The following is a 54,454-nucleotide window of genomic DNA, read 5'->3' as shown; positions in this document are numbered from 1 at the left end:
CGGTGACGGGGTCGGCCCAGGTCGTCTCCGGAGTGTCGTCCGTTGTGGCTTCCCGGATCGCGATGTGTTCCATGACGCGGTCGCGGGCCGCGCCGTGCCAGTGCTCCTCTCCGGGTGGGCAGCTGACGGTCTCGCCGGGGTGGGCTTCGAGGACGGTGCCGTCGCGGGTGCCGATGGAGGCGACGCCGGAGACGACGTGCAGGGTCTGTCCGACGGTGTGGGTGTGCCAGTGGATACGGGCGCCCGGGGCGAAGCGGACCAGGTTGGCACGCAGGCGGGAGGGCGCCTGTCCGGAGGCGATCAGGACCAGGGGGACGGCTCCGGCCGGGACGCCGGCGCGGTCGGTGAGGAGCGGGGTGAGGTAGGTGTACGTGGCCAGGACACCGCCCATGACCAGTACGGCGGCGGCCAGGACGAGCCACAGCCGGCCCTGCCGCAGGGCGCGGACCTCGGCCCGTACCGAGATCCCGGCCCGCCGTTCCGTACGGGGGATGAAGCGGCGGACGAACACCGCCGCGAGACCCGCGAGGGCAGCCAAGGCCCAGAAGGGGCCGCGCCAGCCGGTGTACCGGCCGACGAAGGAGCCGATCGGTACACCGACGACATTGGCCAGGGTCAGGCCGCCCATCATGACGCCGACGGCCCGGGTGGAGCGGGCCGGTCCCGCGGCGGCGGTGACGATGGCGAAGCCGACGGCCCAGAACGCACCGGTGGCCGGCGCGGTGGCCATCCGGGCTCTGTCGCACTTTCGGTGGTCAGAGAGGGACACAGCGGAACACGCCTGGTGGATCTGACCCCCGCGCCCACCCAGAACGTCGCTCCGTCTCCGCCGCCTTTCTGAGAACAGACCACTGACCTCGCCGCGAACTGGACGGATCACCGTCAGCAGCGGTGCTCACCCAACGGCACCAGCAAAGTGCGACAGAGCCCAGAAGTTGTACCGGAGCCCGGACTCCTGCGGCTGGAAGAGGGGCCCCTCCCGACACTTCGGGTGCCGACAGGGGCCCTTTCGCGAACCGCCCGGGGGTCAGCGGTCCGGGTTGATGCCGTTCGAGACGGACTTCACGCGAGCGATCTGGACCTTCGCCGCATACTCCACGTTGCCGAGCTCGGTGTCGCTCGCGTGGAGGTGCGCCACGACGGCGCCGATGCGCATGACGACATCGAACCTGTCGCCGTCCTGCATCGCCTCGGTCTCGTCTGCGCCGGCGTCCACTGTCACCGGCTTCGCCGGCTCGCCGTACTCTGCGCTCTCCTTGCGTTCGTGCTCCGCCAGGTCCTTCATCGTCGTGGACGCGTCCTTCGCCGTGGCGAAGGTGAAGAGGGTGAACTCCACTCGCGCCTCGTCCGCGGAGCCCCGGGCCTCCATGTCCCTGTTCCCGATCGCCTGAATCCCGGCACACGGCGACTGCGTCAGCTTGGAGCAGCCCTTGACCACATCGTCGCCCTGGACCACGACGGGATCACCCCCGACCATGACGTCGCCGACGCTGCCGTCGGACGGTAGCGCGTAGTACAGGCCCGTCGCGTCCACCCAGACCGGCGGGAAGTTCGGCGTCACGCCCTTGCTGTCGGCGGGTGCCGACGACTCTCCGCCTCCCTTGGCGTCAGCGGGTGCCGACGGCTCTCCGCTTCCCTTGGCGGGCGGCTTCGCCGTCGCCTCTCCCGTGTTCGGGCTGCCCTTCGCCGCGCCTTCCGCCGGGGCGCTCCCGTCTTTGCACCCGGTCAGGGCAAGCGCCATTACCGCCGCGACGGCGGCCCCCCGTATTACAGCCTTCACCGGACTCCTCCGATACCTTGACCATGCCCGGAGACGACCGGACCATGATCGAACTCATTGACATGCGTACCCAACCCCATCGACCGTCGACCGGCCAAATTCGGCGGCGGCTTCACGCTGTCGCGGAACCGCGCAGCAGTGACCTCGTCCAGCCCCCCGCTCTCGGTGCCCGGGACCTGCACCGCGATCACGGCCTCCACGCCGAACGTGTTCCTGACCGGGACGACCCAAAGACGGAAGCGACTTGGAGGGCATCGACTGGGCGTCCTTGGAGCACGCCTACGGGCCGGCCGACGACGTGCCGGGATGGCTGCGCGACATGGTCTCGCCCGATCCCGACGTACGGGAGGAGGCGTTCGGCAACTTCTACGGCGCGGTGCTCCATCAAGGGAGCGTGCATTCGAGCACGGTGGCCAGTCTGCCGTTCCTGTTCGCAACGGCGGACGATCCGGCGACGCCTGACCGTGGGGAGGTCGTCGCGCTGGTGCTCAGCATCGGGCGGGAAGTGATCGGCGCTGAAGAGGTACATGCCGTCATCTGCGGCCCGGACGGGGAGGATTCCACGATCTGCCCGGACACGGCGAACCTGACGCGTGAGCATGCCGACACCTTCGTCGCCTACGCAGGCGACCCCGATCCGGAGGTACGCAGGGGGCGATCGAGGGCCTGGGGCTCTTCCTGGACGATGCCGAGCGGGCAGTGGCGCTTCTGCGGGACCGTCTCGTGGAGGAGAGCAGGGTCGCCTAGCGTCCGCTGGTGGTGCGGACGACGGCGGATCTGGCACTTCGGCTGCCGACGGCCGCCGCGCCGGCGAGGAGGTGGCCGTGTGCTTTTCGGCCCGCGTGCAAACGGGTTCAGGTGAAGGCGTCTTCGATGGCGAGGCGCCGTACCGTGCGCAGCGTCGTTCGGAGGCTGTGGAGGTCGGTCGAGCCCAGGGCGAGGCGGATCGCCTGCGGCGTGTGGGCCGAGGTGGTGAACGGCTCCGCCGTGGTGACCGAGATGCGGTGGCGCGCGAGGGTGGCGGTCAGGCGGTCGGCGCGTGCGTCGTCGGGCAGCGGCACCCAGGTGAAGTAGGACGAGGGATGGCCGACGAGCGGTAGCCCTGCCAGTTCTTGCGCGGCGAGGGCCTGGCGGGCCTTGGCGTCGTCTCGCTTCCGCGCCTCCAACTGGTCCACCGTGCCGTCGTCGAGCCAGCGGCAGGCGATCGCCGTGGTCAGGGCCGGGGTGTTCCAGGTGGTCGTTCGGATCGCGCGTTCGAGTGGCGGCACCGTGGTCGGCGGGGCGAGGACGAAACCCACCCGCAGGCCCGTGGCGACGCTCTTGGACAGCCCCGAGACGTAGACGGTGATGTCCGGCGCGGTCGCCACCAGCGGCGGCGGGGGGTTCTCGACCAGATAGGCGTACGAGGCGTCTTCGATGACGAGTACGCCGTGCCGCCGGGCGATCCCGATCAGGCGGGCGCGGTCGGCTTCCGTCATGACCCAGCCCAGGGGGTTGTGCAGGGTCGGCATGGTGTAGACCGCACGCACCGGTCGGGTGGCGCACAGCTTCTCCAGGGCGTCGAGGTCCGGCCCGTCGGCGGTGGTGGGGATGGGCTCCAGGTCGAGGTGGAAGGCGTGCGCGAGCACCTTGAAGCCGGAATAGGTGAGTGCGTCGACCGCGATGACGTCGCCGGCGTTGAGCGTGGCCATGACCGTGACGGCCAGTCCGTGCTGCGCGCCGTTGACGATGAGGATGCGGTCCGCGTCGGCGGTGATCCCCCGGCGCCGCAGGTACCGTCCGATCGAGGCCCTGTCCTGGGGTCGGCCCGAGTGCGGCTGATAGCGCAGCAACGAGTCGAGATCGCCGGAGACGGCCACTTCTCGCAGGGCCTGGCGCAGGAGGTCGGCCTGGCCGGGCAGCGACGGATAGTTGAAGCTGAGGTCGACCGCGTCCGTGGCGACGAGCTGCTGGTCGATGCCCTGGCCGGGTGGAACCGCGAGGTCGCGTACGAACGTGCCGCGGCCCTGCTCCCGGCTGACCAGGCCCATGGCCTCCAGTTCGGCGTACACCCGCGTCGCGGTCACCACCGCGATGCCCTCGCGGGCGGCCAGCGCGCGGTGGGTCGGCAACCTCGCACCCGCCGCGAGCCGCCCCGTCCGGATGTCGGAGGCGAGTGCGTCGACCAGGGCTTTGTAGCGCGGGGCTGCCATGGACCGAATTGTATTCATGACAATTCTTTGGCTGTCCTGCTCGCGGTTCCCTACCGTCACAGTCGATCCGCGCTCACCGGAAGGACAGCCTCCATGCACATCGCCATTCTCACCTTCGAGGGCTACAACGAGCTCGACTCCCTGATCGCGCTCGGCGTGCTCAACCGCATCAAGACGGACGACTGGCGCGTCACCATCTCCACCCCCACCCCCAAGGTGACGTCCATGAACGGGGTGGTCATCGAGCAGATGTCCACGCTGGAGGAGGCGTGCGCCGCTGACGCCGTCATCGTCGGCAGCGGCATCGCCACCCGTGAGGTCGTCGAAGACCCTGCGATCATGAGCGTCCTGCGGGGCCTGGACCCCTCGCGCCAACTCATCGCGGCACAGTGCTCCGGCGCGCTCGTCCTGGCCAAGCTCGGGCTGCTCAACGACGTCCCCGCCTGCACCGACCTGATCACCAAGCCCTGGGTCGTCGCGGCCGGCGTCGAGGTGCTCAACCAGCCCTTCTACGCCAAGGACAACATCGCCACCGCCGGCGGCTGCCTGGCTTCCCCCTACCTCGCCGCCTGGATCATCACCCGACTGGAAGGCAAGGACGCCGCCGAGAGCGCCCTGCACTACGTCGCCCCGGTCGGCGAGAAGGACGAGTACATCGAGCGCGCCTGGCGCAACATCACCCCCTACCTGCCCGCCCCCACGCCGACGCTCGCCTGACGCCGTACGCCGGACTCCAGCTCCTTCGGCCCTCCCCCGGGTCCCCGTAGCTCCCGGATCCCCCGGAGCCCTCCGGCAGCTCGACGACGCACCGAGCCCCGCACCTCGCGGCTCGCCTGGCCGCAAAGCGTGACGGGCCTCGCGATCCGTGTGGCGGGGCAGGCCTGCTCGCCGTCGTTGTTCTCGGCGAGCCTGGGCGGGCGGAGGCCGTTCCGCCTCAGGTGCAGCCCGTACCCACCTGCTCGATTGCGGGGGTGGTCCGGATGTCGGGCGTCACCGACCGGACACTGCGCCACTACGACGAGACCGGCTGCTGCCGCCGGCCAGGACCGGCGCCGGCGGGCGCCGCTCCTACGAAGCCACCATCAGCGCCTCCTCGCGGAACGGGACCGGCTCGACGCACCGGCCGGCACCGTTTCCCGCACGACCGCCGAACTCGAGCGGTCCAGGAGGGACGGCACCCCCATGACCATCAACCGACCGGAGAACCTCTTCGGGGGCGTGACGCCCTCCCCGTACAAGCAGAACATCCGCGACTTCCCCGAACTCGCCGAAGAGGTCGGCCGCCGCGCCGCCACCATGAGCCGGGCCGGCGCCGACACCGCGCACCGTGAGCGCACCGCGTACGAAGCCATCGTTCCCGGCCTGGCCGCGTACCAACGCGACTCCTGTGTCTACAGGTCCGCCGGTTCATCTGCGGTAACACCTCGCGCGAACGACGGACCTTCGTCGAACAGGTAGCCGGGCTGACGCAGCGGTACGGCCGGTGGATCTCCTGCCTGATCGCGAGACGGGCACACTCGCAGCCTGACGGACGGCGCCCGGGCATCGGTTCACCGACCGCACCCGCACCAAGCACACCGCCGTCCACGCGTTGTCGGCAGCCGGTCACGGCCGACGTCCGATCCAGCGTCAGCTCGGCATGGCCTACCGGCCCGTACAACGGCTGCCGACCGCCACGACTCCGGAAGACCTGACCTGTTCCGGGGATAGCGGCAGGGCCGCAGGACCAGCTCGACGACTTCATGCCGTACCTGCAAGAGCGAGGGGCCGAGGGCTGCACGAACGCAGGGGCCCTCTCAGGGGAGATCAAGACGCACGGCTACACCTGCGGCTACGGAACCACCCGCGCCTACCTCCAGCCGTTCCGCACAGCCCCGACCGCACCTGCGGCCCGTCCGCCGTTCCCACACACGGTCATCGGCCGGATCCTGTCCCACCCCGACGCCCTGCCGGAGAGCGGGCGCCTGAAGCTCAAATCCGGCCTCTTACGGGAACGAGCACTGCTGGCTCCTGACCGGCCCGTCACAAGCTCTGCTGGAGCCGCTCCGCAGCCTGAGCAGGGGTGTCGTAGTAGCCAGGCCGTGCCAGCAGGACCGAGCTGAAGTAGTGGCCCTGCTCTTCCTCCGGCTCATCGTCGGCTGCGAACGGACGCCAGAAACCCAACAGCGAGTCCGGGGCGATGAACGAAGCGTCGTCGTCAGGATCTTCCTCGATCGAGGTGAACTCACCGACGCGCCGGACAACCTCGCGGGCCGGAAGCGCGAACACGTCCACGCCCTGGAACAACACTCGGTCCGTCCGAGAGGACGGCCTCCACAGTTCGACGGCTTCGAGCATGTCGCGCATGCAGTGGATGCTGATCATCAGCCCGCTGGGACGGAGGACGTGCTGCCCCGGCCGATCGGACTCCGAGACCACAGAGAGATCGCGGAGCGAGTCCAGCGCCGTGTCGGCCTCATGCCGGGTCATACCGATCCGCAACGGGCCGACGCCGGTCGGTGGGGCGAGGTCGAAGTCCATGCGGGCATGATCCCAAGCAGATCTGTCAGCGAGTCACGCGGGGCCGTCGAGCCCCGACGGGTTACGGGCACGGGGAGTCGAGCAATCGTCAAGATCTGTGGATCGATCATGAGCAGGCCGCGGTCTCGACGGGCGGTGTGACCGATCGTTGGAGTCCGGCGAGCTCGCGCCGGGGAGGGCCGCCATCAGTCGGCACCACGCCGGAAGGTCGCGCGGTAGTCCCTTGGGCGTCGTCCGGTGTGCTTGGCGAAGAGAGCGGCGAAGGTTCCGGAGTCCTTGTACCCGACCGCGGTGGAGATGCTGGCGACGGTTCGGTCCGTGGTCTCAAGGAGGTGGCGGGCGCGACGGACGCGCGACGACTGCAGGTACTCGAGAGGAGTCTGGCCGGTCGCGTCCGCGAAGCGCCGCAGCAGAGTCCGAGTGCTGACCCTGAGTGTGTCCGCCAACGCGGCGAGGTCGTATCGGGCGGCGAGGTTCTGGTCGAGGTGCCGCATGACCTTGCGGGAGAACTCGTTTCCGGGCTGCGGAAGAAGCCGCGCGTCGACGTATGGGGTCTGGGACGACCGCGCATGGTCGACGAGCGCCACCCGCGCGGTTGTCCGTGCCACGTCGGCACCGCTGTGTCGGCGGATGAGTTCCAGCGCGAAGTCGTACATGGCGCTGAAGGCCGCCGTCGTCGTCACCCCCTTGTCGGTGACGACCAGACGTTCCGGTCGGACATCAGCCCCCGGACAGCGTCGAGCCAATTCGTCGGCGAGGAACCATGCCGTCGTAGCCCTGCGTCGGTCGAGAAGCCCCGCCTCGGCGAGCAGGAACGCACCGACGCAGATCGAGACGACGGCATCACCCGCAGCGGCGTGTGAGCGGATCGCCGCAATCTCAGGGGCGAGGGCTACGAGCTTCGCGTCCACGTCGAGGCCCGGCACGAGCTCGAACCCCGGCACGACGAGAACGTCGACCTCGCGCAGCGGAGAGACGGCCAACGCCGCACCACCTGATGCGGCGACGCGACGACGAGGCGAAACGATCGACACCTCGTAGCCGGCGTGGTCCGGACCGGCGACGTGCGTGGCCATCGTCAACAGATCGGGTACGCCGAACACCTCGGACGCGAAGCAGCCCGGATAGGCCAGGACACCAACCCGCAGCGCGCTCACGCTCGCCTCCCGAGCATCATGCCTATGGCGAGATCGCCCTTTCACATGGCGATCCAGCCTATCGCCTGGTGCGGGTACGTCAGGCCACGCTGTCGCCATGAGCGCTCCCAACGAACGTCTTGACGACGCGATCACGGACTTCTCCCACCAACTGGTGGACGTGGACGGGGTGGTGAAGACGGTGCATGTCGCGGGTTCCGGGCCGGCCGTCGTGCTGATGCCGGAGATGCCCGGCATCAGTCCTGACGTCCTTCGGCTGGCACGGTGGGTGCGGGACGCGGGCTTCACCGTCTACGTCCCCTCACTCTTCGGGGTCGACGGCGCCTGTCCCACGGTCGAGGGCGGTGAGGAGGTGATCCGTCGCGCGTGTGTCAGTGCCGAGTTCCGCGCGTTCGCGGGAGGCGGCACCAGCCCCGTCACGGCATGGCTGCGCGGGCTGGCACGCCAAGCCCACGCCGAGTGCGGCGGTCCGGGAGTCGGTGCGATCGGACTGTGCTTCACCGGCAACTTCGCACTCACCATGGCGATCGAGCCGGCTGTCATCGCGCCAGTGGTCAACCACCCGTCACTGCCGCTGGACGATCCCGCCGGACTCGAGATGAGCGAAGAGGACGCGCGCGCGGTCCAAGACCGCATCGCGCGCGACGGGCTGAAGGTCCTCGCCTACCGCTTCGACAACGACCGCTGGTGCACCGGGCAGCGCTTCGCCGCGTACCGAGCACTCCTCGGCGACGCCTTCGACGGCCGCGTCCTTCCGGGCAGTTCCGCGAACACGAACCCGCCCCCGTTCTTCCGCAACGTGGTCGGGTCCCCCCACAGCGTCGTCACCGCCCACCTCGTCGACGAGGACGGACATCCCACGCTGAAGGCCAGGGACGAGATCCTCGCCTTCCTGACCGAACGTTTGAGCCGGTCCGGACACTCAGAGGGCAATTGCCAAGACCTGTAGATCGCTTGAGGTCATTCATGCCGCGACGGACTCGACCGGCTCGAAGACCCTGGCGAGTCCGGCCGCCCGGGAGCCGACGCCCCGGGTGGCCTCGGTCCGAAGACGGACGGCGGCGAAGGTCGACTCGATCGGGTTGGTCGTCCGCAGGTGGATCCAGCGCTCGGCCGGGTAGTCGCAGAAGGCCGGCAGCACGTCCTGGTCGTCAGTGACCTTCGCGACGGCCTTGGGGAATCGCGCGCCGTAGAGCTTCGCGAACGTCTCGATGGCCCGCTCGGCGTGCTCGCGGTCCTCGGCGTCGCAGATGTCCTGCAGGGCCTTCCAGAATCCGAGCGCGGCGTCGCCGACCGTGGAAACTTGCGGCACCACGGCGGCAGGATCTCCGAGTCCAGAGGCCCGGGATGAACAGCCAAAGCAGGAAACCGCTGGTGGCCGCGTTGTTCACTCCCACGCCACAGGCGTTCCACGACCTGCCCAGAAGCGCGGCGGTGGACACCGCGAGGAGCAGCGTCACCGCCGCCCCGAGACATCCATGCAACCGTCGGCTTCCCTCAAGCCCCCGTTTGCCATCCGCCACGGCAAGCACCGGATCCGCACCGCTCATCGCTGCCGCGTTCCTCCGGTCCGCCGAGTCGGGATTGCTCGGACGATGCGGTGTCCGACGAAACGGCCCGTCCCCGCAGGCGCGAGGAGCAGCGTCAGAGCGGTGAAGCCGGCTCCCGGAACCTGGCCCACTCCCCCCGTCACCGACAGGGATCAGGTACCGGAGTCATCCCCGCACGAGTGGAGAGCGAACTGCGTCTCCCGCGCCGGGCGCGTGAAGGCGGGCGCGCCCAAGGTGACGGCTCCGGCCGCCCTGGCGTATCGACACGCCCGTCCGGCCGCCGCTTCCGAGAGTTCCCGGGCCGCTGTCGTCGGCTCACCGCCCTGCGAAGAGCCGGACTGGCCAAGGGAGCGTCTGTGCAGCGCATCGGCCTTTACTACCCCTACATTCGCTGCCGCGCCGAACGCCGGCTCAAGTTGACCGCGCTGTACTGGCCGAAGCTGGCCCGTGCCGTGCCGGAGGGATACCCGGTCGCGGACTCCGACGTCACCGACCAGGCCGACTCCCACGGCACGCACGGCTGGGACGCGCAGAGCCTCGCCCGCGCGCTGCTACGCGCCGACGGCACACGACCGGCTCCCGAGGAGAGCCTCGAACAGGCCATCGGCCTCCTGTCGCTCCGCCTCGTCGTGCCGCAGGATCTCGACGCCGTTCCCGTGGAGACGATCGTACGGATCCGCACACGCCGCCAAGCGGAACTCGACGCGTTCACGGACGCGGTGAACGCCGTCGCGACCGAGCTCCGTGGCTCCCTGGGGGGATCGCGGACCCCCGGGCGCTGCACCAGCACCTCGACCTCGCCGTCAGCCGGTCCTTCGAACGGCCGCTGGAGGAACTCCGGAAAGCCATGACCGGCCTCGGGGTCACCACCCCGTTCAGCGCCATGAACGCGAAATTCGAGCTCGGCACCGCAGGCGCGCTCGCCCTCGGCGGCCTCCCCGCCGGCCAACCGCTCGCCACAGCCGCCGGCGCGATCCTCGGCCTCGCCACGCTCCGCCACACCGCCGCACAAGCCCGCGACCCCCGGCTGCGCACCTCACCGGCCGCCTACCTGCTGAGAGTGGAACGCGACCTCTCACCCGAACGACTCCACGAACGTGTCCTCCGCGGCCTCGGCCGCCTCGTTGGAACCTCCGTCCGAGACCCTCGCCCGCCAGGGCCCCCGGGCCTTTCTCGTACGCGCTCGGAGCAGACGGTGACGGTCTTGTCGTAGCGAGTGGCCGGAGCGCTCCACTGCTTGATCTTGTTGATGCACCGCTCGACGGTGTTGTGCTGTTCGCAAGCGTCGCGGTCGAGGGCTGGTGGGCGGCCGCAGGCGGGCCATGACCTGGGAATACGGGTGTGTCACCGGCCTGGCTCGGCGCGAGTACGAAGGCGAGCGGACGGCACCGTCTGTCGGCGGCGAGGCGGAGCTTGGTGGCCAGTCTGCCGCGGGAGCGTCCCCGGGCATGGTCGTCCGGCTCGTCGGCCGGGGCCCCTTCTGACGGGCCCGGCGGCGTCCTGGCGGGCTCGGACGATGGTGGAGTCGACCGCGACGACCCGGTCGAGGTCGCCTTCGGTGTCGGCCTGGGCCGGCGGGGCGGTGAAGACCTTCTTCTCCCGGGGGCCGTCCGCCGCCCGCTTCCGCAGCCGATGATGGACGCCCTTCCATGAGCCGAAGCGCTCGGAGAGGCCCATCCACGGCGGCCCGGTGCGGTACTTGAAGGCGATCGCGTCGATCACCTGCCGGTGATCACGCTCACGCCACCGCCCACCCCGCTTCGGTGTCCGGTCCGGCAACAGCGGCTCGATCCTCGCCTGCCGGGCGTCAGTCGACGGCACGCATCGACCGACGATCGGATGGTCCGAGGAAATGGCCTAGCCGGGCTCGGGGTCGTCGTGGATGGTCAAGGCTCCGGCGAGGTCGAGGTCGGCGACTGTGCCGTGTGCTCCGGCGCGGACGAGGAGTACCGCGCCGAGTGCGGTGCTCCAGAACGTTCTGGCCTCCACGTCGAGCGGTCGGCTGGTTTTCCAGCCGCGGCTGTCGATGAGGTGGTTCACGAAGCGCTCGGATTGGCGGAACAGCAGCTGGAGGTGCCGGTCGACCACGGGGGCGAGTTCGGGTCTGGAGATCGCGGCGGCGAGGGCTCGTGCGACTGACGGGAGTGAGGGCATGGCCAGTACGGCGCGGGCGATGTTGCGTCGGAAGGTCGCCGCGTCGGGGGCTTGGCGGCCGATGCGCTCGATCCGTCGGGCGTCGTGCAGCAGGCCGAGGAAGGCGGCGTGCACGAGCAGCGAGTCCTTGGAGCCGAAGTAGTAGGTGACCTGGTTGGGGAAGGCGTCTGCCGCGTTCGCGATCTCCGCGACGCTCAGCTCGGCGCCGGGCCGCTCCTTGCAGAGCCGGGCAGTGGTCTCGATCAGCCGGCGCCTCGTCGCGCGACCGCGGTCACGTGACCGGGTCGACGTCGATCGGGCTTCGGTTCGCTTCTTCTCCACGCTCGAATTGTATGTGATACAACAAGGCCGTTCACTTGTATCGCATACAAGAAAGGTGGACGGGCATGCACCGGACTGAGGTCGTCGTGACCGGACTCGGCGCGATCACGCCACTCGGTGGAGACGTGGCGTCCATGTGGGAGGCCCTGCTCGCCGGCGAGTCGGGCATCCGCGGCGACGTCCTGCGCGGCCACGAGGGCGCCGGCCTTCCTGACACCGTCGCGGGGACGATGGCGGTCGACCCCGCCGAGCTGCTGACGCCGGTGCAGGCCAGGCGGCTCGACCGCTCGCAGCAGGCGGCCTTCGCCGCGGCGGCCGAGGCCTGGGCCGATGCAGGCGCCCCGGACGTGGACCCGGACCGGCTCGCATCAGCGATCGGCACGGGCATCGGGGGCGTACGGACACTGCTGAAAGAAGACGACGTACTGGAGACGTCCGGGACCCGGCGCGTCTCGCCCCGTACGGTCCCGATGCTCATGCCCAATGCGGCGGCGGCGCTGATCAGCATCGAATACGGTGCGCGGGCCGGGGTCTACACGCCCGTCTCGGCATGCTCTTCCGGTGCCGAGGCGATCGCCCTGGGGGCCCGGCTCATCCGCGCCGGCGAGGCGGACGTGGTCATCGCGGGCGGAACCGAGGCCGCGATCACCCCGATCACCGTCGCCGGCTTCGTCCAGGCACAAGCGCTGTCGCGGCATGCCGCCGAACCCGCCTCGGCGTCCCGGCCGTTCGCCGCCGACCGCAGCGGATTCGTCCTCAGCGAAGGCGCCGCCGTCGTGGTGCTCGAAAGCGCCGAGCACGCCGACGCCCGAGGCGCGCACGTCCACGCGGTGCTCACGGGCGCCGGCATCGCCGCCGACGCCCACCACATCACGGCACCCTCTCCCGACGGCTCAGGTCAGATCTCCGCCATGCGCAAGGCCCTCGCACAAGCCGGTCTGGCTCCCGAGCGGATCAGCCACATCAACGCCCACGCCACCGGCACTCCGGTCGGCGACGTCGCCGAGGCACACGCGATCCGGGAGGTGTTCGGCCGCGCCACCGTGACCGCCCCCAAGGCGGCACTCGGCCACCTCTTCGGCGCGGCCGGTGCGATCGAGGCGCTCATCGCCGTCCTCAGCGTGGAACACGGCGTCATCCCGCCGACCCGCAACCTCAGCACGGCCGGTGTCGGCCCCGACATCGATCTCGACGTCGTCGCAGAACGACGAGACGTCCCCCAGGAGGCCGTACTCAGCAACTCCTTCGGCTTCGGCGGACAGAACGTCTCACTCATCGTCACCCGCGCGCAGCACCACACGTCCACGTCCCGTACAGCCCCGATCGCCGCACCACGATCCGCATGAACACACATCATCGTCCGTACGTGGACGGCCGCCGCCGATCGACCGAACGCCGGGACCATCCGGGCTGGTGGACGGTCCAGCCCGCCGCACGCCAGGGTTCGGGGTCCAGGGTGGTACGGCGGTCGACCAGCAGGGCGGTGGCCGACAGGGCGAGCGGCAGGCTACGCGCTCTCCGGAGCCTTGAGCACGTGGTCCAGTTCCTCCGGCATGACCGCGATCAGAATCTCGCCGTCGGACGACTCGCGTTCAAGCAGGTGGAGGGCGCAGGTGGAGGACATCACCGCGCAGCAGGGCCTGGAGGGCGCTTGGGCGGGTGATCTGACCGTGAAGGCCGAGACTGCCGGTTGACCTCGTGGATCATGCGCCCGTGCGGGACGCTCCCGCCCCGGTCCGCTCGTGCGCCGGTTTCCTCCGCCGGGACCTCGATGCCGTGACCGTCGGCTCCACCCTGGCTCCTCCGAGCTCGCGTCCTCGCTCGGCAACGGCCGAAGCTCACCGAGCCCACGGTCCCCACCACTGGGGTGGCAGCGGGTCCGCAGGCGCCGAGGTCGGCTGGTCGGGATGCAGCCCGAGCCGCTGGAGAGCGTCGGCACGGAAGCGAACAGCGACCGTACCGTGCCAGCGACCGTCCGCGCGCACGCCGCACATCAAGTCGGTCCTGACCTCGTCCTCGGCGAACGGGTTCCAGTCGATACCTCGGTCCCGCAGTCAAACCGCCGTCAGCCGGCCCGGCCGCGGGCAGCCGGCGACGTTCTCGAAGCAGAAGAGAGTCACCCATTCGAAAGTCTGATCACCCATGCCGTCATCATGCCGCAGCGCGGGGAGCAGTTGCTCGGTCTTTTCCCGCATCACGCAGATCCGGTCAGGGCCGCTTTCCCGAAGAGCACCAGCATCCGATGAAGACCAGCCTTGTGCTTCGGCTTCGCCTCCGGAATCCATCGGCAGGACGGCCGCTTCAGCATGAGTTCGTGGGGGTCGCGGCGGAACGGCCCCGCGCTTGGTTGCCGGGGCGGGGCAGAGTGAGGAGGTAGCACTGGTCGGTCGTTCCCGTCGTATCGGCCAGGAGAGCGGAGACGGTGGTGGTGCGTTCGTCGTGTGTCACCTTTCTGACGGTCAGTCGGCCCGGGTACCTCGCCCGGTCGAGAACGCGCTGGGCCTCCGCGACGGTTGTCGGGTCGCCGTTCGGCTCGTCCAGGACTTCTGTCGCTCTGCGGGCCAGTTCGCCGATCTCCTTGCCGGGCCGGCAGGCGGTGGTTGCTCGCGTGGTGACGTCGACGCGCCAGGTGCGGCCGGTTCCGGGGGTGTAGGTGAAGACCTCGCAGGACACGATCTGCTCGACTCCGGCGCCCAGGAGACCGGCCGTGTCGTAGAAGGCCGACATCTCGACCTCGGCGGTGAACTTCTTGCGGGTCGCGTCGTAGGTGATGACGGGCGCCTCGGTGTGCTTCCCGATGAGGGCGGTGAGCACGGCGGGGTCGGTGGTGCCGCTCGCACGGAGTGCTCGTGTCGCATCGCGGGCCGCGCGGTCGATCTGGTCGCGGTGTTCGGTCTCTGCCGCCGTCCGGTTCCTGTCGGTGATGTTGTCGGTCTTCCACACCGTGTACCAGAAGACGGCCACGGCGCTTCCGCCGATGACGATCAGCAGGGCCAGGAGGAACAGGCAGCCACCGGTCATCCGGCGTTCGATCCGCCGCATGACCGTTGTACCGTCAGGGTGTTCGGCGGCCACTGCTAGCCGCCGGGGGTGTCGATGTCGCCCGAGGTCTGGTCCATGGTCTGAGCGTACGCGTGGGGGGCGTGGGTCTTCGCGGGAAGGCGCGTCAGGCTTCCTGCCGTCGCTACGTGCTGCTCACCGTGTGGTACGGCGCGGTGAGGGTCCATGCGAACAGGGTTCCCGAGCGCGCCCCAGGACAGTCGGTCCCCTCCGGTACGTGAGACGACCGACGGGTGGATCTCCCGATCTCGTCGGTTCGTGCCCGCAGTTCGCGCTCGGTCCACTGCCTCTCCACCGCTTCGCCGACAGGACGAGCCCTCTCCCCCGTCGGGGCTCAGGAGGCCGTGCGTGCGAGTTCGTCGAGGGTGGGATAGTCGGTGTAGCCCGTCGCCCCGCCCGTGTACATCAGGTACTGGTCCCGTACGGCGTTGAGCGGCGCGCCGGTTCGCAGGCGTTCGACGAGGTCGGGGTTGGCCAGGAAGCCGCGGCCCAGGGAGATCAGGTCGGCGCCGGCGGCGAGGAGTCGCTCGGCGGCCGCGCGGCCGCCGTCGGCGGGCAGCGGGCCTCCCCACCCGAGTACGGGGTTGGCGATCAGGGTGCCCGGCCAGGACTTCCGGATCTCCTGGAACAACGGCTGGTCGGGGTCGGCGAACACCACGTGCAGGTAGGCCGGCCCCAGGTCGGCCAGGGCGGAGACGAGGGCCGGGTAGATGCTGTCGGTGTCGCCCTCCTCGATGCCGTTGACGCCTACTCCGGGGGAGATGCGTACCCCGACCCGCTCGGGGCCGATCGCGTCCGCGACGGCCTGGACCACCTCGACCGCGAAGCGGATCCGGTGGGCGACCGGACCGCCGTACGCGTCGGTGCGCAGGTTGGTGTTCTTCGCGAGGAACTGGTGGATCAGGTAACCGTTGGCGGCGTGCACCTCGACCCCCTCGAAGCCCGCGTCCACGGCCCGCCTGGCAGCGGCGGCGAAGTCGGCCACGGTCGAGCGGATCTCCTCCACGGTCAGTTCACGGGGGACGACGGCGGGGCGGCGCCCGTCGGGGGTGTGGATCTCCTCGGGGAGCGCCACCGTCGAGGGCGCGACGGGGAAGTGACCGCTGGTGTCCGGGTGGCCGACCCGTCCGCCGTGCTGGAGCTGGACGAACATCCGTCCGCCGGCCTCCCGTACGGCGTCGGTGACCCGTCGCCATCCGGCCACGTGGGCGGAGGTGTGGAGCGCGGGGATGTTGGCGTAGGTCTGGCCGACGGTGCTCGGCATGGTGGCCTCGGCGATGATCAGGCCGGCGGTGGCGCGCTGCGCGTAGTACGTGGCCATGAGCGGTGTCGGCACCCCGTCGGCGGCGGCGCGGTTACGGGTCAGCGGGGCCATGACCAGCCGGTTGGGCAGGGAGAGGGGGCCGAGGGCGGTGGTTTCGAAGAGGCGGGATCCGCCTGCGTTGTTCGTCATGCCGGTACCGTAGAACTTGACACCAATGTCAGGTTCAAGAGCGACCGGTGGAAGCGGGAGCGGGGCGGATGATGCGGATCGGTGAGCTGGCACGACGCTCCGGGGTGAGCGAGCGTTCCCTGCGCTACTACGAGCAGCAGGGTCTGTTGCTCTCCGAGCGCACCCCCGGGGGCCATCGCGCCTATGGGGAGTGGGCCGTCGACCGGGTCATCCGCATCCAGGCCCTCTACGCGGCGGGCCTGAGCAGCAAGAAGATCGCCCTGCTCCTCCCGTGCATGCGGGACGCGGACGGCGGCCCGACCGAGCGCACCACCGGTGAGCTCGTCGAGGAGTTGACCGTCGAACGCGACCGCATCGACCGCATGATCCTCGACCTCGTCCGCTCCCGTGACGTTCTGGACGAGGTCATCGAGGCCGCGACCATCAGGGGCTGAGACCTGCCCGGACGCCTGGACGCCTGGCGTGTCGACGGTGTTTCGTTCATGCGAACTACGCGCGTTGACCAGCCCGTACGCCGTTGACGCCGTCCGTCCGTCTCGATGAGACTCTGGCCCATGCAGCCTCTGTGTGATCTCTCGGTCACCCTCGTCCGGCGCCGCCACGTGGATCTCGTCCGCGTCGCCGGCGCGGCCTGTCGCTGCGTCTGAACAGCCGGCTCCCGCTCACCCGGCCACCGCCACCTCGCTCCTCCGCCAGCCCCGCCCGCGGCGCCGTCCCCCGCCCGCCGGGCCCCGGAGGCATGCCCGCACGTCCGCACGCCCTTCTGGAGACCCGTATGTCCACGCCCTTGTCCCGCCGCGCCCTCGGCGGGGTCGCCGCCGGTGCCGCCGCCGCGGCAGCCCTCGGTGCCACCGCGCCCGCCGCGCAGGCCGCCGCGCACACGGCCCCCGAGGCAGGCCCGCAGGAGCGTCCCTTCCGCGCCGCGCACCCGCGCCGCCACTCCCCGCGGCCCAACATCCTCTTCGTCCTGGGCGACGACCTCGGCTGGGCCGACCTCTCCTCGTACGGCTCCCCGCACATCCGCACCCCCCACCTGGACCGCCTCGCCCGCCAGGGCGTCCGCTTCACCGACGCCTACTCCGGCTCCGCGACCTGCTCCCCCACCCGCTTCAGCCTCTACACCGGGCGCTACCCGGGCCGTACGAAGGGCGGACTCGCCGAGCCGATCGCCGACAAGTCCGCCGGTCTGGAGCCCACCCACCCCACGCTCGCCTCGCTGCTGCGGGACTCCGGCTACGCCACCGCCCTCATCGGCAAGTGGCACTGCGGCTACCTGCCCGACCACTCCCCCACCAAGTCCGGCTGGGACGAGTTCTTCGGCAACTTCGGCGGCGCCCTGGAGTACTACTCCAAGCTCGGCCTCGGCGGGGAGTACGACCTCTACGAGGGCGACGCCGAGTACAAGGACCTGCGCTACTACACCCGGATCCTCACCGAGCGGGCGAGCGAGTACGTCGGCCGCGAGCACGACAGGCCCTGGCTGCTCAACCTGAACTTCACCACCCCGCACTGGCCCTGGATCGCCGACGGCGACGAGGAGACCAGCGACGAGATCGTCCGCCGCATCAAGGCCGGCGACCGCTCCGCCCTCTGGCACCAGGACGGCGGCTCGGTCGAGAAGTACAAGCAGATGGTCGAGGACCTCGACCGCTCGATCGGGAAGGTCCTCGACGCGCTGAGGCGTTCCGGCCAGGAGCAGGACACCCTCGTCTTCTTCGGCAGCGACAACGGCGGCGAACGCTTCTCCTACAACTGGCCGCTCGCCGGCAACAAGGGCTCCCTCCAGGAGGGCGGCATCCGCGTCCCCTCGATCCTGCGCTGGCCCGCCCGGATCGACGGCGGCCAGGTCAGCGACCTGCCGGTGTTCACGCCCGACTGGACGGCGACCCTCCTCGACCTCGCCGGCGCCCGCCCCCACCCCGCGTACCCGCTCGACGGCACCAGCCTCGCCGGACACCTGCTGCGCGGCGCCGAGGTGCCCGAGCGGGACCTCTTCTGGCGGGTGCGGGGCGAGAGGGCGCTGCGCCGGGGCGACTGGAAGTACTACCGGGGCAAGTCCGGCCGCGACCAGCTCTTCCACCTGTCCGAGGACTCCCGCGAGCAGGCGGACCGGGCGCCGTTCGAGCAGGCCAGGCTCGCCGAACTGCGGGGCGCCTGGGAGCGGATCGACGCGGGGCTGCTCCGGTACTGAGCCCCGTCGTCCCACCCGGTGCGGCCGGACCCCGAGACGGGTGCGAAGGCCGCGTCGGTGGTCCGCGCGGCCCGTTGTCGGTGCCGTCGCATAGGTTCTTCCCGTCCGGCCCGAGCAGCGGGCCGCCGAAGCGGGGGAAGTCGTAGCGATGAGCATCTCCTTGCATCTCCGTGCCGTCGCGGAATCCGAGTTCCGGGACGACCACACCTGGCTCGCGGCGTTCATGGGCGCGGCCTGGGGCAACCACCCCGAGGAGTACGCGGCGGGCATCGCCGACTCGATCCCGAAGGTCTGGGGCGCCGTGAACGACCTCTACGCCTCCGCCGAGGTCCTCCCGGCGGACGCCGACAAGCCCTCGCTGCCGGTCTACGGCGGCCGGCCCGTGGCGCACAGCGAGGTTGCCGGCCCCCACGACCCGCCCATGATGGTCCTCGACCCGCCCGGGGTGTCCCAGGCGGCCGAGTTCCTCGCGGCGGTCTCCTTCGACGAGTTGTGGAGTCGGGCCGACGCCGGGCTCAAGGGGCACGGCCAGGACGAGGCTCTGTTCAGACAGGAGTACCTGGAGCATCACGAGTCGCTCCGAGGGTTCTACGGTCGCGCGGCTTCGGCAGGCCACGCCGTGGTCAAGGCGGTGTGGGCCTGAGCCTCGAAGAGGGCGGCTTCACCCGGTGGCGTCCGGGCCGCCGTCGCGGGGCGGTTCGTCGGAGTCGAGCAGGATCCCCTCGTGGGCGAGCCATTGGGCGAAGGCGTGCAGGCCGCGTGTGCGGCCGGTCGCGGGTGTCCAGCCCGGGGGGCGTGCGTGGTCGGGCGGGGTGTGCCAACGGGGGTCGGTCCGTGGTGACGGCCGGACGTGTACGGGCCGCACGGCGTCGTGCACGGATCGGGCCAGTTCTGCCGCCGTGCAGGGGGAGCCGTTCGCCCGCCCTGATGGCGCTCCAGGCCAGGTCGGTCATCGCGCGGACCTCGGCCGGGCCCGCCTCGGGGCGGCGCTCGGGCGGGAGTCCGGCGGGGTCCGCGGCGGTGACGGCGGAGTGCCGCATCCGGTCGAGGGCGCCGGAGGCATGGCGTCGGGGGGCGGACCGAGCAGGCGGGCCCCGTGGGCGGCCTGGCGGCCGAGGAGGAGGCAGTGGGTCCACGGCTCTTCGGCGAAGGGCTCGCCGAAGGTGCGGGCCACCTCCGCCGCGAGCCGCTCCGGCAGGTGCGTGTCCCTGGCGGCGCGGACCGCCTCCTCCGAGAGGCCCGTCGCGGGCAGTGCCTCGCGCCAGGGGTGGTGGCCTCGTCCGCCGTCGGGGCCGTGCTCCTGGCCGACGAGCCGGATGTAGCCCTCTCCGTACCGCATGTACGGGACCCAGCCCGGCTCCTCCAGGACGCGGCCCTTGGCGAGGAGGGGGCGGCGTCGGCGGCCGGGATGTGGCGGCGGGTGCTGCGGCTGGAGACGGCTTCCGGCATGGCGAGGTCAGGCCGTACTGCGCCACGCGGGGCCGGCCCGGCCCCGATCCGGGCCACGTGCGACAGTCCCGAGGGCATCAGCGGACAGGCGCACACCGTCCGGCGCGACGGCACCGGCCACGGAGTCGGGGGAGCACGAAGGCCCGCCGTCGGCCGGTGCGGGCACATCGGCCGCGCCACCGGGGAGGTGGATCGCAGGGGCCGAGGGCGGGCGGGAGGGTTCGGCCGCCCTCGGTCGTGTGTGCCCGCGGAAACGGGTGGGTCAGCGCTCTTCGCGCAGCCCCCACGGGGATCCGTACGTGCCGAGCAGGTCGAGGAAGGGGCGCGGCGGAAGTGCCTCGGGGCCGAGGACTCCGCTTGCCTTCCATGTGCCGGTGGCGATCAGTTCCAGGGCGATCACCGGGTTGAGGGCGGTCTGCCAGACCACGGCCTGGGAGCCGTACTCGCGCATCGTCCACTCGTTGTCGACGACGTGGTACAGGTACACCGCGCGCGCCGCGCCGTCCTTGGTTCCCTTGACCCACGTGCCCGCGCAGGTCTTGCCCTTCATGCGGTCGCCCAGTGCGGCGGGATCGGGCAGGCAGGCGGCCACGACATCGCGCGGGGAGACCTGGACCGGCCCGTCGGCGCCGGGGACGGTGACCTTCGCCGTGGAGTCGAGGCTCAGGTCGCGGAGGGTCTTCAGTTTGGCGATGAAGTCGTCGCCGAGGCCGTACTTGAAGGTCACGCGGCGCGCGTCCACCCAGCGGGGCATGAGGAGGACCTCCTCGTGCTCGACGTTCACGCACTCCACGGGGCCGATGCCCTCGGGGAAGTCGAAGACCTCCGGCTCGCTGAAGGGTGCCGTGGTGAACCAGCCGCGGTCCTTCTCGTAGACGACGGGCGGGTTGAGGCACTCCTCGATGGTGGTCCAGATGCTGAAGGAGGGGGCGAAGTCGTACCCCTCGACGGTGAGGTTCGCTCCGTCACGGACGCCGATCTCCTCGATCTCGTCGAAGAGTTCGTCGGCGGCGTACCGGGCGAACACGTCCGACAGGCCCGGCTCGACGCCCATGCCGACCAGGGCGAGGCGGTCGGCCTTCTCCCAGGCCTCGGCCAGGGCGAACTGCTCGTCGCCGAGCTTGACCCCGCACTGCTCGTAGGGGGCGGTGGGGTGGGGCACGGACAGCGACATCGCCATGTCGACGTAGTGAGCGCCCGCGGCCAGCGCCGCGTTGAACAGGGGCATCACGAACCTGGGGTCGGTCGCGTTCAGCAGCACGTCGCAGTTCTCCTCGACGAGGAGGTGGCGGACCGCGGCCTCGTCGGAGGCGTCGAGGCGGTGGGCGCTGAACCGGCCCGCCCGGTCGTCGAGCGCGGCGACGGCGGCCTCCGCGCGGGCCGGGTCGTAGTCGGCGACGACCATGTGGGCCAGGAAGTCACGGCGGGCCGCGATGCGGGTGACGGCGGTTCCGACGCCGCCCGCACCCACGAGAAGTACACGCATGTCACACACCATTTCGTCGAGTCGTTCCCGGGGAGTCCCGGGAACGCCCCGATGGAACACGAGCGGGGCAGTTAAGGTCTACGGCGTTGGCATAAGGAGCGGCGAGGGGGTGCGCGGTGCCGAAGAAGGTGGTTCCGGAGGCGGAACGGCGCAGGCGGCGGCCGACCCGGCAGGGCACCGTGCTGTCGGAGGAACTGATCGTGCGGACGGCGCTGCGGATGCTGCGCGAGCACGGGAGCGCCGGACTGACCGCACGCCGGCTCGGCGCCGCTCTCGGCGCCGACCCGAGCACCGTGTACCGGTACTTCGCCGGCATGGACGGCCTGACCCGGGCCATCGGCGAGGAACTGATGGGGCGGGCCCTGGACAGCTGGACGGCCACCGGGGAATGGCGTGCCGACCTGCGCGCCCTGGGCCTGGCCGTCCACGCCTCCTACCTCGCCCACCCCCAGGCCGCCCTGCTGACCGCCAGCCGCGTCACCGGCCGCCCCCGGGAGATCCAGGTCGACGAGACGATCCTCGGCATCCTGCGCGACGCGGGCTTCGGCGACGCGGCCGCCGTCGCCGTGTACCACGCCTTCATCGACCTGGCCCTGGCCTTCGCCGCCCTGGACGCGGGCGCGCTGGCCATCAAGGACGAGGTCAGGGAGGCGGACGAGGACATGTGGACCTCCACCTACGCCCGCCTGCCCGCCGAGACCCACCCCCACATCGCCGCGACCGCGCCCCTGCTGGCGGACCGCATGAACCACAGCGCGTATCCCGTGCTGCTGGACACGCTCCTGGGCCAGGCGGAGGACCGGCTGCTCGCCTCGCGCCCGCCGCGCGGTTCGGAGACCGAGTCGGGTGTGAAGCAGTGAGGCGTGGATGCGGGCGATGCCCCGCACCGCCTCGTCGCGGTTCTCGGCCTGCAGCCGGAGGCTGACAGCGATGTGCGGGGCTGTGGCCGGCGCGCGGCTCAGACCTCGGGAAGGGACGGGTCCGGGGTCCAGGGGGTCGGTGCGGTGATGGACCAGCGTTCGTGGTCGCGCCAGTCCCCGTCGATGTAGAGGTAGGCGGGCGAGACCCCTTCGTAGCGGAAGCCCAGTCGCTGGACCAGGGCGAGGGACGGCTTGTTCGCCGGCTGGATGCTGGCCTCCAGGCGGTGGAGCCGCAGGTCGGTGAAGGCGTACCGGAGGATGGCGGCGAGGCCCTCGGTCATGTAGCCGTGGCCCGCGGACGGGGCGAACGCCGCGTAGCCGAGGGAGGCGCCCTGGTAGCGGCCCCGGATGATCGAGTTGATGTTGACCGTTCCGGCGGCCTCGCCGGTCTCCCTGACACGGATCAGGAAGCCCAGGTTGGTGCCGTCGTCGAAGCGACGCATCCAGGCCCGGAAGTCCTCCGCGGTGGTGGGCAGTTGCATCCACGGCCCGTGCAGTGCGGCGCTGGCCCGGACGAGCCCGCAGAACTCGTCCTGGTCGGAGAGGGTGAGCGGGTGGAGTTCGACCCGCGACGGCGTCTTGAGCATGGGTCAACGTTAGGGCCTGTGGGCGGTTCGGAGGCGCGGGTGCGGCAACGGCGGAGGACGGGCGGCGGGCAGGTGGGCATGACGGCCCGGTCCTCGGGCTTCGGACGCCTCGCGCCCCCGGCGGCCGCCGTGGCCTAGAGTGCGGGTGTGCCGTCGTACAGCATTGGGCAGGCCGCGCAGCTGCTCGGAGTCAGTTCGGAGACCGTTCGCCGGTGGGCGGACGGCGGCAAGCTCGGCATGGAGCGTGACGGGGCCGGCAAGCGCGTCATCGACGGGGCGGCGCTGGCACGCTTCGCGGCGGAGCGCGGGGCGGGGCTGCACGCCGTGCCGGACGACGGCGTGCCGACGTCCGTGCGGAACTCGTTCGTCGGGATCGTGACCGCGGTACGGGTCGACGACGTGGCCGCGCAGGTCGAGGTCCAGTCCGGGCCGCACCGCCTGGTGTCGCTGGTGACGCGCGAGGCCGTCGAGGAGCTGGCCCTGGAGGTCGGCGTCACGGTCACCGCGCGGGTGAAGTCGACCAGCGTGCACATCGACCTCTCCTGAACCGGCGGCCCGCGCGGCGCTCAGCGGCAGAGCAGGGCCGCCCTCAGGTCGAGCTTGTGGTCGAGGCGGGACAGGTCCCGGCCGGTGAGGGCCTCGATGCGGTCGATGCGGTAGTGGACGGTGTTCACGTGGAGGTGCAGCGCCTCCGCGGTCCTGGCCCAGGAGCAGTTGTGCGCCAGGAAGACCTCCAGGGTGTCCAGGAGGGTCGTGTACGAGCCCTTCCCGGCGCGCAGCAGGGGGCCGAGGACGGTGTCCCGGTACACCGCCCGTACGTCGGCGGGGACGCCGGCGAGGAGCGTCCCGAGGTCGGCGAGATCCGCGAGCCGCGCCACGCTCGCCGCCGGTGCCGTCGCCCGGGCGCCCGCGAGGGCGTAGCGGGCCTGGGCGAGGGCGTCCCGGAGGTCGGCCGGCCTGTGCACGGGGTCGCTGACGCCGGCGTGCAGCGCGGCGCCGGGGCGGCAGGCGTGGAGCAGCGGCCACACCTCTCGGATCCGTACCGGCACCTCGCCGCCCGGGTCCGGTGCGTGGGCCAGCACGGCGACGGCCTCCCCCTCCGCGCGTCCGGCGGCGGCGAACGCGACCGACGGCTGGTGCCGGAGCGCCTCCGTGAGGGCCGCGACCGCGTCCCGCCGGCCCTCGGCGTGGCCCGAGGCGGCGACCACCACGGTGTACGCGGCGGCGTCGGCGAGCCCGCAGGCGCGAAGGGCCTCCTCCAGGCCGTTCGCCTCCCCGTACGCCGCGCCCACCCGGGTCACCAGCTCCTCGTGGACCTGTCGGCGGGGCTCCGTCCGCCGGTCCTGCCGTCGGCGGTGGCGGCCGATCAGTTCGCCGATCTCGTGGAGGATCCGGGGAGGGACGTGGCCGTCCTCCGGGAGGTGCAGGTACCAGGTGTCGAAGACGCTGTCGTCGGCCTCGATCCGTACGGTCGTGCCGTGCCGGCCGCGCACCGCCTCCACCGCGCGCCGCGCGGGGAGTTCCGGGGCCGTCGCGGTGCGGGCGACCGTACGGCCGCTGCCGGTGAGCAGGTGGCAGGCGGGCGTGCCGAGGTGCGCGAAGGAGAGGTCGAGCAGTTCGCCCGCCGACGCGCCCCGCTCCAGGGCCCGGTCGAGGTCGACGCGGACGTTCTCCGGCAGTGCGTAGTGGTCCGTCGGGCGGCGGCTCAGCTCGCCCCACTGCCGGAGGTAGACGGCCTCGGTGATCGCCCGGAAGCTGGTGTGGGCCGGCACGGCGAGCAGGGCGACGCGGTGGTCGCGGCAGGCGTCCACCAGCTCCGCCGGCACCTCGCCGTGCGTCTCCTCGCCGGCGAGGAGCGCCACCGCGCCCGCCTCTCGCAGGGCGGACACGAAGCGGTCGGTCTTGACGGGGTCGCCCTCGCGGTCGCACCACACGAGGCCGCTGAGCACGATCTCGCCCGGCTGCAGGAACCGGGCCGGGTCCTCCAGATCGGTCGCCGTCACGCCGCTGATCTCCTGGGCCAGCAGTGCCTCGTCTCCCCAGAGGAGCGAGAGGTCGAGACGGTCGAGGCGCAGTAGTTGGGCGACCTGCATGCGGAACTCCTTGTGTGCTCGCGAACGAAGTCCGCGCCTCACATTCACCAGGCGAGTGCGAGTCAGAACATCGTAGATGCGAAGTCATTACGGCGAAACGCCTCTCGGATGTTCCCCCAGGAGCGGGCTTCCCGGGATGGAGGTTCTCCGCAGACCGCGAGTGAGCGCCCCCGCTCTCCTCAGACCTTTCTCCAAGCCCGCTCTCATCCGCGATGGAGAGTCCTACGGGTTTGTTGCAGATGAGAGCCGGATCGCCCTACGGTGTCGCACATGCAGTCCTACACCCTCGGGCAGGCCTCGCGGTTGCCGGGCGTGAGCCCCGACACCGCGCGGCGCCGGGTCCCCGGCATCGTCACGGGGATCGAGCTCGGTGACGTCGCGGCCCGGGTCACCCTCCAGGCCGGACCACATCGCCCGGGGGCCCTCCTCACCCGTGGGGCCGTGGAGGAACCGGGACTGGAAGTCGGCATGCAGGCCACCGCCCGCGTGAAATCGACCAGCGTGCACATCGACCGCACCTGACCACCCCTCACGCAGTACCGCAGCACCATCGGCCGTCGGCGCGGCCGGCCTCCCACCGCACCTTCCGTTCGTCCCCAAGGAGTTCAGACCCCATGTCCCTCACCCTCACCAGACGCCGTACGGCCGCCGCCGTCCTCACCGCCGCCCTGCTCGTCCCGCTCGCCGCCTGCTCGAACGACGACGCCGAGAAGGACACCGCGGGCTCCACCGCCTCCGGTTCCGCAAGTGCCGCGCCCCGGGCGAACCTCACGGTGCTCGCCGCGGCCTCCCTCACCGACGTGTTCAAGACGGCCGGCGCCGCGTACGAGAAGTCCCACCCGGGCACGAAGCTCACCTTCTCCTTCGCCGGCTCGCAGGAGCTCGTCGCCCAGGTCTCGCAGGGTTCCCCCGCCGACGTCCTGGTCACCGCCGACACCAAGAGCATGGACAAGGTGAAGGCCGACACCGGCACCCCGACGGTCATCGCGAAGAACCGGCTCGTCATCGCCACCGGCAAGGGCAACCCCTTCAAGGTCGACGAGCTCAAGGACCTCGCGGACACCAAGCTCAAGGTCGTCCTCGCCGCGCCCGAGGTGCCGGCCGGCAAGTACAGCAAGAAGGTCCTCGACGCCCAGAAGATCACCGTGAAGCCGGTCTCCCAGGAGCCGAACGTCCGCGCGGTGCTCAGCAAGGTCGAGCTCGGCGAGGCCGACGCCGGACTCGTCTACAAGACCGACGCCGAGAGCGCCGAGGACAAGGTCGAAGCGGTCGAGATCCCCGACGCGCAGAACGCCATCGCCCAGTACCCGGCCGCCACGCTCAAGGACTCGAAGAACGCCGAGGCCGCCGCCGCGTTCGTCGCCTGGTTGTCCTCGCCCGAGGGCCAGAAGATCCTCCAGGACGCGGGCTTCCAGAAGCCGTAGCGGATCCGGGATCACCCGGAGCACGAGGGGCTGTCCGGTTCGGGGGAACGGACAGCCCCTCTTCGTCGTGTCCGCACGTCCGCATGCCCGCCACACCTCTGCCGGACGTCGGCGACGGCGATCCCCGCGACCCGTACCAGCGAGATCCACTCGCCGATACGGCCTGCAGATGCATCCTTTGAAGGGGCATCGGCCTCTTGGATGATCCACTGTCATCAGCCCGTCCAGCGGGATCGTTTTTCTGTGTCTACGTCCCATCGCCCCTGCGGGGCGCGCCTGCTTGACTGGCCGCACCGGCCCAGCGCGGAGGAGTGGCTCTCGCTGCGGTGGGACAGCCGGACGGGAGGGTCCCGCGCACCGATCGCGGTGTTCGGCGCGCGGGACCCTCACACCCGCCGCCCTCAGCGGCCGAAGGTGTCGATGCCCTCCACGAGCCAGCGGCCGTCGCGGTGCACGAGGTCCAGGGCGAACATGGCACCCGCGTAGACGCCCTGGTCCCGGCCCTTCGGCTGCTTCTTCCCTCCGCCGGCCTCACCGGTTCCCGCCGTGCTCACGCTGCTCTGGTCGGCGAAGACCAGGACCCGGGCGCGGTCGCCGTCGATCCGCTCCACCGCGCTGTCGGTGACCGTCGTGGTGATCACCGTCTTCTGCCGGGCGGCCTGGGCCAGCACCCCGGCGAACAGCGTCCGGTGCTGGGCGACGGCCTTGCCCGTGAGAAGGGTCTTCCCCGCCCGCTCGAAGGGACCCGTGTCGGCGTGGTCGTACGAGAAGAGCGCGGCGACGGCCGCGGCGGTCTGTCCCTTGATCTCACTGGTACGGGCGAGGTCGGTGAGGGCCGTGTTGGCGCGTGCGGGGTCGTCCCGCAGTTCCCCCGCCCTGCTGTGCGCCCATCCCGCGAAGCCGCCGAGAAGGAGGCTCAGGAGGCAGAGGGTCACCAGGGGGGCGAGGTGGCGCGGCCGTGTCCCGTCCTTCGCCGTCCGGGCGGGGGCCACCGCGTCCTGGGAGTCCGGGCCCTCGACGGCGGCTTCCCGCCCCGGTGCGTCCGCCGTTCCTCGTACGGACTTCACCGCGGTTCGCTGCCGGGGCCCCGAGTCCGGGGCGGAGTCGGAGTCGGAGTCGGGCCCGGGCAGGAGACCGACGGGTGTGGGGGACCTCGACGCGGAGGCCGGCTGGTCGGCGAGGGCCTGGCGGCGGCGCTGGCGGTTGAGGTGGTGACGGGGCGTCGGCATCGTGCGTGTCCTTTCGGGTGTTGGCGGCTCTCGCGTACGGGACGGTCCGGTCAGCCGGCCGCCGTGCCGCCCACGGGGGCCTGCCCCAGCCCGCTGAGCTTCCACTGGCCGTCGGTGCGGGTGAGTTCGCCCAGCATGCGGCTGTCCTTCTCCGTGCTCTTGCTGTCGGGCGTCGTGACGGTGATGCGCAGCGCGACGAGCAGCCGGGCCCGGCCCGCCCTGTCGTCGAGTTCGGTGACGGCGCCGGACAGCACCCGGGCCGTGGTCACCGTCTTCGCCGCCTTCACCTGACTGGTGAACTCCGTCCGTCCGTCGACCAGTTGCTTGTGCAGCTCGCCGGTCGTCGACGTCTCCCAGAGGTCCAGCCCCTGGTCGACGCGCCGGTGGTCGAGCGTGTTGAGGTTCTGCACGGCCTGCTCCCCCGCCGCGAGCGCCTCGTCGCGCTGCACCGCGTACGCCGCGGAGTCGTCGTGGGACGCGGCGTACCAGCTCCGCCCTTCCCAGGCCGCGAAGCCGCCCGCGACCAGGGTGAGCACGAGCGCCACGGCCAGGGCCGGCCGGTTGCCCGCCGAAGCGCGGACCTGGCGTGTCATGGGGTTCTCCCGTCTCCCGCTCATCGTCAGCGGGCCTTGATGTCGACGATCAGCCACCGGTCCGACTGGTACTTCGCGGTGACGGTGAGCTGGGCCGCGGCGGAGGTGGCGGCGCCCTCGTCCCGCCGCGAGGTCTGGTCGAGGAACACGAGGAGGCGCGCGCTGTCCCCGTCGAGTTCGATCACCCCGGTGCGGACGGCCTGGGTGGAGAGGGTGATGCGCTGCGCGGCCAGCTTCGCGCGGACCTGGGCGAGCAGGTCCGCGTACTGGCGGGCGGCGCGCCCCGCGAGGACGGTGCGGGCGGAGCGTTCGGCGGCGTCGGTGGTGGCGGGCGTGTAGGAGAACACCCGGGCGAGGCCTTCGGCCACGTCGCCGCCTACGCGGTCGGTCGTCGCGGTGTCGGTGAGCGCGTGGTTCCGCGCCGAGGGGGTCGTGCGGAGCTGGTGGGCCGCGTAGAAGAACCCGCTGCCGCCGAGGAGGAGGGCGGTGAGGGCGGCGGTGAGGGCGGCCTTGCGCCACACGGTGGAGGAAGGGCGGCCGGCGTGGTCCGTGGTTCCCGTCCCGTCCCCGCCGTCCGTGGACGGTGTCACGTCGACGGACGCGCTCTCCCCCGCCCCTCCGACCGTGGCCGGTGTCACCTCGACGGACGCGCTCTCCTCCGCTGCCGCCTCCGTGGCCTCCGTGGCCTCCAGTGCCTCTCCCCCGCCGGTCGTCGTGCGCAGCAGGCGCGTCACTCGTCCCCGCCCTTCTCGCTCTTCTCGTTCTTCTCGCCGTTGTCCGCTCCGGCGACAGGGACCGCGCTCAGTGCCGCGATCCGCCATGTGTGCTCGCCGGTGCGGGTCAGGACGGCCTCCAGGCGTTTGCGGTCGGTGGTCGCGGTGGTGGCTCCGCGCGGGGTGACGTCGACGCGTACGGTCGCGATGAGTTTCGCCGTACCGGCCCGCGCGTCCAGCGCCGTGAGCGCGGCCTCGGTGACGGTGGCGCGGGCCGAGGCGCCCACCGTGGGCGCGGTACGGCCGAGTTCGGTGCGCAGCGGTCCGGTGGAGGCGTCGCGCCAGGCCTGGATGCCGGCCGCGGCGCGTTCGGGGGTGGAGGCGTCGAGCGTGTTGAGGACGGTGAGGCGGTCGCGGCCCTCGGCGAGCGCGGTGTCGCGTTCCCGGCCGAAGGCGAGCTCCTCGTCGGTGCGGGCCTGGGCGTAGGTCCAGGCGCCGGTCCCGCAGAAGCCGAGGGCGACGACGAGGGCGGTGACGGCCAGGGTCTTCGCACGCTTCATCGGGTGCTCCCGGTGTTCAGGCCGAGGAGTCCGGCCAGGTCCGTCGCGCCGCCGGTCTGGCCGGGCAGGGCGAGTGCGCCGGGCAGGGGCGGTTGCGAGCCGGGCGTGGCGCGCGCGCTGCCGGAGGGCAGGGAGCCGGGCCGGGCAGGGGCGGGCACGCCGCCGCCCTTGGGGGCGTGGGCCGAGCCGCGTACGTCGACCCCGGTGGAGGCGGGGGACGTGCAGGAGGCGCCGGTGTTGAGGGCGGGCGCGGTCCCCAGGTCGAGTCCGTTGCGGTAGCGCGTGCCGCCGTATCCGGAGGTGCAGGGCAGGGGTTTGAAGAAGGTGACGGCCATGCCGATGTTCAGGTGTCCTCCGTCGACGGTGGTGGCTCCCGCCGAGACGGCCGCCGGGAACTTCACGAGGAGCTCCTCCGTGCCGCGCTGCCGGGTGACGGCGACCTCCGAGGTGGTGAGGAGGTTGGCGAGGACGACGCCGAGGCTCGGGTCGAGGTCGCGCAGGAGGCCGCTGACCTGGCCGGTCGCGTCGGGTGTGACGGCGAGGAGGCGGCGCAGGTCGGCGTCCGAGCCCTTGAGGGTGGCGGCGAGGTCGCGGGCGCCGGTGGCGAAGTCCCGGATGGCGCGGCTCTCGTCGGCCTGGGTGCGCAGGACGACCTCGCCGTCGTTGATGAGCCGGGTGGTGGCCGGCAGGGCCCGGTCGGCGGCCTGGACGAACCGGCTGCCGTTGTCGAGGAGGACCTGGAGGTCGTCGCCGTGTCCCTCGAAGGTCTTGCCGAGTTCGTCGACGACCGTGCGCAGGGATTCCAGGGGTACGGAGGTGGTGAGGTCGTTCATGCTCGCGAGCATGTCGGTGACGGGCGCCGGCACCTCGGTGTCGGTCTGTTCGATGCGGGCGCCGTCGGTGAGGAAGGGGCCGCCGTCGCTCTCGGGGCGGAGGTCGATGTACTGCTCGCCGACGGCGGAGAGTCCGGCGACCACGGCGCGCGCGTCGGCGGGGATCCGGGGCGCCGACTTCTTGATGCGCAGTTCGGCGACGACTCCGTCGGCGGTGAGGTCGATGGCGCCGACGCGTCCCACGGAGACACCCCGGTAGGTGACGTCGGAGTGGGTGAACAGGCCTCCGGTGCGGGCGAGGTGGACGCGGACGGTGTAGTCGTCGGCGATGCCGGCGTAGCGGCCGAGGTCGGCGTAGCGGACGCCGACGAAGCCGAGGACGAGTACGGCGATGACGAGGAACGCGAGGTTCTTCAGCCGTACGGTGCGGGTGATCACCGGTTCTCGCCTCCGTCCTTGGGTGTGGTGCCCGTCGTGACCGGGGGCAGGGGCAGCGGCGAGGAGGTGTTCCTTCCGGCCCGCTCGCCCGTGCCCGGGTCCGGGGTCGGCTCCGATGGGGCGGGAGCGGTCGGGCCGGGGTCGGGATCGGGGATCAGGGGCGGGATCACCTCGGTGCCGGGGGTGGCGGCGAGGTGCAGGTAGGTGTTGAGGTAGTCGCCCTTGATGCCGTTCATCACCTCGTCGGTGAAGGGGTACGTGAGGAGCACCTGCAGGGAGTCGGGCAGGTCGGCTCCGGCGTCCGCGAGTGCCGTGAGGGTCGGCGCGAGGGCCTTGAGGTCGGCGATCATGTCCTTCTTGCTCGCGTCGACGGTGGAGACGGCGACGCCGGAGAGGGTGTCGAGGGCGCGCAGCATGGTCAGCAGGGAGCCCCGCTGGTTCTCCAGTGTCTTCAGGCCGGGCGAGAGGCCGGTGAGGACGGTGTCGACGTCCTTCTTGCGGCCGGCGAGGGTGGCGGAGAGCCGGTTGACGCCGTCGAGGGCGCGGGTGATGTCGCCGCGGTGTGCGTCGAGGTTCGTCACCAGGGTGTTGACGCGGTTCAGCATCGAGCGGACCTCGGGTTCGCGTCCGCCGAGGGCGGCGTTGAGCTCCCGGGTGATGGTCTTGAGCTGGTTGACGCCGCCGCCGTTGAGGAGCAGGGACAGCGCGCCGAACACCTCCTCGACCTCCGTGTTGCGGTTGGTGCGGGCGATCGGGATGACGCTGCCGTCGGTGAGGCGGGTGCCGTCGTCCTTCTGCGGGGCGACGAGCTGGATGTACTTCTCGCCCAGGAGGCTGGACTGTTCCAGGCGGGCGCCCGCGCCGGCGGGGAGCCGGACGTCGCCGTTGATCTGCAGGGTGACGCGGGCGGACCAGTTGTCGGTGCCCAAATCGATGGCGGTGACGCGGCCGACGGCGACGTCGTTGACCTTGACCGCGGACTGCGGCACGAGGCTCAGGACGTCGTCGAGTTCGGCGGTGACCGTGTAGGGGTGGGAGCCGAGGTCGGCGCCGCCGGGCAGCGGGAGGTCCTCGATGCCGTCGAAGCGGACGGGGTTCGCGGGGATCGCGCCGAGGACGACGGCGAACCCGAGGCCGAGTGCGACCGCTCCGACGGCCGCGGCGCCGACGGCCTTGCGGGAGGGCAGGCTGTCCCTGTTCATCGCTTCCCCTCCCCGGTGCTCGTCCCTCCGGCGCTCGCCGAAGAGGCCCCGGCGACCGGCAGGGGCAGCAGCGGGCCGCCCATGCTGATCTCGTTGAGGTTGGCGCGGCCGTCGAGGGTGCGGGTGTCCTTGTTGTACGCGTTGACGAGGTTGCCGGCGGCGAGCGGGGCGACGTCGAGCGCCTCGGCGAGGGAGGCCCGCTGGTCGACGAGGGTCTGGGTGAGGGGGACGAGCCGGTCGATGTTCTTCTTCAGCTCGCCGCGGTTGTCCTTGATGAAGGTCTTGACCTGGGCGAGGGCCTTGCCGAGTTCCTTGAGGGCGCCGGCGAGGTCCTCCTTGTTCTCGGCGAAGTAGCCGACGACCTCGTCGAGGCGTTCCTGTGCGGTGCGGACGTCGCCGTCCTTGTTCTTGAGCATGGTGGTGAAGGTCTGGAGCTGGCCGAGGGTGGTGAACAGGTCGTCGCTGCTGCCGTCGAGGGTCTTGGCTGCCTTGCCGAACTGTTCGATGGAGGTGCCGATGGCCGTGCCGTTGCCCTTGAGGTTCTTCGCCCCGGTGTCGAGGAGTTCGGAGAGGGCTCCTGCGGAGTTGGCGCCGTCGGGGCCGAGCGCCTTGCTCAGTTCGGTGATCGAGTCGTAGAGCTGGTCGATCTCGACGGGGGTGCGGTTGCGGGAGGCGGGCAGCTGGGCGCCGTCGGCGAGGGTGGGGCCGGTGCCGTACGCGGGGCTGAGCTGGACGTACCGGTCGGCGACGATGCTCGGGGCGACGACGAGGGCCCGTGCGTCGGCGGGGACGCGTACGCCTTCGTCGAGGCGGAGGGCGACGCGGACGCGGGTGCCCTGCGGCTCCACCGACTCCACCTCTCCCACCCGTACGCCGAGGACGCGCAGGTCGGATCCGGCGTAGATGCCGACGGCCCGGTCGAAGTAGGCGGTGACGCGGATGCCGTCGTCGTCGAGGACGCGTACGGCGACGAGGCCGGCGGCGGCGAGCACCGCGAGGGCGAGCCCGGCGACGAGGGGCTTTCTGGGCTTGGTCATCGTTCACCGCTCCCCTTGGCCGTCGCCGTCTGTTTCGGCGGCAGGCATCCGGTCTTGGGCTGCGAGGCCTCGGGCAGATAGGTGCGGGGCACCACGCCGCACAGGTAGCTGTCGAACCAGCGGCCGCTGCCGAGGGTGTTGCCGACGAGCCGGTAGTACGGGCCGATGAGCGCGAGCGTCTTGTCGAGCTGGCCGCTGTTCTTCTCCAGGACGCCGGTGACGCGGCTGAGGGCCTTCAGGGTGGGGCCGAGCTGCCGGTTGTTGTCGCCGACGAGTCCGCTGAGCTCGGTGCCCAGGTCCCTGCTCCCCTTGAGCAGGGCGCGGATGGCCTCGCGGCGCTTCCTGAGCTCCCCGAGCAGCGAGCCGCCGTCCTCGATGAGGATCTCGAAGCTGGACTTCTTGTCCTGGAGGGTCTTGGTGAACTTCTTGCTGTTCTCCAGGAGGCGGGCGAGCTGGGTGTCGCGCTTGGAGACGGACTCCGACAGTTCGGACAGGCCGGTGGCGGCGTTGCGTACGTGCGGCGGCGAGTTCTTGAAGGTGTCGGAGATCGTCCGGAAGCTCTCCGCGAGCTTCTCGCTGTCGATGGCGTCGACGGTGCCGCTGAGGTCCTGGAAGGCCTGTGTCACGTCGTACGGGGAGGTGGTGCGGGACTGCGGGATGCGGGTGCCGGGGTCTTGCGGGGCGGAGCCCAGCGGGTCGAGCGCGAGGTACTTCTCGCCGAGGAGGGTCTTGATGGCGATGGCGGCGGTCGACCGGTCGCCGATCCAGGCGTCGCCGACCTCGAACGTCACCTTGACCTTGGGTCCGTCGAGGGCGACCTCGGTGACCTTGCCGACCTTGACGCCGGCGATGCGGACCTCGTCGCCGGCGTCGAGCCCGGCGGCCTCGGTGAAGTCGGCGCTGTAGGCGGTGCCGTCGCCGACGAGGGGGAGCCGTTCCACGTTGTACGCCAGGACGGCCATGAGGGCGAGGAACACGAGTCCGACGACGGCGACGCCGACGGGGCTGCGCTCCTTGACCGGCTTGAACAGGGGGCGCGGGCTCATCGGCGGCACCTCGCCTCGGTCACGGCGATGCCGGTCGGCGGCTTGGAGCCGTCGGAGGTTCCCACGCCGCTCACGCGCGCCTCGCAGAGGTAGAGGTTGAACCAGGAGCCGTACGAGGACAGCCGGGCGAGGGCCGTCATCTTGCCGGGGGTGTTGGCGAGGAAGTTCTCGATGCTGGGCGTGTGGTCGCCGAGGGTGCCCGAGAGCCGGCCGAGTTCGCGGATGTCCTTCTTGAGGGGGGCGCGCCCCTCCTGGAGGAGGCCGGCGGTCGTCGTGGTGAGGTCGCCGATGGCCTTGACCGCCTCGCCGAGGGGTTTGCGGTCGGTGTTGAAGCCGGTGACGAGCTTCTGGAGGGTGACGACGAGGTCCCCGAAGGCGGCCTCGCGGGTGTTGAGGGTGGTCAGGACGGTGTTGAGGTGGGTGACGACCTCGCCGATGACCTTGTCCTTGGCGGCCACGGTCTTCGTGAGGGAGCCGATGTGCCGCAGGAGGCTGTCGACGGTGCCGCTCTCGCCCTGGAGGACCTGCACGAGCGAGCCGGCGAGGTCGTTGACGTCGGCGGGCGAGAGGCCCTCGAACAGGGGCTTGAAGCCGTTGAAGAGCAGGGTCAGGTCGAGCGCGGGGGTGGTGCGGTCGAGCGGGATGGTGTCCCCGGCGTGCAGGGTGCCGGTCAGGTCGCCGGTGCCGCGGCCGAGGGAGACGTACCGCTGGCCGACCATGTTGAGGTACTTCACGGCGGCGGTCGCGGACAGGGGCAGGGTGCGGTCGTCGCGGACCGTGAAGGTGACCTGGGCGGTGCGCCGTTCGACGACGCGTACGTCGGTCACCTCGCCGACCTTCACTCCGGCGATGCGCACGGAGTCGCCCTCGACGAGCCCGGTGACGTCGGTGAACAGCGCCTTGTAGGAGCGGGTGCCGGAGCCGACGCCGGTGTTGGCGATGCTGAAGCCGAGGACCGTGGTGGCCAGGGCGGTGACCAGGACGAACGCGAGGGACTTCAGCACGGTCCCGGTCAGGCCGCGCCGGCGGGTGTGGGCGGGTCTCGTCGTCATCGGAGGGTCACCTCCGCGCCGCGGAACGCGGGGCCGGCCAGCAGGCTGCTCCAGTCCGGCAGGTCGCCGGGCCGCTTGTTCGCCGCGGGGGCGAGCAGTTCGTTGACGAGGTCGTTCTCCTGCGGGGAGTTGGCGGGCCCGAGCTGCTGGTCGGCCGCGGCGGACGCCCGTGCGGCGGGTGCGGCGGGGACGCCGAGGTACGGCACGGGGTAGCAGTGCGGGCCGCCGCCGGAGCCGTACGAGGGGGTGTCACGGCCGGGGACGTACGCGCCGCGCGAGGGGACGGTGGTCACCTCGACGTGCAGTCCCGGCTGCTTCGTTCCCTTGCCGAGCGCCTTGTCCATCGCGGGCACGAACTGGGCGAGGGTGCGCAGGGTGCACGGGAAGGACGGGGAGTACTCGGCGAGGAGTTCCAGGGTGGGCCTGCCGGTGGCGCTGAGCCGGATGATGTTGTTCTTGTTCTGCCGCAGGAAGGCGGTCAGGTCCTGCGCGGTCCGGGTGGTGGCGCCGAAGGTGCCGGCCAACTCGCCCTCCTTCTCGGCGAGGGTGCCGCTGGTGGTGGTGAAGTCGGTGAGCGCCGTGACGATGTCCGGGGCGGCGTCCGCGTAGAGGTTGCTGACCTTCACGAGTTCTTTCAGGTCGCGGGTGAGGGCGGGCAGGTGGGGGTTGAACTCGCGCAGGTGGGCGTCGAGTTCGCTGAGGGTCTCGCCGAGCTTGTCGCCGCGCCCCTCCAGGGCGCGGGAGACGGCGGACAGGGTCGCCGACAGTTTCTCCGGCTGGACGGCGGTGAGCAGGGGCAGGACGTTGTCGAGGACCTGCTGGAGTTCGACGGCGTTGCTGGAGCGGTCCTCGGGGATGACGTCTCCGGGGCCGAGCGGTCGCGTGGAGGCGTTCGCCGGCGGTACGAGGGCCACGAACCGTTCGCCGAAGAGGGTCGTGGGCAGCATCTGCGCGCGGACGTCGGAGGGGACGTGGCTCAGGGTTCCGGGCCGCATGGCGAGGGTGAGCCGGGCTCCGCCGTCGGTGGCGTCGATGGCGCGGACCTCGCCGATGACGACGCCGCGGAGCTTCACCTCGGCGCCGAGGTGCATCTCGTTGCCGACGCTGCCGGTCTCGACGACGACCGGGTCGGAGTCGGTGAACCGTTTGTCGTAGACGGCGACCGCGAGCGAGGCGAGCAGGACGGGCACCAGCAGGAAGACGACGCCGGCGAACCGGCGGCGGACGGTCTCGGCACGTGAGTCGCTCATCTCACCCCGCCACCTTCACGGTCGTGGTCGCGCCCCAGAGGGCCAGCGACAGGAAGAAGTCGGTGACGCTGATCAGCACGATCGCGTTGCGTACGGAGCGGCCGACGGCGATGCCGACGCCGGCGGGGCCGCCGGAGGCGCGGAAGCCGTAGTAGCAGTGGGCGATGATCACCATCACGCTGAAGATCAGCACTTTCAGCACCGAGAGGAGGACGTCCGTCGGTGACAGGAAGAGGTTGAAGTAGTGGTCGTACGTGCCCTGGGACTGGCCGTTGAAGAGGACCGTCACGTACCGGGAGGCAAGGTAGGAGGAGAGCAGGCCGACCGCGTAGAGCGGGACGATGGCGACGACGCCGGCGATGATGCGGGTGGTGACGAGGTACGGCATGGAGCGGATGCCCATGCCTTCGAGGGCGTCGACCTCTTCGTTGATGCGCATGGCGCCGAGCTGGGCGGTGAATCCGGCGCCGACGGTCGCGGAGAGGGCGAGTCCGGCGACGAGCGGGGCGATCTCGCGGGTGTTGAAGTACGCGGAGACGAATCCCGTGAAGGCGGCGGTGCCGATCTGTTCGAGGGCCGCGTAGCCCTGGAGGCCGACGACGGTGCCGGTGAACAGCGTCATCGCGATCATGACGCCGATGGTGCCGCCGATGACGCCGAGGCCGCCGGAGCCGAAGGCGACCTCGGCGAGCAGCCGTTGCACCTCCTTGAGGTAGCGGCGCAGGGTCCTGGGTATCCAGAGCAGCGCCCGTACGTAGAAGAGGAGCTGGTCTCCGGAGCGGTCGAGCCAGACGAAGGGGGAGGCCATCGGTCTCAGCCTCCCTTCGGCGGGACGATCTGGAGGTAGATGCCCGTCAGCACCATGTTCACGAAGAACAGCAGCATGAAGGTGATGACGACGGACTGGTTGACCGCGTCGCCGACGCCCTTGGGGCCGCCGCGGGGGTTGAGCCCCCGGTAGGCGGCGACGATGCCCGCGATGAACCCGAAGATCAGCGCCTTGATCTCGCTGATGTAGAGGTCGGGGAGCTGGGCGAGGGCGGAGAAGCTGGAGAGGTAGGCGCCGGGGGTGCCGCCCTGGAGGACGATGTTGAAGAAGTAGCCGCCCAGGGTGCCGACGACGGACACCATCCCGTTGAGGAGGACGGCGACCGCCATGGTGGCGAGGACCCGCGGGACGACCAGTCGCTGGACGGGCGAGACGCCCATGACCTCCATCGCGTCGAGCTCCTCCCGGATCTTGCGGGAGCCGAGGTCGGCGCAGATGGCGGAGCCGCCGGCGCCGGCGATCAGGAGGGCCACGATGAGCGGGCTGGCCTGCTGGATGACGGCGAGGACACTGGCGCCGCCGGTGAACGACTGGGCGCCCAACTGCTGGGTGAGCGAGCCGACCTGGAGGGCGATGACGGCGCCGAACGGGATGGAGACGAGTGCGGCGGGCAGGATGGTGACGCTCGCGACGAACCAGAACTGCTCGATGAACTCGCGGAACTGGAAGGGCCGCCGGAAGACGGCCCGGCTCACCTCGGCGGCGAGGGCGAAGAGGCGGCCGGTCTGCCGCAGCGCGCCGGTGATCACGAGCCGCTCCCGGGGGCCGGCATGGTCAGGGTGGGCGCCGCGGCGTTCTTCGCGTAGGTGTCGCGGATGGCGGCGCGGGCGGCGGGCGGCAGCTGGTCGAGCATGCCGAGGACGCGCTCCCGGCGCCGGGTGACCGCCGCGCGGGGCGGGAGGCCGGGGGAGGGTTCCAGCTGCGGGACGATGACCCGGGGCGCCGTCGCGTGGCCGGCGGGGTCGACCGCCTCGGCGGCGAGGAGGGCGGCGTCCTTCTCCTCGGACATGCCGATGGGGCCTTCGCGGCGGCCGGCGAGGAACTGGGTGACGACCGGTTCGTCGCTGGTGAGGAGGACCTCGCGGGGCCCGAAGGTGACGAGCCTGCGGCGGAAGAACATCCCCATGTTGTCGGGGACGGTGGCGGCGATGTCGAGGTTGTGGGTGACGATCAGCATCGTCGCGTCGATCCGCGCGTTGAGGTCGATGAGCAGCTGCGACAGGTAGGCGGTGCGGACGGGGTCGAGCCCGGAGTCCGGTTCGTCGCACAGGACGATCTGCGGGTCGAGCACGAGCGCGCGGGCCAGGCCGGCGCGTTTGCGCATGCCGCCGCTGATCTCGCCCGGCAGCTTGTCCTCCGCGCCGAGGAGGCCGACGAGTTCGATCCGTTCCATGACGATGCGCCGGATCTCGGACTCCCGCTTGCGGGTGTGCTCGCGCAGCGGGAAGGCGATGTTGTCGAAGAGGCTCATGGAGCCGAACAGGGCGCCGTCCTGGAACATGAGGCCGAAGAGCTTCCGGGTCTCGTAGATGTCGCGTTCGGGGCTGCTGACCATGTCGACCCCGTTGATGAGGACACGGCCCTGTTGCGGCTTGAGCAGCCCGATGAGCGATTTCAGGAAGACCGTCTTGCCGGTTCCGGAAGGGCCGAGCATGACGCTCACCTCGCCGGCCGGGAGCGTCAGTGACACGTCCTGCCAGATGTTCTGTTTGCCGAAGGACATGGTGAGCCCCTCGACGACTACTTCGATTCCCATCCCACCTCCAGCGGACGTGCGTGACGCGTGCGCCGCGGGCGCACGGTAGGCCGTTCTGGATCACTCGGACAATAGCTGTGGCGCAAATTCATTGATCCGCTCCCGCGTTTGTCACCACGGAGACAAAGTCGGGAGATGTTCTTGTCACCGCCACGACAGAGTGGTGCGCCGACCTGCGACTGAGCGTCGACTCCGGGAACGCTACGGCCGGGTAACCTCGTGGGGCAATACCGGATCCGGAGTTTTCGCGGAACAGGGCCTGACGGCGGGTCGTTTATCAGCCGCGAGACAATTCCGCGTGAGGGATTGTCACCGGCCGGAGGGAAATGCCATATTGACCGGCCGACCCCCTCTCCGACCTCGCATGATCGATCATAATTGTCGACATTGCGCACCCCGGAACCAAGAGGATTCCGGCCATCGCTCACCCTCTTGACAGGCAATCGGGCATCTTCAAAGAATCTTGGTTCGCGCCATTGTTCGGCTAAGTTTCCCGCAAGTAACGTCTGGTTTCGTGCCGGTGAGACGGCCAGGCCGCCGGCCGCGTCTGCACCCGTCACAGCACACCCCCACCGAAGCACCCTCTGCCGGACGATCCCCAAGGAGAACCCCAGAGCCATGAAGAAGTCCCTCAGAAACCTCGCCGTCGTCGCCGGTGGCGCCTCCGCCGCCTTCGCCCTCGCCGTGAGCCCCGCCTCCGCGGTGCCCTCGACGGTCTGGACCGTCAGCCCGTCCCCGGCCAGCATCACCGCGGTCAACAGCGGGAACGTCGTCCTCAGCGTCAACGGCATCGCCATGACGTGTACGAAGTCGAACGGCGCGGGTGTCGGACAGAGCGCCACCGGAAACCCGGCGACCATCGGCAACATCAACTCCATGGCCTTCGGCGCCACCGGGGCCCCCTGCACCAGCGTGCTGGGCAACGTGAACGCGACGGCGGTCACCCCCTGGACGATCGTGGCGCAGGACTACACCGCCGCGACCGGCGTCACCAAGGGCTACGTCGGCAACGTCAAGGCCAACGTGAGCGTCGGCGGCTGCAACTTCACCGTGACGGGCCAGGCGTCCGGCACGTACACCAACTCGACGGGCGCGCTCGCCGTCAACAGCGTCGCGGGCGAGCTCACCGTCGTCTCCTCGTCCGGCTGCGGTTCGGCCGTCCCGGTCGGTGCCAAGCCGACCTTCAAGGGCACCTACCTGTTCAAGGTGGGCACCACCATCCCGACGATCGTCGGCTCGAACCCGTAAGGGATCAGGCACCCGCGTCCGTCCGGCCGGCGACCCCGGCCGGGCGGGCGCGGGCCTGTCCGCGTTCCCGAGCCCCCTCAGGAGACTCCCCGCGTCATGACGACCGTCGGCTCCCACCCGTAAGTCCCCGTACCTGCAAGGCCCCCGCGTTCGCGCACGACCCGAGCGGAGCACCAGATGAGCGGCCCCCGGCCCACCCCTCGATCCTCCCGCGCCCGTGTGCGCGGCGCGACGATCGCCGCGTTCGTGGCGCTCGCCCCCCTGCTGCCGGCGGCGGCCGTCGCCGTCGGGACGCTGAAGGTCGACGCCGCGCTGCCCTACGTCTGCACCCTGCCCTCGGGACAGCAGCCCGCGACGGTACGGATCACGGCGGCCTTCCCCGAAAGGGCGGCCGTGGGCGAGGAGATCCGGCCCACCGACGTCACCACGACGGTGGAACTCCCGGCGGCGGCCGTGGCCGACCTCACCGCGCTCAAGGCCGCCACCGTACGGGCGGAGACCCGGCTGACGGTCGGCGTGGCCCAGAACGGGCAGCGTACGGAGGCCACGTGGAGCGGAACGGCACAGCCCGTCGGCGTGCCCGCCGACGGATCCCTCGTGCTCACCACCACCGGCGACGTGCCCTCCCTGACGACGGACACCGCCGGCGATCTGGCCCTCACCGCCGAGGGGTTCGCCGTCGACCTCGCCCCGAGCACGGCAGACGGTGCCGCCACCGACCCCGTCTCCCTCTCCGTCACCTGTGTCCCCGGCCAGGACGCGGAGGGACGTACGATGCTCGCCACGGTTCCGGTCGGTGCCGACGTCCCCTCGGGGGAACCGAGCACGCCTCCCCCGTCCCCGACCCTTCCCTCGCCGTCCGCCTCCGCCACCGGTCTCCCCCTGCCGTCGCTCCCGGCGGACCGGACGCCCCCGGCGAGGCCGGGAACCGCGCACGGACCGGGGAACGGGACTCCGAAGGGCCCGCGCGTCGGGCCACCGGCGGACAGAGGCCAGGCGGCGGCCGGCGAGGACACGCCCGGCACCCCGCCGCCACGGCCGGACGCCCCGCCCTGCTTCACCAAGAATCCAACCGCCTACTCGATGTCGGCCTACATCACCGGCTACTCGAACGTACGGAAGTTGAACGGCGCCAACCTCATTCCCCCGACCTGCACCCTGATCGAACGAGGCGAGCCGGAGATCGAGTTCCGGGAGGACGGGATACATCTGGTCACCAAAGCGGCGGGAGGCCTCTCCACCCAGGGACGCCGGCAGACACCGCCCTTCAAGGCGACCCTCCTGACGTTCGGGTTCGCCCCGACCACCGCGACCCTCGTCCTGGAACAGACAGGACCCCTGACCCTCTATTCGGACGTCCTCCTGGCCTACCCCGAGAACATCAGCACGGCGCACATCCGGGTCCCCCTGGTCCTGCGCGTCCTCGACGTCCGGGTCAACGGCACCCGCCTGGACGTCGGTCCCTCCTGCCGTACGGAGAAGCCGCTCACCTCGCCGGAGCCCGACCCCGCCACCTACCCCGGGGACCACCTGGTGCTCCGGGGCGACGGCAAGATCGTCGAGGGAAGCAACGCCGTGGGCTACATCCTCACCGGCGGCGGCCCGCTCACCGGCGAGGTGACCATCCCCGCCTTCAAGGGCTGCGGCGCGGGCGGCGAGAACCTCGACCGGCTCCTCACCGCCTCCATCTCCGGCCCCGGCAACTACATCAAGCAGATCCAGGGCCAGACCTGCACCGTGCTCGACCCGCCGGACCCCATGAACCCGAAGTGCACCGAGGACGGCCAGCCGTACGTGGTCCCCAAGCCCGAGCGCTGACCCGCCCCACCGCACGCCGCCCCACCCCTCACCCCCGTCTCCCAGGAAGGCATCCGCCATGCCCCTCGTCTCCGCCCGTACGAAGCTGGCCACCGTCTCCGCCCTCACCGCGCTCGGCGCCTTCGCCTCCATGGGCACCGCGACCGCGGCCACCCCCGTGCTGAACGGCAGCTGGGCGCCGTCCACCCGCTGCCCCGTCGACGCCGGCGCGATGATCGCCTCGGACGGTCTCGACACCTCGCCGCAGTGCGTCGTCTCGTACTCCTTCAGCGGCTCCATCAAGCTGGGCAACACGACCGTGCCGACCGGGAAGACCAACCTCCAGATCGGCGTCGTGCAGAACGCCGACGGCACCAACTCGGTCGTCGCGCCCGCCGGCGGCGCGCTCATCGCCGACTCCGCCACCGTCCCCGGTGGTCTGCTGGGCCTGATGTGTCCGAGCGACATCCCGTTCATCACCGACATCTGCCGGCAGCTGTCGGACGCCAGCCTCAACAAGATCACCGCCACCATGGAGTCGGTCGGCACCCCCTCGGCCTTCGACCAGATCGCGGGCGTCCTCACCGACCAGCCGATCGTGACCATCCCGGTCCGCATCCACCTGCAGAACCCGTTCCTCGGCGACAACTGCTACATCGGGACGAAGTCCAACCCGATCCTGCTGCGCCCGCGGAACCTGAACGCGCCCGAGTTCGGCGTCGAGCGCTTCAACGGCGACGGCTCCGCGAACGAGGAGGGCGACCTGAGCCGCCTCAACCTCCTCGGCTCCACCCAGTACGACGACACCTTCGCCGTCCCCGGCGCCAGCGGCTGCGGCCTGGGCCTCGGTCTGGTCAACGGCGCCGTCAACCTCAAGACGGGTCTGCCCGCCGCCTCCGGGAAGAACAAGCTCGTCCTCAACGACACCCAGACCTACCTGACCGGGCTCTTCGCCCCCGGTGTCCTCGCTCCCGACGCCGGCAAGGTCTTCTCGCAGGACTGGCACTCCGCCGTCAACTAACGGCCACTCAGGGATGATTACCGGCCGACTCGGCCGCGTACACCCTCCCGGAATACCTGACTCTTGCTCAAGTTGTGTACAGCACACAACAGTTGCCCTAGCTTTCAGCAGTCCACATCGGTACGTACCTGTCGGTCACGGCGGCGCCCACCCCTCCAGGTCGGGCGCCGCCGTGCCGCACCCCCCACCGGTCGCGTAGCAGAGCAAGGGATCGGTTCATGCCCTCCATCGCACAGTCACCGGCGCTCGGTGAGCCGCTCGACCCACTGCCCAGAGAGTTCGCCGCGCTGATGAGACCGGAGATCCCGGGCCTCATCAAGGAGATCGGCATCGAGATCGAGCGGGCCTACCCGGTCTACGCCCATCTCTTCAACGGACCCCACTCCGACGCCATCCGCCAGGGCGTGGAGCACGCCCTGTCCGCCTTCGTGGACCGGGTCGACCACCCCGGGACGAAGTCCGCCCTCCGCGACGAACTGCTGCGCCAGTTCGGCCGGGTGGAGGCGTACGAGGGCCGGGACCTCGACACGTTACAAGGCGCCTACCGCCTCGGCGCGCGCATCGCGCTGCGCCGCGCCAAGAGCATCGGGCGCACCTACAACCTCTCCCCCACGCTCATCCTGGCCTTCGCGGACGCCCTCTTCGCGTACGTGGACGAGCTGGAGGCCCTCTCCCGCGAGGGGTACCTCACCGTCCAGACGCGGACGGTCTCCGACGTGGCCGCGCTGCGCAGGAAGCTGCTCCACCTGGTCGTCGCCGGGCCGCCGCTGCCCCGGGCGACCATCGCCGAGCTCTGCCGGGAGGCGTCCTGGCAGCTCCCCGACGAGTGCACCGTCGTCGCCCTCCGGCCGCCCGCCGGCCATGTCGTCCCGTCCCGGTTCGACCGGGACGTCCTCGCCGACCCCGGTCTTCCCAACCCGTACCTGCTGGTCCCCGGACCGCTGACCGGCGAGCGCCTCGCGATGCTCGACGACGCCCTGGCCGGCACGCCCGCCGTCCTCGGACTGACCGTGCCGACCGCGCAGGCCGCCCACTCGCTGCGCTGGTCCCGGCGGGTCCTCCAGCTGATCGACGACGGCATCGTGGCGGACGCGCCCGTCGTGCGCTGCGAGGACCACCTCACGACCCTGTGGCTGCTGTCCGACCCGGCCCTCATGGACCAGCTCGCCCGGCGCGAACTGGCCCCGCTCGACGGCCTGTCCGGCACCCGGCGCGACCGCCTCGTCGAGACCCTGCGCGTCCACGTCTCCACCCGGGCCCCCGCCGAACAGGTCGGCGAGATGCTGGGCGTGCACGCCCAGACGGTCCGCTACCGCCTGCGGAACCTGGACAACCACTTCGGCGACCGGCTCCTCGATCCCGACCACCGGTTCGCCCTGGAAGCGGCCCTGCGCTCGCTCCACCTCCACGGCAGGAAACGGGCGGACTGAGTCCCGTACGCCGGATCGGGGAGACGCTGCGGCCGCCCCGGATCCTCACTCCGCGGGCGCGGTGATCTCCCTCTTGAGGATCTTGCCGCTCGGTCCCAGCGGCAGCGCGTCCACGAGCCACACCCGGCGCGGGTACTTGTAGGCCGCCACGCGGTCCTTGACGTACTCCCGCAGTTCGTCCGGGGTGGCGTCCGCGGCGGGGCGGAGCACGATCGCGGCCGCGACCTCCTCGCCGAGTTCGGGGTGGGGGACGCCCACCACGGCGGCGAGGGCGACGGCCGGGTGCTCGTGGAGGACCTCCTCGATCTCGCGCGGGTAGACGTTGTAGCCGCCGCGGATGATCATGTCCTTCTTGCGGTCGACGACGTAGAGGTAGCCGTCCTCGTCGGCGCGGGCGAGGTCGCCGGTGCGCAGCCAGCCGTCGGGGATGGCCGCCTCGGTCTCCTCGGGGCGGTTCCAGTAGCCCTTCATCACGTTCGGTCCCCGGACGGCCAGTTCGCCGGTCTCTCCCGGGGCCACGTCCTGGCCCTTGTCGTCGAGGACCCGCACCTCGACGTCCCGGATGGGGGTGCCGATGGAGCCGGCCTTGCGGGGCCGGTCGGGGTGGTTGAAGGTGACCACCGGGCTGGTCTCGGACATGCCGAAGCCTTCGAGGACCGAACAGTCGAAGCGCCGCTCGAAGCCGTGCAGGATCTCCACGGGCAGCGAGGCGCCGCCGGAGATGCACATCCGCAGCGTCGACACGTCCGCCTCCGAGGGGTGCTGGAGCAGCGCCGCGTACATGGTCGGCACGCCCTCGAAGACGGTGGCCCGCTCGCGGGCGATCACGTCGAGGACGGTTCCCGGGTCGAAGCGCGGGATCAGGACGAGCGAGGCGCCGCTGCGGACGGCCGCGCTCATGGTGCAGATCTGCCCGAAGATGTGGAACAGCGGCAGACAGCCCACCACCACGTCCTCCGGTGTCATCTGCTGGATGTGGACGGTGTTGACCTCGGTGTTGTGCCGCAGGCCGGCGTGGGAGAGGACGGCGCCCTTGGGGCGGCCCGTGGTCCCGGAGGTGTACAGCAGGACGGCCATGTCCTCGTCGTCCGTGTCGGCGACCTCGGGCAGCGGCTCGTGCCGGCTCAGCGTCCCGGCGAACGCGGCGGGTTCGACGGCCGTGTGCCGCACGCCCGCGGCCGCCGCTCCCTGGGCGCCCTCGCCCGGCGCCTGGTGCCACTCGAAGAGCCGTACCGCGCCGGAGTCGGCGAGGTGGAACTCGGTCTCCCGGGTCTTCAGGAGCGGGTTCATCGGCACGACGACCGCTCCGGCGCGGAGGATGCCGTAGTACAGCACGACGAACTCGGGGACGTTGGGCAGCATCAGGGCGACCCGGTCCCCGGGCCGTACGCCCTCGGACCGGAGCAGGGCGGCGGCGCGGGCACTGCGCTCGTCCAGCTCCGCGTACGTGATGACCCGCTCCCCCAGGCGCAGCGCGGGGTGCTCGGGCTGCCGCCCGGCCGTCTCCACGAGGAACCCTGCCAGATTGGCCATGACCCGCCTCCGTTACACGGAATCGCCGAATGTTTACATCGTCGACATCTTGCAGCCGCAGGCGGTCGCGTCCTATGGCCGGCGGGACAACGGACGGCCTTCCGGATTGTCCCCGGACACAATCCGGTGGCGTTAAGCTGCGCGGATGATCCTTTCGGGTGTGGCGACGGCACTTCGGTCAAGGCTTCCGGAGCTGGGGGAACGCATGGCGCTGCGCATCCGCGCGGAGGTCGAGGCGTACGAGGACGAGGCGCTGATCCCGCTGGACTCGCTGCGCCGCTCCTGCACCGCCAACGCGGACCTCATCCTCGCGCACCTCCGCCTCGGCGGCGCCCCGGACGCGAGTTCGGCCCGTGAGACCGGGCGGCACCGCGCCGAGCAGGGGGTTCCTCTGGCGGACACGCTGCACGCGTACCGGATCGGCTCGCAGTTCCTGTGGACGGAGATCCTCGCCGAGGCCCGCGCGCGCCCCGAGATCTCCGACGGCCTCCTGCTGTCGGAGTCGACGGGGTTCTGGGCCTTGTCCGGTCTGTACGCCGAGGCGGTGGCGGTGGCCTACCGGGAGACGGCAGCGGAGCTCACCTCACAGGGGCAGGCGAGGCGTTCCGCCCTGGTGGAGGCGCTGTTCACCGGCATCGTCACCGACCGCACGCTGTGGGAGACCGCCCGCGAACTGGAGCTGCCCGAGCACGGGCCCTACGCGGTCGCCGCGGCGAAGGCCGGCGCGCCCGGCGAGGAACCGCTCACCGGAGCGGAGGCGGCGCTGCGCCAGGCGAACCTTCCCTCCGCCTGGCGGCTCCTGCCGGACCAGCAGCTCGCCCTGATCGCCCTGCCCACGACGGCGGCGGAGACCACCTGTCTGCGCATCCTGCGCCGGACGCGCGCCCGGGTGGGCTTCAGTCCGCGCTTCCACTCCTTGCGGGACACGCCGCAGGCCCTGCGTTTCGCCCGGCTCGCCCTCGCCGGTCTGGAGGGCACCGGTCCCGGTGTGGCCCGTTTCGACGACAATCCGCTGGCCATGGTCGTCGCCGCGGCTCCGGCCGAGGCCGCGCACCTGATGGAGGTGGTGCTCCGGCCGGTGCTCGACCTCCCGGCCGCGGAACGGTCCCGGCTGCTGCGCACCCTGGAGCACTGGTTCGCCGCGGCCGGCTCGGCCGGCGGCGCGGCGAAGAGCCTGTTCGTACACCCCAACACCGTCCGTTACCGCTTGCGGCGCGTGGAGGAGCTGACGGGCCGGTCCCTCTCCGATCCGCGGGCGACGGCGGACATCGGCGCGGCGCTCCTGGCGGTCCGCAATCCGGGGGCGAGCTGAGGGCTCCCGTCGCGGGGCGGGGTCATTCCTCGTCGACGATGTGCATCGCGGCTTCCTCGGCGGACGCGGCGCCGCCGTCGATCCCGAGGTCCTGGGCGTTCAGTTCCGACCTGATGGGTCCCGTACCCATGTCCTCGGCCATCAGGCGGCCCGCGCGACGGTCGCCGACCTGGTCGTCCAGGAGCTCCCCGTCGGTGTCCGTCGTGTCGCCGAGGCCGTCGTCGTCGGGGACCGGAAGGTCGGGCTCCTCCTCCGCCAGGCGCTCGTCGAGGGATTCTCCGTGCTGCCGTTCGGCCGCGGTCACTCCCGCGTGCTCGGCCCCGAGGGGCCGTTCGGGCGGCGAGTACCCGGCGTCGAGGGGGTCGCCGACCGCCCTCTCGAGGGTGTCCTCGTAGTCCAGGAGGCCCGCGTCGTCCTGGACGTCGCTACCGTCGGGCTGGTAGACGTCATCGCCCCACGCTTCCACCTCGGTCATGTGGAACTCCGTTCCTGCGGCAGGGCCATCATCCGTTCCCAGGGCCACGACGGCTCTCGCCCGGGTTCACTCCTCCCGCTCGAAATCGGCCTCGGCCCGGTCCGCGTCGAGATCGGACTGGGCCTGTGCGTACAGGTCGTGCACGAACCTCCGGGCGTCGTCCGGCGAGATGCCGACGCCGAGCCGGAGCAACCGGCCCGTCCAGGAGGCGAGTGCGTCGTCGGGTTCGGTCATGGCGCCTCCTGAGGGGAGTGCGGTCGATGCCGGCCGATCCGGATGCGTGACGGATCACTGTTCTCATTCCATGCTCCCCGCCTGCGGTGCAAGCGCAACCCGATGTGTCCGGGGCGGGCCGGGACGGTCCCGGCCCGCCCCGGACGACGGGCCTCAGCCCACCCACCGCCGCAGCAGCTCCTCGCGCTGCGCCCCGCGCGGTGTTCCGCCCTCCCGGGAGCGGCCCCATTCCGACATGGCCGCCAGGGTCGTCGCCATCGTCGCGGCGCCCTCCGTGAGGCGGGACAGGAGGGCCCGGGAGAGGTCGACCTCCGCCGGGGAGTAGCCGACGGCCGCGGCCACGTAGGCCTTCAGCTCGTACGCGCCGTCGTGCGACTCCAGGTCCAGCGTCATCACCGGCGGGGCCTCGCCGCCCACGCCCGGGCCCAGGGTCATGGCCAGGTTCATCACGATGTCGAGGGCGACGTCCGTGACCACGCCGACCTGCCGCTTCAGGGACTTCACGGGGACGTCCGCCACCGTCAGGGCGCGTACGTCCTCCCACAGGTGGAGGCCGGACTGTCCGTCGCCGAGGGCCACCACGCCGTCGGGGGTCAGGCGCACCCCGGGGGCCTGGCCGGACGGTTTCGCTCCCACGTACACGTCGCCTTCTGCGATCCAGAACAGGCCCACCATGGCCATGGGTTGCTCACTTCCCCCCGACGGCGGCACGCCGCCGCCGTGTTGCATGTCAAAACGATCAGGTCGCCTTCCGGAACGTACGGGCAGGCCAGGAGGTTCCTGCTTGCCGGCTCCGCGCCCGGAGCTCATCCCCGGGCGGTGGCTTCCCGGCCGTCGCCGGTCCGTGGCGTGGACAGCCAGGCGCGGTAGCCGCGCAGGGCCGTTCGCTGCTTCCGCTGCTCGGAGACGAGGGCGATCGCCGGATGGGTACCGGGCCTGGGGTTCCTTCCGCTGGCGAGGCGGCGCATCTGGTGGCGGACCTGTGCCATGCCGGCGGCCGAGGCGAGGGTCTTGTCCGACCAGGTCACCGGCTTCATCCGCCGCTCGGCCTCGCGGCCGTTCCTCCAGCGGTCGGGCAGGTCCGGGGTGACGGCGAGGGCGGTGCCCATCCCGACGACCGCCACGCCGCTGCCGAGGACGGTCTCGGCCGTGGCGCGCCGGGTGATGCCGCCGGTGAGCATCAGCGGGACGGGGCTGGTCCTGACGAGGTCCTCGGCGAGGTCCAGGAAGTAGGCCTCGCGGGCCCGGGTGCGGTCGTCGGCGGGACGGCCGGTCATCGCCGGGCTCTCGTAGCTGCCGCCGGACAGTTCGACCAGGTCCACGCCGAGCGGTTCCAGCATCTCGATCACCTGTCGCGCGTCGTCGGCGTCGAACCCTCCGCGCTGGAAGTCGGCGGAGTTGAGCTTCACCGCGACCGCGAAGGTCGGGGAGACGGCGGCGCGGACGGCGCGGACGACGTCGAGGAGCAACCGGGCCCGGTTCGCCGGCGACCCGCCCCACCGGTCGGTGCGCTTGTTGACCAGCGGGGAGAGGAACTGGGACAGCAGGTAGCCGTGCGCGGCATGGATCTCGACCCCGTCGAACCCCGCCTGTTCCGCGCGCCGGGCCGTGACGGCGAACCGGGTGACGGTGTCCTCGATCTGCCGCGCGGTCATGGCGGTCGGCCGGCCGAAGCGGCCGCTGTGCCTGCCCAGGTCGACGCCGATGTCGGAGGGGCCCCAGACGACGCCGGGCATGTCGGACGCGACCTGGCGGCCGGGGTGGTTGATCTGCATCCAGATCGACCCGCCGCCGGACTTGCCCGCCTCCGCCCATGCGGCGAACGGCTCCAGCGGCGCGTGTTCGTCGAGTACGACTCCGCCGGGGCCGGTCAGCGCCTCGGCGTGCACCATCACGTTGCCGGTGATCAGCAGCCCGGTGCCGCCGGCGGCCCAGCGCCGGTACAGCGTGATCAGCCTCCGGTCGGGGAGCTGGCCGTCGCCGGCCATGTTCTCCTCCATGGCCGCCTTCGCGATCCGGTTGTCCAGTGTCCGGCCGGAGCGCAGGGGCAGCGGCGAGAACAGCTCGCTGGTCATCTCTGGATTCCCTCTTCCCTGTCGAGCGCCTACGATGTGTGCACCACTCACATTAAGACAGCATGTAAGCGGCGTACACATTGGAGAGGGTGACCTATGTCGCAAGCGGGTACGTATCACCACGGCGATCTGCGCGCCGCCTGCCTGCGTGCCGCGCGGGAACTCCTCGAGGAGGACGGCAGCGCCGGGCTCTCCCTGCGCGCGGTCGCCCGGCGGGCCGGCGTCTCGGCCACGGCTCCCTACCGCCACTACGCGGACCGTGACGCGCTCGTCTCCGCGGTCGCCGCGGAGGGGTACCGCGAGCTCGCCCAGCACCTGACCGCGGCCAGTCCCGCGCCGTCGACGCCCGAGGACCTCGCCTCGGTCGCCGTCGCCTACGTCCGGTTCGCGCTCGACCACCCCGCCCTGTTCCGGGCGATGTTCGCCGAGCCGTGCGACCCGACCGACGAGGAACGGGTCGCCGCGACCGAAGTCATCAAGGAGTACGTCCGCGGCATGGTCCGCGACGCCTTCCCCGGCGCGGACGAGACGGGCGCCCTCCCGACCGGCGTGTGGGCCCTCGTCCACGGCCTGGCGTTCCTGCACCTCGACGGCAAGCTCGACGCCTCCTCCCCCGAGGCCGTCGCCGCCCAGGTGCGGGCCGCCGTCCACGCCCTGTTCGCCGCCGGCTCGGCACCCGTCAGGTCGCCGAACGGATAATCGGTTGCCCGGGGGCGGCGCTCGTGGTTCCAATGACCGGCACCACCACCCGGTCCGAGGGAGACGCCGCCCGATGAACACGCCCCCATCGCCGTCCGCAGCCGGGCACAGGGACGGGTCACCCGTCCGCCTGGGCGCCCTCGTCCCGCTGACGCGGCCCGGCTGGGTCGAGGCGGGACGGCATCTGCTCGCGGGGCTCGACCTGGCCGCGCGCGAGGTGAACGACGCGGGCGGGATCGACGGCAGGCCCCTGGAGCTGCTGGTCCGGGACACCGCGGCCGACCCGGAGCGCGCCGCGGCGGCCGTGGACGAGCTGGCCGGCCTGGGGGTGGCCGCCGTGGTGGGCGAGTACCACAGCGTCGTCGCCCGCGCCGTCGCCGCCCGGGCCGACGCCCTCGGGGTGCCGTTCCTCTGTTCGTCCGCGGTACTCGACGGGCTGACCGAGGAGCCGACGGAGTGGGTCGCGCGCGTGGCCCCGGCCCAGTCCCTGGGCTGGCGGGTCTACGCGGACTTCCTCCTCGCCACGGGCCGGCGCCGGATCGCCGTGGCGTCGCAGCCGAGCGTCTACTGGGCCTCCGGGACCCGCGTCCTGCGGGACCGTCTCGCTCCCCTCGGCGGCACCGTCGTCGAGCTCGACGCGAACGCGCTCGCCCCCGAGGCCCTGTGCGACGCGCTCGTCGACCACGAGGCCACGGCGCTCCTGCTGCTGGTGGGCAGTCCGGAGCCGGCGGTGCCGATCGTCCGGGCCGTCCGTGGCGACCGGCGGCTCGCGGAGCTGCTGATCGGCGCTCCGGCCGGGCAGCCGGAGTTCGCGGGATGGGCCGAGGCGCTGGGTGCGGACGGCGCCGGGATCCCGTTCCTGCGCTATCTGCCCGAGCGCCTCGGCCCGCTCGGCGAACGCGTCGCGAAGGAGCTCCGCGAACGGCTGGGCGAAGCACCCTCGTTCGTCGCCTTCGAGGGCTGGGACACCGTCACCGTCCTCGCCGAGACGCTGCGTTCCCACGGCCCGGACCATACGGCCGTCGCCGGGTCCTGGCCGCGCGTGGCGGTCGAGGGGACGCGCGGACCGATCCGGTTCTCCCGTACGCCGGGCATCGGCGTGTGGCAGTGGACCTGGGCCCCCGTCCAGGTCGTCGACCGGGACCCGGTGTCACCCGACCGCTTCCGCGTCCTCCGCGCCGGCTGAGGGGGAGCGCCTCAGGCGCTCGGGCGCCGAACGTGCAGGTGGCCGTCGTGGGGGAAGGCGGGCGGCGAGGCGGGCAGGATGCGGTCGAAGTCGTACCCGCTCTTCTGCGCGACCCGGCACGACGCCGGATTGTCCACCTGGTGCAGGAGTTCGAGACGCTCCAGGCCGTCCACTTCGAAGCTGTCGAAGGCCCAGGCGGTGACGGCCTCCAGGGCGCGGGGGGCCACTCCCCGCCCGCGCGCGCGTGCCGCGGTCCAGTAGCCCACCTCGGCCGCCGGCCTGCCGGGGGCGGCTTCCTTGAGGACCACGCTTCCCACCAACTGCTCCTGGGCCGAACCGGGTTGCACCTCGAGGACGGCGAAGCCCAGGCGGTTCCCCGCCGCCCAGCCCTGCTGCTGGACCCGCACCCACCGCGCCGCGTGCGCGTCGTCGTCCACCCCCGGCGTCTCCCACAGGCGCAGTCCGGGATCCCCGCTCACCTCGACCAGTGCGGAGGCGTCCTCCCTCCGCCAGGGACGGAGGACGAGAGCGGGAGAGTCGGGCGTCGCGGCCACATGGAGTACGGCAGGGGCAGTCATGAACCGATCATATGCAGCGGCTCGTCCCCCCCGACGGAACGTCAGGAGACGACGGCTCGGTCGGAATCGCTGCGCAGCACGCAGAACTCGTTCCCTTCGGGATCCGCGAGCACGGCCCAGCCCGAACCGTCGGCGTTCCGGTGGTCGGCGACGAAGGTGGCGCCGAGGCCGAGGAGCCGCTCCACCTCCTGGTCGCGCGAGGTATCGGGACGCAGGCACAGGTGGAGCCGGTTCTTGTCCCTCTTCGGCTCGGGCACCTGGTTGAAGTACAGCACGGGGCCCTCCGCGAGGAGCACCTGCGTCTCGCGGGCGCCCGGCCTGTCCTCCGGATCCAGCGGACGGCCCGTCACCGCGCTCCAGAACCGCGCCAGTTCATAGGCATCCGCACAGTCGATCGCCACATTCTGCACTACCGAGACCATGAGGAGTGATCTTTCCTGATCCACGGGCCGGACGCCAACGCGTCGCGTCCACCGACGGCGGGCGACCAGTCCCAGGACGAGGTGCAGCAGGGCGGCCACGGCCGCGGCTCCGTGCATGCCGGTGACGAAGGCGGACTTGGCGTCGTCGGCCATCGCGCCCGTCAGGCCCGGGAGTCGCAGCGTTTCGTCCAGGGTCGGGGCGAGGCCCGGGCCCTGGAGGCGGAACAGCAGGGCGGCGAGCGAGCCGAGCAGTGCGATGCCGAGGGCGCTGCCGATCTCGTTGCCGGTCTCGGCGATCGCGCCCGCCGAGCCGGCCCGCTCGGGCGGGACCGCGCCTACGGCGGTGTCGGCGACGACGGCGAAGGAGATGCCGTAGCCGATGCCGGCGACCGCCGTGGAAGCGACGTACCAGCCGGTTCCGCCGGTGGCGGCGGTGGGCAGGAGCAGGAGCAGCCCGGCGGCGACGAAGAAGTGGCAGACGAGCAGGGCGGTGCGTCTGCCGATGCGGTCCACCAGGGCCGGTGTGACGACGCAGGTCACGGTCAGGACGACCGCGCCCGGCAGCGCGAGGAGGGCGGCCGTCAGGACGGGGACGCCGAGGACGGACTGCAGGTGGACACCGGCCAGGTAGGCGGCGGCCGACCACGCGGCCAGGGGAAGCAGGCCGGTGACCACCGCGATGGTGAAGACCCGGTCGCGGAAGAGCGAGAAGTCGATCAGCGGGTGGTCCAGCCGCCGTTGGCGGAGGACGCACCACGCCAGTACGGCGACGCCCGCCGGTACGGCGAGCACCGCCGGTCCCGTCATCCCCTCGGCCGCGGTGCGCTTGAGCCCGTAGATCGTCAGCAGCAGGCCGGTCGCGGAGGTGACCACGCTGACGAGGTCGACGCGTCCGGGGCGGGTGGCGCGCACCTCGCCGAGCAGACGGGGCGCGAAGGCCAGGAACAGGGCGATGACGGGGAGGTCGACCAGGAACACCGACCCCCACCAGAAGTGCTCCAGGAGCAGGCCGCCGATGACCGGTCCGATCGCGAAGCCCGCCGCGAACGCCGCCGCGAAGACGCCGATGGCGCGCGCCCGCGACCTCGGGTCGGTGAACAGCTCGCCGAGGACGGCCAGGGCCGACGGAAGGAGGGTGGCGCCCGCGATCCCCATCACGGCGCGGGCGGCGATGAGCAGCTCCGCCGTCGGGGCGAACGCGGCGGCGGCCGAGCCGATGCCGAAGAGGACCGCGCCGGCCATGAGGAGCCTGCGGCGTCCGTACCGGTCGCCGATGTTCCCGAACGCGATGAGCAGCGAGCCCACGGCGAAGCCGTAGACGTCCAGGATCCACAGTGCCTGGCCGGCGCCGGGAGCGAGCGCCCGGCCGATCCGCGGCATCGCCAGGAACAGGACGGAGCCGTCCCTCGAGACCAGCAGCACGGGACCGAGGACGACGAGCAGCCCGAGCCACGCCCGGACGCCGCTCCTGCCTGAGGTGTGTCGCGTCATGCCGGCAACGCTCGGGCCCGGCACCTCCCGCAGCCATCCACCCGCTGTGGGTACACCTGACAGGTGCACCCACCCGAG

The 54,454-nt window shown here is 71.6% G+C and carries 55 protein-coding genes and 3 pseudogenes (1 of these 58 cut by a window edge); 22 read left to right on the top strand and 36 right to left on the bottom strand.

The features are described from left to right. Both ACFYUS_RS21865 and ACFYUS_RS21860 read right to left on the bottom strand, forming a co-directional pair. Positions 1–730, bottom strand: partial view of an MFS transporter gene (locus ACFYUS_RS21865; protein WP_388854448.1) — the 5' portion only. The gene continues 80 nt to the left of window position 1, outside the view; the window shows 730 of its 810 coding nt (coding positions 1–730); the start codon lies at positions 728–730; its stop codon lies off the left edge, out of view. Positions 731–1,027: 297 nt separating this feature from the next. Continuing rightward, a complete protein-coding gene (locus ACFYUS_RS21860) occupies positions 1,028–1,780 on the bottom strand; it encodes a hypothetical protein (RefSeq protein ID WP_388854445.1) in 753 nt (250 codons plus the stop codon). 244 nt (positions 1,781–2,024) lie between these two features. Here ACFYUS_RS21860 and ACFYUS_RS21855 point away from each other — a divergent pair, with 244 nt between their 5' ends. Beyond that, complete coding sequence (locus tag ACFYUS_RS21855; protein WP_388854442.1) at positions 2,025–2,642, top strand: hypothetical protein; 618 nt, start codon at positions 2,025–2,027, stop codon at positions 2,640–2,642. Here ACFYUS_RS21855 and ACFYUS_RS21850 read toward each other — a convergent pair. Continuing rightward, positions 2,635–3,972: a PLP-dependent aminotransferase family protein gene (locus tag ACFYUS_RS21850; protein WP_388854439.1), complete on the bottom strand. Its 1,338-nt coding sequence runs from the start codon at positions 3,970–3,972 to the stop codon at positions 2,635–2,637. The genes ACFYUS_RS21855 and ACFYUS_RS21850 overlap by 8 nt on opposite strands. A 93-nt stretch (positions 3,973–4,065) precedes the next feature. Here ACFYUS_RS21850 and ACFYUS_RS21845 point away from each other — a divergent pair, with 93 nt between their 5' ends. Further along, positions 4,066–4,689 (top strand): DJ-1/PfpI family protein, encoded by a 624-nt coding sequence (locus tag ACFYUS_RS21845; RefSeq protein WP_388854437.1) that lies wholly within the window; start codon positions 4,066–4,068, stop codon positions 4,687–4,689. A 263-nt stretch (positions 4,690–4,952) separates the two neighbouring features. Next, positions 4,953–5,313 (top strand): annotated as a pseudogene (locus tag ACFYUS_RS21840) (MerR family DNA-binding transcriptional regulator); the annotation flags it as partial. A gap of 681 nt (positions 5,314–5,994) precedes the next feature. Here the strand turns inward: ACFYUS_RS21840 and ACFYUS_RS21835 are convergent. Continuing rightward, entirely contained in the window at positions 5,995–6,492 is a 498-nt protein-coding gene (locus tag ACFYUS_RS21835; RefSeq protein WP_388854434.1) for a hypothetical protein, read from the bottom strand. Positions 6,493–6,677: 185 nt separating this feature from the next. Continuing rightward, the gene (locus tag ACFYUS_RS21830; protein WP_388854431.1) at positions 6,678–7,649 is read right to left on the bottom strand and encodes a GlxA family transcriptional regulator; all 972 of its coding nucleotides are present in this window, start codon (positions 7,647–7,649) and stop codon (positions 6,678–6,680) included. Between the two features lie 97 nt (positions 7,650–7,746). Between ACFYUS_RS21830 and ACFYUS_RS21825 the strand changes: the two genes are divergently transcribed. Next, positions 7,747–8,598: a dienelactone hydrolase family protein gene (locus ACFYUS_RS21825; RefSeq protein ID WP_388854427.1), complete on the top strand. Its 852-nt coding sequence runs from the start codon at positions 7,747–7,749 to the stop codon at positions 8,596–8,598. 18 nt (positions 8,599–8,616) lie between these two features. Here the strand turns inward: ACFYUS_RS21825 and ACFYUS_RS21820 are convergent. Continuing rightward, positions 8,617–8,952: pseudogene (locus tag ACFYUS_RS21820) on the bottom strand (transposase); the annotation flags it as partial. A gap of 603 nt (positions 8,953–9,555) precedes the next feature. Here ACFYUS_RS21820 and ACFYUS_RS21815 point away from each other — a divergent pair. Both ACFYUS_RS21815 and ACFYUS_RS21810 read left to right on the top strand, forming a co-directional pair. Next, positions 9,556–10,050 (top strand): DUF6236 family protein, encoded by a 495-nt coding sequence (locus ACFYUS_RS21815; protein ID WP_388854424.1) that lies wholly within the window; start codon positions 9,556–9,558, stop codon positions 10,048–10,050. Beyond that, positions 9,960–10,412 carry a DUF6236 family protein gene (locus ACFYUS_RS21810; RefSeq protein ID WP_388855131.1) on the top strand — a complete coding sequence of 151 codons (453 nt, stop codon included), beginning with the start codon at positions 9,960–9,962 and terminating at the stop codon, positions 10,410–10,412. The genes ACFYUS_RS21815 and ACFYUS_RS21810 overlap by 91 nt, the downstream gene beginning before the upstream one ends. A 131-nt stretch (positions 10,413–10,543) precedes the next feature. On the opposite strand, the gene ACFYUS_RS21805 is transcribed toward ACFYUS_RS21810, so the two are convergent. Together ACFYUS_RS21805 and ACFYUS_RS21800 are read right to left on the bottom strand one after the other, a co-directional pair. Next, complete coding sequence (locus ACFYUS_RS21805) at positions 10,544–11,020, bottom strand: transposase (RefSeq protein WP_388854422.1); 477 nt, start codon at positions 11,018–11,020, stop codon at positions 10,544–10,546. 36 nt (positions 11,021–11,056) lie between these two features. After that, a complete protein-coding gene (locus tag ACFYUS_RS21800; RefSeq protein WP_388854419.1) occupies positions 11,057–11,674 on the bottom strand; it encodes a TetR/AcrR family transcriptional regulator C-terminal domain-containing protein in 618 nt (205 codons plus the stop codon). A 65-nt stretch (positions 11,675–11,739) separates the two neighbouring features. Here ACFYUS_RS21800 and ACFYUS_RS21795 point away from each other — a divergent pair, with 65 nt between their 5' ends. Next, positions 11,740–13,020, top strand: a complete 1,281-nt coding sequence (locus tag ACFYUS_RS21795; protein WP_388854416.1) for a beta-ketoacyl-[acyl-carrier-protein] synthase family protein — start codon at positions 11,740–11,742, stop codon at positions 13,018–13,020. A 708-nt stretch (positions 13,021–13,728) separates the two neighbouring features. Here ACFYUS_RS21795 and ACFYUS_RS21790 read toward each other — a convergent pair. The 3 genes from ACFYUS_RS21790 to ACFYUS_RS21780 form a co-directional block, all read right to left on the bottom strand. Beyond that, positions 13,729–13,959, bottom strand: coding sequence for a hypothetical protein (locus ACFYUS_RS21790; RefSeq protein WP_388854413.1), 231 nt, complete (start codon positions 13,957–13,959; stop codon positions 13,729–13,731). A gap of 16 nt (positions 13,960–13,975) precedes the next feature. Beyond that, positions 13,976–14,716 carry a hypothetical protein gene (locus tag ACFYUS_RS21785; RefSeq protein ID WP_388854410.1) on the bottom strand — a complete coding sequence of 247 codons (741 nt, stop codon included), beginning with the start codon at positions 14,714–14,716 and terminating at the stop codon, positions 13,976–13,978. 352 nt (positions 14,717–15,068) lie between these two features. Then, positions 15,069–16,187, bottom strand: a complete 1,119-nt coding sequence (locus tag ACFYUS_RS21780) for an alkene reductase (RefSeq protein WP_388854407.1) — start codon at positions 16,185–16,187, stop codon at positions 15,069–15,071. Between the two features lie 71 nt (positions 16,188–16,258). On the opposite strand from ACFYUS_RS21780, the gene ACFYUS_RS21775 reads away from it, so the two are divergent. From ACFYUS_RS21775 to ACFYUS_RS21760, 4 genes are all read left to right on the top strand, one after another. Next, positions 16,259–16,621: a MerR family transcriptional regulator gene (locus ACFYUS_RS21775; RefSeq protein WP_388855128.1), complete on the top strand. Its 363-nt coding sequence runs from the start codon at positions 16,259–16,261 to the stop codon at positions 16,619–16,621. A gap of 105 nt (positions 16,622–16,726) precedes the next feature. After that, positions 16,727–16,834, top strand: coding sequence for a putative leader peptide (locus tag ACFYUS_RS21770; protein ID WP_388854404.1), 108 nt, complete (start codon positions 16,727–16,729; stop codon positions 16,832–16,834). Positions 16,835–16,962: 128 nt separating this feature from the next. Continuing rightward, entirely contained in the window at positions 16,963–18,378 is a 1,416-nt protein-coding gene (locus ACFYUS_RS21765) for a sulfatase (protein WP_388854401.1), read from the top strand. A gap of 148 nt (positions 18,379–18,526) precedes the next feature. Beyond that, entirely contained in the window at positions 18,527–19,021 is a 495-nt protein-coding gene (locus ACFYUS_RS21760) for a DUF1877 family protein (RefSeq protein WP_388854398.1), read from the top strand. A gap of 306 nt (positions 19,022–19,327) precedes the next feature. Here ACFYUS_RS21760 and ACFYUS_RS21755 read toward each other — a convergent pair whose 3' ends face one another. Both ACFYUS_RS21755 and ACFYUS_RS21750 read right to left on the bottom strand, forming a co-directional pair. Beyond that, positions 19,328–19,717 (bottom strand): hypothetical protein, encoded by a 390-nt coding sequence (locus tag ACFYUS_RS21755; protein WP_388854396.1) that lies wholly within the window; start codon positions 19,715–19,717, stop codon positions 19,328–19,330. Between the two features lie 372 nt (positions 19,718–20,089). Beyond that, a complete protein-coding gene (locus ACFYUS_RS21750; RefSeq protein ID WP_388854393.1) occupies positions 20,090–21,313 on the bottom strand; it encodes a saccharopine dehydrogenase family protein in 1,224 nt (407 codons plus the stop codon). A 116-nt stretch (positions 21,314–21,429) separates the two neighbouring features. Between ACFYUS_RS21750 and ACFYUS_RS21745 the strand changes: the two genes are divergently transcribed. Further along, on the top strand, positions 21,430–22,173 hold the full coding sequence (locus ACFYUS_RS21745; protein ID WP_388854390.1) for a TetR/AcrR family transcriptional regulator: 744 nt from the start codon (positions 21,430–21,432) through the stop codon (positions 22,171–22,173). 98 nt (positions 22,174–22,271) lie between these two features. Here ACFYUS_RS21745 and ACFYUS_RS21740 read toward each other — a convergent pair whose 3' ends face one another. Then, on the bottom strand, positions 22,272–22,820 hold the full coding sequence (locus ACFYUS_RS21740) for a GNAT family N-acetyltransferase (RefSeq protein ID WP_388854388.1): 549 nt from the start codon (positions 22,818–22,820) through the stop codon (positions 22,272–22,274). 147 nt (positions 22,821–22,967) lie between these two features. Here ACFYUS_RS21740 and ACFYUS_RS21735 point away from each other — a divergent pair, with 147 nt between their 5' ends. Continuing rightward, a complete protein-coding gene (locus ACFYUS_RS21735) occupies positions 22,968–23,366 on the top strand; it encodes a molybdopterin-binding protein (protein ID WP_388854385.1) in 399 nt (132 codons plus the stop codon). Positions 23,367–23,386: 20 nt separating this feature from the next. Here ACFYUS_RS21735 and ACFYUS_RS21730 read toward each other — a convergent pair whose 3' ends face one another. Beyond that, on the bottom strand, positions 23,387–24,913 hold the full coding sequence (locus ACFYUS_RS21730) for a PucR family transcriptional regulator (protein ID WP_388854382.1): 1,527 nt from the start codon (positions 24,911–24,913) through the stop codon (positions 23,387–23,389). A gap of 270 nt (positions 24,914–25,183) precedes the next feature. On the opposite strand from ACFYUS_RS21730, the gene ACFYUS_RS21725 reads away from it, so the two are divergent. Beyond that, positions 25,184–25,435: a TOBE domain-containing protein gene (locus ACFYUS_RS21725; protein WP_388854379.1), complete on the top strand. Its 252-nt coding sequence runs from the start codon at positions 25,184–25,186 to the stop codon at positions 25,433–25,435. Positions 25,436–25,527: 92 nt separating this feature from the next. Then, positions 25,528–26,337 (top strand): molybdate ABC transporter substrate-binding protein, encoded by an 810-nt coding sequence (gene modA / locus ACFYUS_RS21720; RefSeq protein ID WP_388854376.1) that lies wholly within the window; start codon positions 25,528–25,530, stop codon positions 26,335–26,337. Positions 26,338–26,738: 401 nt separating this feature from the next. Here modA and ACFYUS_RS21715 read toward each other — a convergent pair whose 3' ends face one another. From ACFYUS_RS21715 to ACFYUS_RS21655, 13 genes are read right to left on the bottom strand one after another with little or no spacing between them, the layout of a single operon-like run. After that, the gene (locus ACFYUS_RS21715; RefSeq protein WP_388854374.1) at positions 26,739–27,566 is read right to left on the bottom strand and encodes a hypothetical protein; all 828 of its coding nucleotides are present in this window, start codon (positions 27,564–27,566) and stop codon (positions 26,739–26,741) included. A 50-nt stretch (positions 27,567–27,616) separates the two neighbouring features. Next, positions 27,617–28,159 carry a hypothetical protein gene (locus ACFYUS_RS21710; RefSeq protein ID WP_388854371.1) on the bottom strand — a complete coding sequence of 181 codons (543 nt, stop codon included), beginning with the start codon at positions 28,157–28,159 and terminating at the stop codon, positions 27,617–27,619. Positions 28,160–28,185: 26 nt separating this feature from the next. Next, positions 28,186–28,884: a hypothetical protein gene (locus ACFYUS_RS21705; protein ID WP_388855125.1), complete on the bottom strand. Its 699-nt coding sequence runs from the start codon at positions 28,882–28,884 to the stop codon at positions 28,186–28,188. A gap of 5 nt (positions 28,885–28,889) precedes the next feature. Further along, complete coding sequence (locus tag ACFYUS_RS21700) at positions 28,890–29,432, bottom strand: hypothetical protein (protein WP_388854368.1); 543 nt, start codon at positions 29,430–29,432, stop codon at positions 28,890–28,892. Beyond that, positions 29,429–30,703: an MCE family protein gene (locus tag ACFYUS_RS21695; protein WP_388854365.1), complete on the bottom strand. Its 1,275-nt coding sequence runs from the start codon at positions 30,701–30,703 to the stop codon at positions 29,429–29,431. The genes ACFYUS_RS21700 and ACFYUS_RS21695 overlap by 4 nt, the downstream gene beginning before the upstream one ends. Beyond that, positions 30,700–31,905 (bottom strand): MCE family protein, encoded by a 1,206-nt coding sequence (locus ACFYUS_RS21690; RefSeq protein WP_388854362.1) that lies wholly within the window; start codon positions 31,903–31,905, stop codon positions 30,700–30,702. Before ACFYUS_RS21690 ends, ACFYUS_RS21695 begins: the two co-directional genes overlap by 4 nt. Further along, on the bottom strand, positions 31,902–32,942 hold the full coding sequence (locus ACFYUS_RS21685; RefSeq protein ID WP_388854359.1) for an MCE family protein: 1,041 nt from the start codon (positions 32,940–32,942) through the stop codon (positions 31,902–31,904). The genes ACFYUS_RS21690 and ACFYUS_RS21685 overlap by 4 nt, the downstream gene beginning before the upstream one ends. Continuing rightward, on the bottom strand, positions 32,939–33,988 hold the full coding sequence (locus ACFYUS_RS21680; protein ID WP_388854356.1) for an MCE family protein: 1,050 nt from the start codon (positions 33,986–33,988) through the stop codon (positions 32,939–32,941). Before ACFYUS_RS21680 ends, ACFYUS_RS21685 begins: the two co-directional genes overlap by 4 nt. Further along, positions 33,985–35,040, bottom strand: a complete 1,056-nt coding sequence (locus tag ACFYUS_RS21675) for an MCE family protein (protein WP_388854354.1) — start codon at positions 35,038–35,040, stop codon at positions 33,985–33,987. The genes ACFYUS_RS21680 and ACFYUS_RS21675 overlap by 4 nt, the downstream gene beginning before the upstream one ends. Next, positions 35,037–36,290, bottom strand: a complete 1,254-nt coding sequence (locus ACFYUS_RS21670; RefSeq protein WP_388854351.1) for an MCE family protein — start codon at positions 36,288–36,290, stop codon at positions 35,037–35,039. Before ACFYUS_RS21670 ends, ACFYUS_RS21675 begins: the two co-directional genes overlap by 4 nt. A gap of 1 nt (position 36,291) precedes the next feature. Further along, a complete protein-coding gene (locus tag ACFYUS_RS21665; protein WP_030689715.1) occupies positions 36,292–37,098 on the bottom strand; it encodes an ABC transporter permease in 807 nt (268 codons plus the stop codon). Between the two features lie 5 nt (positions 37,099–37,103). Next, complete coding sequence (locus ACFYUS_RS21660; RefSeq protein WP_388854348.1) at positions 37,104–37,868, bottom strand: MlaE family ABC transporter permease; 765 nt, start codon at positions 37,866–37,868, stop codon at positions 37,104–37,106. After that, the gene (locus ACFYUS_RS21655; protein WP_388854345.1) at positions 37,865–38,875 is read right to left on the bottom strand and encodes an ABC transporter ATP-binding protein; all 1,011 of its coding nucleotides are present in this window, start codon (positions 38,873–38,875) and stop codon (positions 37,865–37,867) included. Before ACFYUS_RS21655 ends, ACFYUS_RS21660 begins: the two co-directional genes overlap by 4 nt. Before the next feature lie 618 nt (positions 38,876–39,493). On the opposite strand from ACFYUS_RS21655, the gene ACFYUS_RS21650 reads away from it, so the two are divergent. The 4 genes from ACFYUS_RS21650 to ACFYUS_RS21635 all read left to right on the top strand — a co-directional run bounded on the left by ACFYUS_RS21650 (position 39,494) and on the right by ACFYUS_RS21635 (position 44,371). Further along, positions 39,494–40,123, top strand: coding sequence for a hypothetical protein (locus tag ACFYUS_RS21650; protein ID WP_388854342.1), 630 nt, complete (start codon positions 39,494–39,496; stop codon positions 40,121–40,123). Between the two features lie 177 nt (positions 40,124–40,300). Further along, the gene (locus ACFYUS_RS21645; protein WP_388854339.1) at positions 40,301–41,941 is read left to right on the top strand and encodes a DUF6801 domain-containing protein; all 1,641 of its coding nucleotides are present in this window, start codon (positions 40,301–40,303) and stop codon (positions 41,939–41,941) included. Positions 41,942–41,999: 58 nt separating this feature from the next. Further along, the gene (locus tag ACFYUS_RS21640) at positions 42,000–42,941 is read left to right on the top strand and encodes a hypothetical protein (RefSeq protein WP_388854336.1); all 942 of its coding nucleotides are present in this window, start codon (positions 42,000–42,002) and stop codon (positions 42,939–42,941) included. 218 nt (positions 42,942–43,159) lie between these two features. Next, on the top strand, positions 43,160–44,371 hold the full coding sequence (locus tag ACFYUS_RS21635) for a helix-turn-helix domain-containing protein (RefSeq protein WP_388854333.1): 1,212 nt from the start codon (positions 43,160–43,162) through the stop codon (positions 44,369–44,371). 45 nt (positions 44,372–44,416) lie between these two features. On the opposite strand, the gene ACFYUS_RS21630 is transcribed toward ACFYUS_RS21635, so the two are convergent. Beyond that, the gene (locus ACFYUS_RS21630; RefSeq protein WP_388854330.1) at positions 44,417–45,904 is read right to left on the bottom strand and encodes a long-chain fatty acid--CoA ligase; all 1,488 of its coding nucleotides are present in this window, start codon (positions 45,902–45,904) and stop codon (positions 44,417–44,419) included. A 205-nt stretch (positions 45,905–46,109) separates the two neighbouring features. Here ACFYUS_RS21630 and ACFYUS_RS21625 point away from each other — a divergent pair, with 205 nt between their 5' ends. Continuing rightward, complete coding sequence (locus ACFYUS_RS21625; protein WP_388854329.1) at positions 46,110–47,216, top strand: PucR family transcriptional regulator; 1,107 nt, start codon at positions 46,110–46,112, stop codon at positions 47,214–47,216. Positions 47,217–47,238: 22 nt separating this feature from the next. Here the strand turns inward: ACFYUS_RS21625 and ACFYUS_RS21620 are convergent, their stop codons facing one another. The 4 genes from ACFYUS_RS21620 to ACFYUS_RS21605 form a co-directional block, all read right to left on the bottom strand. Beyond that, positions 47,239–47,691, bottom strand: coding sequence for a DUF5709 domain-containing protein (locus ACFYUS_RS21620; RefSeq protein ID WP_388854327.1), 453 nt, complete (start codon positions 47,689–47,691; stop codon positions 47,239–47,241). A gap of 66 nt (positions 47,692–47,757) precedes the next feature. Further along, positions 47,758–47,925 (bottom strand): hypothetical protein, encoded by a 168-nt coding sequence (locus ACFYUS_RS21615; RefSeq protein ID WP_388854325.1) that lies wholly within the window; start codon positions 47,923–47,925, stop codon positions 47,758–47,760. Between the two features lie 153 nt (positions 47,926–48,078). Then, the gene (locus ACFYUS_RS21610) at positions 48,079–48,606 is read right to left on the bottom strand and encodes a hypothetical protein (RefSeq protein WP_388854322.1); all 528 of its coding nucleotides are present in this window, start codon (positions 48,604–48,606) and stop codon (positions 48,079–48,081) included. A 125-nt stretch (positions 48,607–48,731) separates the two neighbouring features. Beyond that, on the bottom strand, positions 48,732–50,000 hold the full coding sequence (locus tag ACFYUS_RS21605; RefSeq protein WP_388854319.1) for an NADH:flavin oxidoreductase/NADH oxidase family protein: 1,269 nt from the start codon (positions 49,998–50,000) through the stop codon (positions 48,732–48,734). Between the two features lie 96 nt (positions 50,001–50,096). On the opposite strand from ACFYUS_RS21605, the gene ACFYUS_RS21600 reads away from it, so the two are divergent. Further along, entirely contained in the window at positions 50,097–50,699 is a 603-nt protein-coding gene (locus ACFYUS_RS21600) for a TetR/AcrR family transcriptional regulator (protein ID WP_388854316.1), read from the top strand. Between the two features lie 73 nt (positions 50,700–50,772). Then, the gene (locus tag ACFYUS_RS21595) at positions 50,773–51,885 is read left to right on the top strand and encodes an ABC transporter substrate-binding protein (RefSeq protein WP_388854313.1); all 1,113 of its coding nucleotides are present in this window, start codon (positions 50,773–50,775) and stop codon (positions 51,883–51,885) included. An 11-nt stretch (positions 51,886–51,896) separates the two neighbouring features. Here the strand turns inward: ACFYUS_RS21595 and ACFYUS_RS21590 are convergent, their stop codons facing one another. The 3 genes and pseudogenes from ACFYUS_RS21590 to ACFYUS_RS21580 all read right to left on the bottom strand — a co-directional run. Next, positions 51,897–52,463, bottom strand: a complete 567-nt coding sequence (locus tag ACFYUS_RS21590) for a GNAT family N-acetyltransferase (RefSeq protein ID WP_388854310.1) — start codon at positions 52,461–52,463, stop codon at positions 51,897–51,899. Positions 52,464–52,504: 41 nt separating this feature from the next. After that, entirely contained in the window at positions 52,505–52,885 is a 381-nt protein-coding gene (locus ACFYUS_RS21585; RefSeq protein WP_388855122.1) for a VOC family protein, read from the bottom strand. A 42-nt stretch (positions 52,886–52,927) separates the two neighbouring features. Further along, positions 52,928–54,376: pseudogene (locus ACFYUS_RS21580) on the bottom strand (MFS transporter); the annotation flags it as partial. Positions 54,377–54,454 lie beyond the last annotated feature (78 nt).

Source organism: Streptomyces sp. NPDC004284, from assembly GCF_042874035.1.
Lineage (GTDB): Bacteria > Actinomycetota > Actinomycetes > Streptomycetales > Streptomycetaceae > Streptomyces.
This window is presented reverse-complemented; position numbering and strand designations above follow the sequence as displayed.

Bases quoted from the DNA above. Each gene is read 5' to 3' on its own strand.
- ACFYUS_RS21850 (WP_388854439.1), bottom strand. From the start codon at position 3,972: ATGGCAGCCCCGCGCTACAAAGCCCTGGTCGACGCACTCGCCTCCGAC.
- ACFYUS_RS21845 (WP_388854437.1), top strand. From the start codon at position 4,066: ATGCACATCGCCATTCTCACCTTCGAGGGCTACAACGAGCTCGACTCC.
- ACFYUS_RS21835 (WP_388854434.1), bottom strand. From the start codon at position 6,492: ATGGACTTCGACCTCGCCCCACCGACCGGCGTCGGCCCGTTGCGGATC.
- ACFYUS_RS21825 (WP_388854427.1), top strand. From the start codon at position 7,747: ATGAGCGCTCCCAACGAACGTCTTGACGACGCGATCACGGACTTCTCC.
- ACFYUS_RS21795 (WP_388854416.1), top strand. From the start codon at position 11,740: ATGCACCGGACTGAGGTCGTCGTGACCGGACTCGGCGCGATCACGCCA.
- ACFYUS_RS21790 (WP_388854413.1), bottom strand. From the start codon at position 13,959: ATGGATTCCGGAGGCGAAGCCGAAGCACAAGGCTGGTCTTCATCGGAT.
- ACFYUS_RS21785 (WP_388854410.1), bottom strand. From the start codon at position 14,716: ATGCGGCGGATCGAACGCCGGATGACCGGTGGCTGCCTGTTCCTCCTG.
- ACFYUS_RS21780 (WP_388854407.1), bottom strand. From the start codon at position 16,187: ATGACGAACAACGCAGGCGGATCCCGCCTCTTCGAAACCACCGCCCTC.
- ACFYUS_RS21775 (WP_388855128.1), top strand. From the start codon at position 16,259: ATGCGGATCGGTGAGCTGGCACGACGCTCCGGGGTGAGCGAGCGTTCC.
- ACFYUS_RS21770 (WP_388854404.1), top strand. From the start codon at position 16,727: ATGAGACTCTGGCCCATGCAGCCTCTGTGTGATCTCTCGGTCACCCTC.
- ACFYUS_RS21765 (WP_388854401.1), top strand. From the start codon at position 16,963: ATGTCCACGCCCTTGTCCCGCCGCGCCCTCGGCGGGGTCGCCGCCGGT.
- ACFYUS_RS21760 (WP_388854398.1), top strand. From the start codon at position 18,527: ATGAGCATCTCCTTGCATCTCCGTGCCGTCGCGGAATCCGAGTTCCGG.
- ACFYUS_RS21755 (WP_388854396.1), bottom strand. From the start codon at position 19,717: ATGCGGTACGGAGAGGGCTACATCCGGCTCGTCGGCCAGGAGCACGGC.
- ACFYUS_RS21750 (WP_388854393.1), bottom strand. From the start codon at position 21,313: ATGCGTGTACTTCTCGTGGGTGCGGGCGGCGTCGGAACCGCCGTCACC.
- ACFYUS_RS21740 (WP_388854388.1), bottom strand. From the start codon at position 22,820: ATGCTCAAGACGCCGTCGCGGGTCGAACTCCACCCGCTCACCCTCTCC.
- ACFYUS_RS21730 (WP_388854382.1), bottom strand. From the start codon at position 24,913: ATGCAGGTCGCCCAACTACTGCGCCTCGACCGTCTCGACCTCTCGCTC.
- ACFYUS_RS21725 (WP_388854379.1), top strand. From the start codon at position 25,184: ATGCAGTCCTACACCCTCGGGCAGGCCTCGCGGTTGCCGGGCGTGAGC.
- modA (WP_388854376.1), top strand. From the start codon at position 25,528: ATGTCCCTCACCCTCACCAGACGCCGTACGGCCGCCGCCGTCCTCACC.
- ACFYUS_RS21715 (WP_388854374.1), bottom strand. From the start codon at position 27,566: ATGCCGACGCCCCGTCACCACCTCAACCGCCAGCGCCGCCGCCAGGCC.
- ACFYUS_RS21710 (WP_388854371.1), bottom strand. From the start codon at position 28,159: ATGACACGCCAGGTCCGCGCTTCGGCGGGCAACCGGCCGGCCCTGGCC.
- ACFYUS_RS21700 (WP_388854368.1), bottom strand. From the start codon at position 29,432: ATGAAGCGTGCGAAGACCCTGGCCGTCACCGCCCTCGTCGTCGCCCTC.
- ACFYUS_RS21690 (WP_388854362.1), bottom strand. From the start codon at position 31,905: ATGAACAGGGACAGCCTGCCCTCCCGCAAGGCCGTCGGCGCCGCGGCC.
- ACFYUS_RS21685 (WP_388854359.1), bottom strand. From the start codon at position 32,942: ATGACCAAGCCCAGAAAGCCCCTCGTCGCCGGGCTCGCCCTCGCGGTG.
- ACFYUS_RS21680 (WP_388854356.1), bottom strand. From the start codon at position 33,988: ATGAGCCCGCGCCCCCTGTTCAAGCCGGTCAAGGAGCGCAGCCCCGTC.
- ACFYUS_RS21675 (WP_388854354.1), bottom strand. From the start codon at position 35,040: ATGACGACGAGACCCGCCCACACCCGCCGGCGCGGCCTGACCGGGACC.
- ACFYUS_RS21670 (WP_388854351.1), bottom strand. From the start codon at position 36,290: ATGAGCGACTCACGTGCCGAGACCGTCCGCCGCCGGTTCGCCGGCGTC.
- ACFYUS_RS21665 (WP_030689715.1), bottom strand. From the start codon at position 37,098: ATGGCCTCCCCCTTCGTCTGGCTCGACCGCTCCGGAGACCAGCTCCTC.
- ACFYUS_RS21655 (WP_388854345.1), bottom strand. From the start codon at position 38,875: ATGGGAATCGAAGTAGTCGTCGAGGGGCTCACCATGTCCTTCGGCAAA.
- ACFYUS_RS21650 (WP_388854342.1), top strand. From the start codon at position 39,494: ATGAAGAAGTCCCTCAGAAACCTCGCCGTCGTCGCCGGTGGCGCCTCC.
- ACFYUS_RS21645 (WP_388854339.1), top strand. From the start codon at position 40,301: ATGAGCGGCCCCCGGCCCACCCCTCGATCCTCCCGCGCCCGTGTGCGC.
- ACFYUS_RS21640 (WP_388854336.1), top strand. From the start codon at position 42,000: ATGCCCCTCGTCTCCGCCCGTACGAAGCTGGCCACCGTCTCCGCCCTC.
- ACFYUS_RS21635 (WP_388854333.1), top strand. From the start codon at position 43,160: ATGCCCTCCATCGCACAGTCACCGGCGCTCGGTGAGCCGCTCGACCCA.
- ACFYUS_RS21630 (WP_388854330.1), bottom strand. From the start codon at position 45,904: ATGGCCAATCTGGCAGGGTTCCTCGTGGAGACGGCCGGGCGGCAGCCC.
- ACFYUS_RS21625 (WP_388854329.1), top strand. From the start codon at position 46,110: ATGGCGCTGCGCATCCGCGCGGAGGTCGAGGCGTACGAGGACGAGGCG.
- ACFYUS_RS21620 (WP_388854327.1), bottom strand. From the start codon at position 47,691: ATGACCGAGGTGGAAGCGTGGGGCGATGACGTCTACCAGCCCGACGGT.
- ACFYUS_RS21615 (WP_388854325.1), bottom strand. From the start codon at position 47,925: ATGACCGAACCCGACGACGCACTCGCCTCCTGGACGGGCCGGTTGCTC.
- ACFYUS_RS21610 (WP_388854322.1), bottom strand. From the start codon at position 48,606: ATGGCCATGGTGGGCCTGTTCTGGATCGCAGAAGGCGACGTGTACGTG.
- ACFYUS_RS21605 (WP_388854319.1), bottom strand. From the start codon at position 50,000: ATGACCAGCGAGCTGTTCTCGCCGCTGCCCCTGCGCTCCGGCCGGACA.
- ACFYUS_RS21600 (WP_388854316.1), top strand. From the start codon at position 50,097: ATGTCGCAAGCGGGTACGTATCACCACGGCGATCTGCGCGCCGCCTGC.
- ACFYUS_RS21595 (WP_388854313.1), top strand. From the start codon at position 50,773: ATGAACACGCCCCCATCGCCGTCCGCAGCCGGGCACAGGGACGGGTCA.
- ACFYUS_RS21590 (WP_388854310.1), bottom strand. From the start codon at position 52,463: ATGACTGCCCCTGCCGTACTCCATGTGGCCGCGACGCCCGACTCTCCC.
- ACFYUS_RS21585 (WP_388855122.1), bottom strand. From the start codon at position 52,885: ATGGTCTCGGTAGTGCAGAATGTGGCGATCGACTGTGCGGATGCCTAT.